The organism is Larkinella terrae (genome assembly GCF_009668025.1).
Classification (GTDB): domain Bacteria; phylum Bacteroidota; class Bacteroidia; order Cytophagales; family Spirosomataceae; genus Larkinella; species Larkinella terrae.
Genome location: NZ_WJXZ01000011.1, coordinates 57,672 through 115,342, shown reverse-complemented (window position 1 = coordinate 115,342; position 57,671 = coordinate 57,672). Strand labels below are relative to the sequence as shown.

Below are 57,671 nucleotides of genomic sequence, written 5' to 3'. Positions count from 1 at the left end.
ATTCGTTGTCGTAATCCATCAGGCAAATGTGCCGCGGAATCCGGTAGTGTTCGCGCCAGCGGTCGACCTCGGTTTTCAACCCCGCCCAGTCTGCCTTCTTAAACGCCGTTACCAGCGGTTTGACCTGCTGCGACCGGCAATTCCAGCGGGCTTCGGCCAGAATGATGTTGTCAAATACAATCCGGGGCAGAAAGACAAAAACCGAACTGGCAGCCCCCATCGAAAGGCCCAGCCAGGGCCGGATCGACTGGTGTTGCAGGGCGCAGAGGAAATGATAGACGTCTAGCGAATTGTTCTGAGCGTAGTTATGGGCGTTCGAAAGCTGGGGAACGATGATTTTGTTGAGCGACTTCGACCGCAGCACCACGCGATCGCCCTGCACCCGAATCGTCAGATCCGTCACCGGAATCTGGTGTTCCGCGTCGACTGACGCCTTGCCCAGGTACGGAATCTGGTAGTTTTTCAGCTGGGGCCGGATGATGATGTTACCGGTTCGGGCTTCGGGTAAATGAATGATGTCGGCAAAAATCACATCGGGCCGAATTTCGTCTTCGGCCTGGCTGATCTGTTGCACCAGGTCGAGCACTTTCGCGTCGGTATGCCCGAAACGACCGAGTAAGGACGTGCCGGTATTACCGCCAAAACTGTCCAGAATCAGCGTTTCGCGCCCGTTTTCGCGGATAACAGAAAGCATCGCGCCGTTGGTAGGCGGCAGATTCATCCGGGGCTGGCCGAGTTGCGCCAGGTCTTCTTCGGTAATGGTAATCTGCTGGGTATGACTGAGTTGTGCTTCCGCAATTTTCTGAAACAGAAACGCTTGTTCGGGTGCCACCGTCCAGGTTTTTTTGCCGGAAGCCGACGGGCCAGCCACCACGCCATCTACCAGCGGAGAATCGTCAAACTGATCGCGGTTGGCCGGAAAACCGACGCCAATTTCGGGGTCGAGCGCGACGACCAGCGGTATTTCTTCATCTTCGTATTGCGCGTAAAACCGGTCGCGAAAATCATCCAGCGCCCCGCTGCTGCCGGGCGACAGTTTAAGGAGCGCTGGAATTTTGGCAACCAATTTATTGAGAAGTCCCCGGTTGAGTTGGCCGGAGAGCGTGGGTAAATAAGTGTCGATCTGGAAGAGAACCTTGCGGTCGAACGGGGTGGACAGGCGGCTCAGCTTCTGCTCAACCTGATTGAGGAGTTCGATCGACGTCTCTTGTTCGCTGTTTTCAAGCGTTTTCAGATCAACCTGAACCTCCTGCAACAGCCCAACAAGATGCGCTAATTCGTCAGAAGGATGCTGACGGCCAATCGTTTGCAGAATGGCCAGGATCTGGAGTAAGAAATTTTCGCCCGTCAGCGAAGGTTCCAGTTCGCTCACCAGCAACTGGGCCTCGATGACCGATTCGACGAAATTTTCGGCGTCTTCTTCGGTGATTTCGTCGTCGATCAACGATGAAATCAGGGTTTCGATTTGGGAACCGGTTTTGCTGATGTCCAGTACGTTCGTCAGGTATTCGCTTTGGTCGGCGCTGCTGAGGTGGTGAATCCGCTGGCCGTTTTCGTAGCGATACGTCACGTACCGGTATTGATCGTTGATTTCGTACAGGCTGGAATTTGGAAAAAAACGCAGATGCGGTTTTACATCGGGGTGTTTTTCCAGATCCTGCGCCAGTGCGCAAAGGTAATTCATATCGAGCCGAACTACCCGTTTTAGACTACCGGTATTGCTTATACGTACGTCGGTGCGGGTCGATTCGACGGGAGTTGTGGCAAAACCGCTGAAGAGTCCGAACGGCGTGCAACGGGTTGCGTAACGGGATAAATACTTGATCAGGGAGTACAACACCCGGCGGGATTTTTCGTCGGGCTGGCGGCTGAAATCAAACTGGATGGCTTCTTCGTACAAAGCGGGCGAAGCGATGTACAATGCTTCCAGAAAAGCCGGACGGGTAATTTCCCGGCGGAGCTTCGACCAGTCGGGGTTTTCAATGGCGGCAAAACCGGCAATGGGCACGCGTACGAACGTCGTTTCGAAAGCAGTTGTTTTCATGAAAGTCATCAGTCGTGTTGTGTGTAGGTACTCGCAATCAGCATTTTAACAAAATGAAGGAGTCTTACTTTCATAAAACTCCTTCGTGCTTTTCAGCGGTTTCTTGTCGTATTGTGGTGGCCGCTACAAACTTGGTGAGTTGCGAACAGATTCAGAAATTTCATTGAACCACTGGTTTGAAATGGTGAATGACTGGTATGGATTCAGCAACGAGTTGTTTTGGCGAACGGATTTGAAAACCGATTACGGTTCGCAAATTTTAGACGTACAAGCCGTAGCGGTTTCGTGCGGACGGCCACCGATAACGTTGCGAGCCTGGCTTTTTGACAGTGAGATGATGTTGTCGGTTTTCAGCGTGATTTTTGAAACTTGCTTTTTCATTAGAGTTTGTTTTTTATGGTGTGATTAATTGCCTACTCTGTCCGGTTTTCGGCGTCCCCGTGTGGCCTTTCTGATTGGCCGATACAAATTTGGCGAGCTGCGGGTTGATTCAGAAGGCCCAACTTGTAGCTGGTAGGAATTGATTGGTAACTAGCAGAAAATCACCCATCGGCTGTTTTGGGACCTTTCCTGGAAAGGAAAACCGGTTGTCGTTCCCTATTGCATCAACGAAACCAGAAACCGGTTTTTCCGAATTAACGATTTGGTATTGGTAAATTAATAGCCCACGGTTTTAACCGTGGGCTGAGATTGCTGCTTGAAATGCATTCGAATTGACAACAAAAAAGGCCTGAGCCCTTTCGGAACTCAAGCCTGATTCATCGTGCAAATTAGATTGTTGACCGGTTTTCGGTTTAGATAAACCGCCTGAACGTTACACCATGCCGACCAGCCGTTCCGTGGCATACGGTGAGGCAGCGTAGCGTTGGAGCGTCTGGCTCAGCAACTCGATGCTTTTGAGTTTATGACCGGTTTCTTCGGCCATATTCATGAATATAAATTCGTCCACTTCGTAGATTTCCTGGAGCCGGGCCAGTTCGTCTAGCATGTACGTCGGGGAGCCAATGAGTTCGTTGTAGACGCCAACGGGCCGTTCCAGTTCTTTCCGGATTTTGCGGGCCTGCCGATCCGTTTCGGCGCAGACACCGGCAAAAGCCAGGTTGATTTCCGGCTCCCGGCCGTGGTTTTCGAAAAAAGCGGCCCGGTATTGATGCAGCCGTTCAGCCTCCCGTTTGTGGTCGTCGATCGGGGTGTGAAACAGCGACTTGCACAGCGAAGAAGCCTGGCTGGCCAGCACCGGAATGTTTTTCAGGCTGGCCGTCAGCGACCAGAACGTGGGCAGAAAACCGCCAAACGGCACGATCTGATTCGCGTTTTCTTCCGCATATAAATAGTCGTACAAAGCCGTCGTATTTTTGATAAACCGCTCCACTTTTATCGCCGGAATCGACAGATCGGACTCCGGAACGAGGTGGGCCGCAATTTCCGGCGGAGCGCCCCCACCCGCCACGCCGAGGTCGATTCGGTTAGGAAACAGGTTGTTCAACACTTTGAACGCAGCCGCCACGCGGTACGGATTGTGAAACGCCATCAGCAAACCGGCCACTCCAATTTTGATCTCGCTGGTCATCCCGGCCAGAATCGGCAGCAGCACTTCCGGATTGCTGTAGGCCGAGGAAGCGCCGTAGTGTTCGCCCAGCCAAAACCGGGTGTAGCCTAATTCTTCGGCCCGTTGCCCGTATTCCAATACATTTTCAACAATATCCATCGGACTGACGCATCCGGTTCCGAATTCAAGAAGACCCAATTTCATGGTGGTAACGATTTGTAATACAGGCTAAAACAGGTAACTGGAAAATGAAATTAAGCAGCATTTGGTGAGAAATGCTGCTTTGGAAATGCATGCTATGGAAGCGAGGCTTAGGGTTCCGTCGGGCAATATCCCTTCGTCGTACAACCGGTAGCAGTGTTGCGGGCCATGCCCCCCACTACTTTCGAAGCCTGTGCTTTCGATAAGGAAATGATCTGATCGGTTTTCAGCGTCAATTTGGCAATTTGCTTTTTCATGATCTTTTTAAATTGGTGTGATATGTGCCTACTCTGATCCGGTTTTCGGCGTCCCCGGGTGGCCTTTCTGATGGGCCGATACAAAACTGGTGAATGAGAACACGGTATTTATATCGCAATTTGTAACTAGCAGGATTATGTTGGTAGCTAGTAGGATTCTACTCATAAATTGAAAACCACCCGTGTGGACCATCCGAACTTAGATGCTACAAATCTTGGTCGTACAGTTGCTGGCCGTCGGACGGGCACCACCGGCTACCTGCTGAGCCTGAATTTTCGATAAAGAGACGATTTTGTCGGTTTTCAGCGTGATTTTCGAAACTTGCTTTTTCATTTGAATTTGTGTTTGAACTGGTGTGATTGATCTGCCTACTCTGAGCGGTTTTCGGCGTCCCCGGGTGGCCGTTTTGCGTTGCCGATGCAAAAGTAGGGTCAGTCAAAGGGGGAATGCAATTTTAGCGGGTATACAAAAAGTCTACAGTTGTCGCCAGGATTGTATACAAAAAGTGAACATGATTCCTAAGCGGTAAACAAAAAGTAGACACCAACCTAAAACCGGTTTTTCAGTCCAGCGGTAGCTGGAATCTAAAACAAAAAAGACCTCAGCGAGCTGAGGTCCCAGATACATTCGGCAGGCGGTTTTGCTCAGCCTGGCTGACGGGTGGCTGTCACCATTGCGTTCGAAATGGCGGTGTAGAGTTCCCGCCAGGCCGACTGAATTTCGCCGGTCCAGCGGTCGCCGAGTGTTTGCGACAGCGTCCAGAAAAGCGCCAGACCCACCGGCGCATAATCCGTGGCCTGCGTTCCGTACCGCACATGGCGCCGGGACAGTGCTTCGAGTTCGTACGTCAAATCCCTGGCGTGTTGCAATCGGCGGACCAGCAGGGTCATCATCGCGATAAACTTGCGGGCCTGGAGTTCCGGGTCGTTGCGAAACATGGGTTGCAGCGCGGGCGACAGTTCAAACAGTTTGACGTAAAACCGCTGGCCCGTCTGCTGCGCCTGGGGCAGAATATAGCTCCAGGAATATTTGATAAGGAGAATTTGCCGGTCATTCATAACGTCGGATTTTACGGATGAGTGATGATGGTAAAAACCAGAATCAGCAGGGTAATCAGGCCGTACGCCATCAATTCGTTGTTTGCTTTTGTTTTCATTGTTGTTGTTTCTGTTTTATTCGTTGCCGTTTTGTCCAATTTTTGCCGGTCTGCCGACGAAGTCGCATCGCGACCCAATGTTTGTAGAAGAAGCCTTTCCACCCGTTGTGGTCGCGTAGCGATCGAACAAACGGCTTAGTTAGATCGCTACGCGACCCCCGACAAAAGAGCATGCGGTTTGCTACAAACATTCAGTCGCTATGCGACCAAAAACCGGCACCAAAAAGGAATCTGTATGATTGATCACGACACAAATACGGGGACTGTTTATAAATTTAATTTACTTCGGCAAAAGTATTTGATAGGATAACTTATTGTATTTCAATCAAGTGTACTTGTGGTGAACAGAATTTACAAATCAGTATACAAAAAGTAAACTAGTCTGGCAATGATCGCAAACAAGCGCAAAACCGCTTAAATTTTCAGCAGAAAATCCGTCAGATTCTCCGCTTCCGGCAGGTTCAGTTTTTTCCGGATGCGGTACCGGGCGGTTTTGACACTATCCGGCGAAATACCCAGAATCGTGGCCGACTCGCGCAGACTCAAATTCAGCCTGACCAGCGCACACAACCGCAGCTCGCCCGCGGTCAGGTCGGGGCAGTTTTCTTTCAGCCGGACGAAAAAATGCTGGTGAACCTGTTCGAAATACAGTTTGAAATCCTCCCATTCCTTATCCAGACTGAAGCTGTGATCGATGAGTCGGATCAGGCGGTTGTAGTTCATCAGCGCCGTTTGTGGCAGCCCAGCCGTTGCCTGAAGAATTTCGTTGATCAGTTCGCGAACCTCTTCCATCAGCGTGTTTTTCTGCAAAAGGTTGAGTGTCTGCGTCGTCAGCTCCCGATGACGCAGTTCCAGTTCGGACGCCAGCCGGTTTTGTTCCGCCTGACTTTGCTGGAGCTGCGTTTCCAGATGGCTGCATTTTGCCTGTAACTCATCATAACCGGGGAGGGGAGCGTTCGAAAGGAATTCTTTTTTCGTCCCAAAATGCCATATTCCAAGCAATAGACAACTGGTAAGTGCCGCAAAAAGCATGTTCGATCAATGATTCGTGTTTACTATTCGAAGCACGAAATTGGCAGAGAGGAACGGAGGAAGGAAAAATAAGTAGGTGAATTGCCGAAATGAATCCGGGAATAGTAGGCAATGGAAGGGTAAACCGTTCACGAAAAACCGGGTGCTGAACCCTGAACCGTCAGCACCCGGCGTAGAGAACCGTCGTTTATTTGCGAGCCTGTTTCACCGGCCCCGTGGTGCGCAGAAAAGCCACCAGATCAATCACTTCATCTTCCGTCAGGGCGTCGAGCAAACCGGTCGGCATCATGGAGTTGGGCGTCACCTCTCGCGACTGAATATCCGATTTGTTCAGCACCACGGCATCCTGACCCACCACGCGCAACGTCAGCTGCCGCTCGTTTTCCCCGGCCACATTGCCGGAATACGTTCGGCCGTCGCGGGTGGTCACCACCACCATTTTATAATCATCCTGGATTTCGCCACTCGGGTTGAGGATGTTACTGAGCAGGTAATCGACATTCGCCCGGTTTGAGCCGGTAATGTCCGGACCAATGCTGCCGCCTTCGCCGTACATCTTGTGACAGGGACCGCAGGTGCGCTGGAAAACCAGTCGGCCTTTCGTGGTATTCGCGCTGAGTAAAGCCCGTTCAGAAAGCAACTTCTGGTAGCGGTTGTACGCTTTTTCGTCAATGCCGTGCTGCTCGATCGGTCCCCAGACTTCGACAAAACCGCTGCCCACCACGCGCAGCAACTGTCGGGCCGCATAGGTCGGCACATCCCGCTTTGGAATCTTGTTGTTTTTCAGCGCCTGGGTCAGTTGCCAGCCGTAGCGGGGTCGTGACGACATCGTTTGAACCACCTGGAGCTTATCGGCCGCGCTGAATTCCGGGTAACGCGCCAGCATCAGTTCACCCAGCGATTCGCGGTCGTACCCGGCAATGGCGCGGATGGTTTCGGTGCGCAGATTCGGTTCGTTCAGCAAAACCGGGAGTTCCGCCAGCAATTCCGGCCGTTGCTGGCTCGCAATGGATTTCAGGGCTTTCAGCCGTTGGTCGAGGGGCGCTTTCCGGTCTTTCAGCGTGGCCAGCGACTTGCGGGCGGTTTCGGTATCGCCAAACTGCTGGGCCACCTGCTGGGCGAGCTGGGCGGTTTTGGGATTCGCTTTTAGTTTGGCGTAAACCGCTTTCCAGTTGGCCGGAGTCGCCAGATCCGAACGGCCTTCCAGCCCGTCGCGCATGCCTTCCAGCAGATTGATCTGATTTTTAGGCTGTTTTCCAAGTGCGGTGATGAGCGTTGGCGTGGCGTCGGCATCGACAACCCGGCGCGCAATAAACCGCGCAACCAGCGGAATCTCACAGCGGTTCGCCAGTTCCAGCGCCCGGCCCGGATTCTGCTTGACGAGCGGTTCCAGGCCGAACCAGATCATTTTAGGTAAATTATGATCGCCTTTGTCTTCGCCGTGGGCCATCAATTCCCCGGCTATTTTCCAGCGTGATTCGGTATCGACGCGTTGCAGGGCAGCCGCCAGGTAAAGCCGCACCACCGCCGACGGATCTTCTTTGGCCATCCGGACAAACTTTTCCTGAGCGGTGGCCGAAGGCGATTTGTCCTCACACAGCAGTTGGACGGCCCAAGCGCGGACGTACGGATCTCTGTCGTCCAGGGCTTTGACGAGCGCGTTGGCGTCAAAACCGCCGGTTACGTGCAGCGCCCACATCGCCCGCAGCCGCCAGTCGGCGTTCGAATTCGTTTCGAACAACTGGCGGAGTTGCGTGTGGGTTTCGCCCGATAATTTACCTTTTACGGCCCGGTTTTGCAGAATGATTCGGGCCCGTCGCGCGTGCCAGTCGCTTTTGCTTACTTGGAGATTGACCAACTGCTGGTCGGTCATTTTGTTCAGATCGGAGTACCGCCCGGTCCAGTTTTCGGCCAGCGAATTTTTCGGCATGATCCGGAAAATCCGACCGGTTTCGCCGTTCAGCACTTCTTTGCCGCAAATGTCGGCGTCGTGCCAGTCGAGCACGTAAAGCCCACCGTCGGGGCCAATTTCCATGCTAAAACCCACCCATTGCGCGTTGTTGGCCTGCAAGAAATCGTCGCCGTGGTGGCCTACAAAACCCGACCCTTTTGGTTCCAGAACGTCCGACAGAATGCCGTGTTCGTGAATATTGGCCATGAAAATCCGCCCCTGCTGCGACTGCGGAAACGCATCGGATTGATAAACCCGCGCTCCGCCGTGCGCCGACCGGTGGCTGTGGTCGGCAATGGTTTTGATGTCTTCGTACACGTACGGATTGAAGTGTTGCCCGCCCTGCCGGTGGTAAATACCGCCGGGAATGACGTGCCAGAGGTGCGGAATGACGCAGGCCGTCATCAAAAGCTGGCCTTTGGCGTCGTAATCAATGCCCCACGGATTGCTGAAACCGTGTGCAACCACCTCAAACCGGTCTTTGATCGGGTGATACCGCCAGACGCCCCCGTTGATGTCCACGCCTTCGCCTTTCAGAATATCTTCGGGAAACGGATCGTTGTGTTTGTAGAGTTTCCCTTTGCCGTCCGGTTTCCGAACTTTCGAGGGCGTCGCAAAACCCTGTAACCCATACAGCCAGCCGTCGGGGCCCCAGTGCAGGCTGTTCAGCGTTTCGTGCCGGTCGCGGATACCCCAGCCCGTCAGCCGGACTTCGATATCTTTCACATCCGCCCGATCGTCGCCGTTGCGATCCGGCACGAACAAAAGGTTCGGTGGTGCGCCCAGAAACAAGCCGTCGAAACCCACGGCCATCGCCGACGGAAACGGAATGCTGTCCAGAAATACTTTTTTACTGTCGGCCACGCCATCGCCGTTGGTGTCTTCCAGAATCAGAATCCGGCTGTTACCGGCTTTGGAAAAACCGTATCCGCGCGATTCGTAATCCCGGTTTTCGGCCACCCACAACCGGCCGCGATCGTCCCAGCAAAACGCCATTGGCTGCGTCATCATCGGTTCCGACGCCCAGACGTTGGCCTTGTAACCGTCCTTCATCGTCATGCTTTCAACGGCCGCCTGTGGCGTCAAAAATTTCGCTTCCAGGCCTTCTTTCTGCGCAATTCCCCAAAGCTGCGAGGTGGAGTTGACGCCACTGAAATTGCTCCAGGTCTTGGTCAGTTCCACGTCGTTCAGGTCGCCGGTGTAAACAACTACCTGATGGCGAATGGTTTCCGTATCGCCTTTCTCAATTTTCCAGTCGCCGTTCCGCGCCCGCGCCGGACCAATGCCCATCTGATTATCGACCCGCCAGGTCTGGGGATAGCCTTTGTTTTCGGGATGGTCGAAAATGGCAATGTGCGCCAGATCGTTCCGGCCTTCCACCTGCAAACCCACGTCGACCCACATGGCGCGCTGGCCTTCCGCTTTTTCGTTGCGTTGCCGGGCCGCGTTGATTACCTCGCCCTTCATGCCTTCTTTCCAGGGCATCCGCACAAAGAGCCCGCCGTAATCGTATTTCCCGATCGTGACGTCGGTCTGGGCTTTGCCTTTCCATTCCAGATCGAGCAAATATTTCCCCTGTTGTTCGCGCATTGACCAGTTCTGGGTTTCGGTCAAAACCGCATTGCCTTTTTCGTCGAGTAAATCGTAAACCGTTTGCCATTTCACCTCCGTACCGCTGGCTTTCACCACTTTGGCCGAAACCCGGCGCCAGTAGTCGCCTTGCGGATGGTGGAAATAATCCCGGCCGTTGACGCGGGTATATCCCCAGTAAATACCAGTCTGGTGCTTGTGGTGGCCGGGGCTGTATTCGGTCAGAATGCCCTTGCCGTCGGGGGCAACGATGGGGTGGAGGTAAGGCCGGAAATCCGCCTTCGCATTCTGGGTAACAATGGGCGCTTTGCCATTCAGCCGGAAAATGGAAATGGTACCGGTCTGGAGGTCCTGTTTAATTTGCAGCGGTTTTTCCGTGCCGGGCGGTTTTTGATTCGGGCGCTGAAAAACACTGGCGGTACAAATAATCAGCAGACTCAGGAAAAGAAGAATGGATTTCATAGTGGTCTAGGAATAAGCCCCCAATTTAATACTAAAGCTTCTGAAATAAAGTAAATACTGGCAGAGAATGGATTTAGGCTCGTTTTGACGGTCCGCGTTGAAGACCGGAACGTGGTTTTTTTCGCCATTTTTCCGTGGCAGTAATTAAGCGACAGGAAGATTATTTATGGAGAATTGTTGATATATTGCGCTTAAAGAGAATTTTTTATTGGAATCGTACGGTTTTAATCCCTACTTTAGCTAATTGATAAGTCGCTTTCTAACCGATTAACCGAAATTCGTCAAAAGGTCAGTTCATGCATATCCGAAAATTACCCGTTCGGTTGAGCCAAGACGCTGAAAAAGAAATTGCCCTGCGATTGAAAGCGGGCGATGAGACTGCTTTTGAGGAAATTTTTTACCGGTATTATAAGCATTTGATGGCCATCGGAATGCGGTTTCTGAAAAATCCCGATCTGGCCGAGGATGCGGTTCAGGATATTTTTCTCAAACTCTGGGACCACCGCGATAATATCAACGAAACCTGCTCCATCAAGAATTTCCTGTCGATTTCGATGAAAAACCATGTGCTGAACGTGATTCGCAATCACCATCAGTCCATCTGGGAGTACCTGTCGGCCGAAATCGAAGAGCTCAACGGCGCCGAAACGACCGATCATACCTTTCAATTTCAGGAATACAGTGCCATTCTGGAGCAGGGCCTGCAGCACCTGACGCCCCAGCGCGAAAAAGTGTTCCGGCTGCGGGTGTTCAGCGGGTTGGACAATGAACAGGTGGCCCGGCAGCTATCGGTTTCGGTCAACACCGTTAAAGTCCAGTTTTCGCAGGCCACCAAATTTCTGAAAGACTACCTCAGCAAACACGCGGATTTGGAGGGTATTCTCCCCGGTTTGATTTTTTTTCTGCTTTCCCGCTAATTTTTTCTTTGACGAGTAATACTATTGGTTCGCAAATGTGTATCCAGTTAAGAAGCGTTTTCCCTAAACTCTTTAATGGATACACCACTTCTACAGAAATATTTACGGAACGAATGTACCCCGGACGAAGCCCGGGCGGTATTGCTGTATCTGGCTACGGCCGATGGGCAGCAGCAGTTGCAGCAACTGCTCGATGCTGACCTGACCGAACCGACCGAACTTCCGCTCGATGCGACCGAACGGCTGGATGCCCAGCGACTTTTCAACCGAATCCAATCCGGCAAAAAAAATCCCTCTGATTTACAGGTCACTGAAGCGCGCACCAATCGGCCCATTCGACGGATCGGGCAGCGATGGGGCTGGCTGGCTGCGGCCGCTATTAGTGCGGTTTTACTGGCTGTTGGCTCGCTGTTGTTCTACCAGCGCTCCATTGTTTCCGAACCGATCTCGCTGCATACCGGTTTTGGCCAGACCCGCCGGATTGTCCTTCCCGACCAGTCTGTCGTAACCATGAACGGCAACACCACCATTCGGTACATGCAGGAATGGCAGACCGAAACGCCCCGCGAAGTGTGGGTGGAAGGGGAAGCGTTCTTCGAAGTGGTTCATACCCAAAATCACCAGCGGTTTCAGGTGCATCTTCCCGGCCAGATGAACGTCGAGGTGCTCGGAACGCGCTTTAATGTCTACACCCGCAAATCGAAGACGAAGGTGGTGCTGAACGAAGGCCACATTCAGATGCGGGTTGCCAACAGCCCCACCAATCACCTGGATATGAAACCGGGCGAGATGTTCTACGCCGATACCCAGACAAATGCCTTTTACAAGAAAACCGTCAATGCGGTGGCGCACTCGTCCTGGCGCATGAATAAGCTGATTTTTGAAGGCACGACCCTGGCCGAAATTGCGCAGCTGCTCAAGGAAACCTACGGACTGGACGTCGAGATCCGGGATCGGGAGCTGCAGCAACAGAAGATTTCCGGAACCATTCCCGGCAAGGATGCCGACACGATTCTGAAAGGTCTTTCCGGCCTTTTTGACCTGAAAATTACCCGAAAAGCGAATCATATTGTTATTGAATAAACCATCTGCGCATGAAAAAAATACTTTTATTTCTGTGGGGAGTAATACTGGTCGGAACCATCCCGACAAACGCTCAACTGATTGCATCGAACGGACATCGAATCAAGCTGCAGGAGAAAGATCTGGCTGCGCCGGTCGTAACGCTCAAAGCGGCTTTGTCGGAACTGGAAAAACAATACCGGGTGTCGTTCATTTACCGGACGGATCTGGTCGATACGAAAGTGGTTCTGACCGGCCACCGGGATCGCACGGTGGAAGAAGCCCTGACCAACCTGCTGTCGGACAAAGGATTAACATTTGAAAAAATACAGGCAAATTTTTATGTCATCGTGGCGACCAAGGAAAAGGGAACCCGGTTTTTTCGTAAAATAAACCAGATTGAAAAGAAGGCCTTTGAACCCCAGGTGGGCAGCGAGCCGGTTACGTCCGCCGATCTGAACGTCATCAAACTGGAACGGATTGGTTACTCGGTGCTGTCGGCCGATAAACCGATGGACGACATTCGCGGGAAAGTGTCGGGGGCGGGTGGCGACGGTTTGCCGGGTGTCAGCGTCGTCATCAAAGGGTCGACCCGGGGAACGACCACCAACGGCGAGGGCGAATTTTCGATCAATGCGCCGGGCGATGCCACGCTGGTTTTCAGCTTTGTCGGTTTTGCTTCCAAAGAAGTCCCCATCAACGGCCGGACGAACCTGACGGTTACGCTGGTGGAAGACGAGCGCGCGCTGGAAGAAGTCGTGGTCGTGGGTTACGGTACGCAGAAACGGGCGTCGGTAACGGGGGCGGTTTCGTCCGTGACGCCGAAGGACCTGACGGCGTTGCCGGTGATCAGTGCGGAGTCGGCCATGCAGGGCCGCGTTCCGGGGGTTCGGGTGGTGAACAACGGGAGCCCGGGTCAATCGCCGATTGTCCGCATTCGGGGCGTCGGTTCCATCAACTACGCATCGGGTCCGCTGTACGTGATCGACGGGGTTCCGTCGGGTGATCTGAACAACCTCGATCCGAAGGACATCGAGTCGCTGGAAGTGTTGAAAGATGCCAGCGCGGCTGCTATTTACGGTTCCCGGGCCTCAAACGGGGTGGTGATCATTTCGACCAAAAAAGGAACGAAAGACGGCAAACTCCACGTAAATTTCGATACGTATTTTGGAACGCAAACGGCCTGGAAAAAGCTGGATCTGCTGAATACGCAGGAGTATATTCAATACGCAACGGCCTTGCTGGGCAACGCCAAAATTGCCATGCCGGCCCGGTTGAGCAATCTGAATACCCCGATTTACGATGGTGCTTCCCAGACTTTCGCCCAAACCGCTACCGACTGGCAGGATGTGATGCTGCGGACGGCGCCGATTCAGCAACACCAGATTTCGGTATCGGGCGGGAACGCCGTCTCCCGGTTTTTCACCTCGGCGGGGTATTTCGATCAGGAAGGGATTTTGATTGGTACGAACTACAAACGGGGTAATGTCCGGATTAACTCGGACCACCAGATCACCAAGTTTCTGACGTTCGGCCAGACGCTGATGATTTCGTACGATAAAATGCGCGGGGAGCAGGGATTCGGCGGTGGTCGGACGGCCATCATGCAGGCCATCCGGAATTTGCCCTACTGGCCGGTTTCGGACCCGACCAAAGCGGGCGGTTACAGCTCACCGACGGCTGCCGACGGTTCCGATCCCGACAACCCGGTTCGGATTGCCCTCCAGGACAGAAGTTACAACCAGCGCGTTAAACTGCTGGGAACGCTGTTCACGGAAATCAAATTCACCAACTTCCTGAAATACCGGTTTAGCTTTGGCGCGGACATCGTGACGGCGATTGGTACGAACCTGTTCCCGATTTACAACGACGGCTACAAAAGCCGGACGCAGGACAATATTCAGGACAACCGGACGTCCTATTATTCTCCGATCCTGACCAACCAGCTGACGTATGACCAAACGTTTGGCAAGCATTACATCAATGCGACGGTTGTTGCGGAGAAGCAGACCTTCCGGAGTTCGAGCCTGAACGGGAACGGTTTTCGGCCCAACAACGACATCGACGTTCTGCAGGGGATTTCCAACCCCGGCGTAACGAGCAGCAAGGACGAAAGCGCGCTGATTTCGTACATCGGCCGGGTCAATTATGAGTTCGCCGGTAAATACCTGATCAGTGGGTCGGTTCGCCGGGATGGTTCGTCGCGGTTTGCGCCGGGCAATAAATGGGGAACCTTCCCATCGGCATCCGTGGGCTGGCGGGTTAGCGAAGAATCGTTCATGAAGTCGGTGCCTAACCTGTCGGAACTGAAAATCCGGGGTAGCATCGGGCAAACCGGTTTCAACGGAATCGGCAGTTACGCCTGGCAATCGCTGATTTCGGCGGACAACACCAACTACGTCTTTGGAGCCAACAAAGTGCTGGGTTCCTATTTTGCCTCCCTGGGCAATACGGCCCTGAAGTGGGAAACGACCACGATGTCGAACGTGGGCGTCGATCTGGGACTGTTCAGCAACAAACTAACCTTCACGGCGGAAGTTTATAACCGCAAAACCGATGGTCTGCTGCTGAATGTGCCAATTCCGAACTCGATTGGATACGCTTCTCCGCCCCTGGCCAACATCGGTAGCATGAAAAACTGGGGGTATGAATTTCAGGCCGGTTACAGCCACAACGAAGGTGATTTCCGCTGGAATCTGTCGGCCAACATGGACATTACGCGCAACAAGGTTACCAGCCTGGCTACGCCAAGCGCCACGCTCTACTCTGGTCTGAATCAGGACTTTGGCGGTTTTGATATCACGAAAACCGAAGCCGGACAGGCCATTCAGTCGTTCTACGGCTGGCAGGTGGAAGGAATTTACCAGTCGCTCGACGATGTGTTCAACAGCCCACGGGCGCAAAACCGGGCTGAAACGCGGGAAGCCCATGATCCGACCAAGAATACCTCACCGGGTGATATCAAGTTCAAAGACGTCAACGGCGATGGCAAGATCACCGATGCTGACCGGACGTATCTCGGCAGTTACATTCCGAAGTTCAGCTACGGCGTCAATTTCAGCGCCAACTACAAAAACTTCGACGTAACGGTATATCTGCAAGGTGTTTACGGGAATAAAATTTACAACGGAACGAAGGTAATTGAAGAAGGAATGCTGCGGTTATTCAATGCGGGCAAAGGCGTATTGAATGCCTGGACGCCGACGAATACCGGTACCGATGTGCCCCGCGCCGTCAGTGGCGACCCAAACAATAACAGCCGTACGTCCGATCGTTTTATCGAAGATGGTTCGTACATGCGGGTGAAAAACTTCACCATTGGCTACAACATTCCGGCGCCGGTTCTGGGCAAATTTACCCGGAACACGCTGACGAAGGCCCGGCTGTATGTTTCATCGACCAACCTGCTGACTTTCACGAAATACACCGGCCTCGATCCGGAAATTGGTATCAACGGAACGGCGGGTGATAACACCAAGTTGTTGACGAACGGAATCGATTATGGTCAGTATCCACAACCCCGGACGCTCCTGATCGGCTTGAATATCGGCTTCTGATGCGCAGAACCGGCGATGTTTCAACAGTATTAAACGAAAGATTCCAATGAAAAATAAATTTCTGTTATCCGGGATACTCTTTCTGGGCCTGGTGGTAGGATGTCAGGAAAGTGATCTGGACAAATTGAACCCCAACGGTGTCACCGTCGATACATTTTACAAAAACGGAGCGGAATTGACGAGCGCCGTCAATGCGGTTTACGCTATGGCGAAATCCAATCCGCTCACCTCGCGGGAGTGGTTTTTCCTTCAGGACCTGCGCAGCGACGATGCAGCCGCGGGCGGTGGGCAACTCGAAACACCCCGCAACCAGTTATTGCTCGGGAGCCACGACAGCGGTAACTCCGTGATGGGAGCCGTGTGGCGGGGATTTTACGAATTAATTCACCGGGCGAACGTCGTGCTGGACCTGTCGGGAAAAGTGTCCGACATTCCGGCGGCTGATAAGGCCCGGTTACTGGCCGAAGCCCGTTTTCTGCGCGCCTGGTCGTATTTTGATCTGGTGACAATGTGGGGCGGTGTTCCCCTGTACAAAACCTACGTCACGGCGGTGGAAGGTTCATTGCCCCGTTCGTCGGAAAAAGAAGTTTATGATTTTATTGTTGCCGACCTGAAAGCGGCACAGGAAGCTTTGCCTGCAACCTATGATGCGAATAATCTGGGTCGCGCCACCAAAGGAGCGGCCCAGATGCTACTTGCCCGGGTTTATTTGCAACAGGCGGATTATACGAATGCCAAAACCGAGCTGCAGAAGGTGATTTCATCGGGTACTTACAGTCTGGTGGATGAGTATTCGGACAACTTCATCGAAGAAACCGAATTCAACAAAGAGTCGATCTGGGAAATTAATTTTTATCCATCCGGAGGTAACTACAACTGGGATGGCGATGGCAACGGTGCCACGGCCGGAACCGAAACCGTGCGGACGCAGGAGTATTCGGGCATCGGCTGGCGGAACGTAATTCCGTCCAACGGCCTGCTGAATGAATTCGAAAAAGGCGATCCCCGGTTTGCCAAGTCGTTTTATTCAACGGGTGACAAATACAATCTCGACAAAAACGTGCTGACGGATGCGGCCCAGAACGGCAACTCGTCGGTCGTGGACGGAAAAACCATCAAGATCAGCTGGCGGAAATTCTCGCTGATGTACAAAACCGATCAGACGTTCCTGACCGGCGGTATCAACCAGCGGATCATGCGCTACGCTGAAACGCTGCTGTCAATGGCCGAAGTAGAGAACGAAATCGGAACCACCGCCGAAGCCGTGAAATACCTCAACATGGTTCGCGCCCGCAAGAGTGTGGCCATGCCCGCGTACCCGACGGCTGCTTACCCCGTTGGCACGAAAGATCAGGTATTTGCCGCCATCATGCACGAACGTCGCGTGGAGCTGAGCGGGGAACAAGTCCGGAACCGCGACATCCTGCGCTGGCGGAAAGCCGGTAAATTGAAAGCCGAGCCGTTTGCCTATTTCCAGAAAAGCAAGCACGAATTGCTGCCGATTCCGCAGCAGGAAGTGGATAACAACCCGAAAATTGAGCCAGCCGATCAGAATCCGGGCTATTAATTTCGGACGAATGTCTTAAAAGTTAAGCGAGGAGCAACGGTAGGACACCGTCGGCTCCTCGCTTTATTCATTTTCAGCAACCGGTTTTGCCAGTGAAATCCATGCGTTTTTCCTCTTTTTTATACGGGATCATTGCAAGTATGGCAGTTTTCTGCATGGCTTGCCAGCAGTCGGAACCGACTCTTTTTGAGCAACTTCCGGGTGAAAAAACCGGTATTACTTTTGCCAATACCCTCAAGCAAACCGATCCGCTCAATGCGTTCACGTTCACTAATTTCTACAACGGCGGGGGCGTCGGAATCGGTGATGTAAATAACGACGGACGACCGGACGTTTTTTTCGGCGGCAATCAGGTCAGTTGCCGCCTGTACCTCAACCGCATTGACCCGGCGACGCACGAATGGAAATTTGAAGATGTTACCGAAGTGGCCGGTTTGACAACCAATCGCTGGTGTACGGGCGTATCGATGGCCGATGTCAACGGCGATGGCTGGCTGGATATTTACGTGAGCGTGGCCAAACACACGGCGTTGCTGCAGTCCGAAAACTTGCTGTTTATCAACCAGGGAAGCAAAACCGACAAACCGGTTTTCAAGGAAATGGCGGCCGAGTACGGGTTGGCGGATGCGTCGTTTACCACCCAAACCGCCTTTTTTGATTACGATCTCGACGGCGATCTCGACGCTTACCTGCTCAATACCGGCCCCGATCTGCAAAATCCGAATTATTTGCGGGCCACCATCAACGACGGTTCGTATCCCAGCACCGGCAAACTTTACCGGAACGAAGGCAATGGGCCGCAGGGCCACCCGGTTTTCAAAGATGTTTCCCGGCAGGCCGGAATTGTCTACGAAGGGCTCGGGCTGGGTCTGGCGATCAGCGACCTCAACAAAGACGGCTACCCCGATATTTACTGCTCCAACGACTTCATCAGCAGTGATATTCTCTATTTGAATAACGGGAAGAGCAACCCGGCAAACCCCACGTTTACCAACGTCATCCGGCAGTCGACGGCGCACACCAGCTTGTACGGCATGGGGCTCGATGTCGCCGATTTCAACAACGACGGTTGGGCCGATATTTTCCAGCTCGACATGTTACCGGAGGAAAATGCGCGGCAGAAAAAGATGCTGGCCGGACAGGACTACGACCGCAAGGAACTCAGTATTTCCGAACCGTATCGCTACCAGATGCAGTACATGCGCAATTCGCTGCAACTGAATTTGGGCGTGGGGCAGGGGGGGGGGGGGGGGGGGGCAGGGGCCACACCCCCCCCCCCCCCCCCCCCCCCCCTCCCCCCCCCCCCCCCCCTGCCCCATACCCCTTTCCCCTCTGCTCCATCCCCCCTGCCCCATACCCCTTCCCCTCTGCCCGCTGCCGTCCCCCCGCTTTTCAGCGAAATCGGACTGCTGGCGGGGGTGGCGAAAACCGACTGGAGCTGGGCCGCGCTGATGGCGGATTACGACAACGACGGACGGAAGGATTTGTACATCACGAATGGCTACCGCCGGGATGTGACCGACCGCGATTTTATCTCGTTCACCGAAGAGTTTTCCGGTTTTGGAACGACGGAGTTTCAGAAGGAAAAGCGCGAGGAACTGATCCAGAAAGTGCCGGAGGTGCGGGTCCCGAATTATGCCTATCGCAACGCGGGCGATCTGGCATTTACCGATGTTTCGAAGAGTTGGGGGCTGGACAACCTGTCGTATTCCAACGGCGCGGCTTATGGCGACCTGGACGGCGACGGCGATCTGGATCTGGTCGTCAATACGGTTGATTCCGAAGCACTGGTGTACCAAAATCGGGCGCAGGAACTGAAACCGGCGCATTACCTGGCCGTCAGGCTGGAAGGAAGCGCGGGAAACCGGCAGGGAATCGGCGGTAAAGTGACGTTGTGGACGAAGGGACAAATGCAGTATGCCGAGGTTTCGGTGGTGCACGGTTTTCAGTCGTCGGTCGAGCCGGTATTGCATTTTGGGCTGGGCCAGTTGGCGGTTATTGATTCGTTGCTGGTGGAATGGCCGGGCGGTTTGTCGGAAAAACAGTACCGGATCAAGGCTGATCAGCGCCTGACACTGCATTTTGACCCGGCGAAAAAGAACGAAAACCGCCCCGCACCTGCGCCCAAAAAGCCGCTGTTTGCCAATGTTACCAGCCAGGTTTCGCCGGATTTTCAGCACCGCTGGTCGGATTTTGTGGATTTCAAGCAAACGGCGGCTTTGCACAAAATGCTGTCGCGCAGCGGTTTTGCGCTGGCTTCCGGGGATGTCAACGGCGACGGCCTGGACGATTGCTTTGTCGGGGGAACCTACCGGGGCAGCGAAGCCTGTTTCCTGATTCGAAATTCGACGGGCGGTTTTACCAAAAAACCGTTCCCGATTCACACTGGTCACGACGATACGGCGGCTTTGCTGTTCGATGCGGATGGCGATAAGGACCTGGATTTGTACATCGTTGCCGGTGGAGCGCAGCGACCCGCTTCGGAAAAAGCATTTTACCAGGACCAGTTGTATCTGAACAACGGCCGGGGTGATTTCACGGAGGCTTCGCCAAACGCCTTGCCGGATGTATCGGGCAGCGGTTCCTGCGTCATCGCGGCTGATTACGACCGCGACGGCGATCTGGATCTGTTTGTCGGCGGTCGGCAGATTCCCGGTCAATACCCGCTTCCCACTCGCAGCTATCTACTGCGCAACGACACAAAGAGCGGCCAGACCCGGTTTACGGACGTAACTGCCCAACTCTGCCCGCCGTTGCTGAATGCCGGTCTGGTCTGCACCGCCCTCTGGACCGACACCAACAACGACAAGTGGCCCGACCTCCTTCTCGCCGGCGAGTGGATGCCGCTAACACTCCTGCAAAACACCAGCGGCAAGCAGCCTTCCAACCGTTTATTCACTCATTCGCTCATTCGCTCATTCACTCACTCCGAAGGTTGGTGGAACACGCTGGCGCAGGGCGATTTTGACAACGACGGCGATCTGGATTACATCGCCGGAAATGAGGGGTTGAACACCTTGTACCGGGCGTCGGAGCAGGAACCGATCAGGATTATTGCGAAAGACTTCAACAAGGACGGCACGTTCGATCCGTTGATGGGGTATTTCATCAAAGGGGTTCGGTATCCGGCCATTCCCCGCGACGCCCTGAACCAGCAGGTCATTCAGTTTCGGCGAAAATACCAGCGTTACGCCGATTACGCCAAGGTTACCTTTGACGAATTGCTGTCCAAAGACGACCTCGACGGGGCGTATCAGGCGGAGGCCACGTACCTGCAAAGTGCCTACATCGAGAATCTCGGCAACGGCGAATTCCGAATGACGCCCCTGCCCCGGATGGCGCAGCAATCACCGGTTTTTGAAATCATTCCGCAGGACGTCAACCACGATGGAAAGCTGGATGCGGTTTTGACCGGTAATTTTTACCCGAACGAAGTCAACATGGGGCGGCAGGATGCTTCGTTCGGGTTGGTGTTGCTGGGCGACGGTCATGGTCATTTCAAACCGCTGCTGCCGCGCGAAAGCGGTTTTCTGGTGAATGGCGACGCCCGGAGATCGGTGGTGGTTTCCGGCAGAAGCGTTGAACCATTGGTCGTTACGGCGGTCAACGGGCAGGGCTTGCAGTTCAACCGGTTTTTGAAACCGCAGCAACGCTGACGGTTTATTTTTCAATACTATTGCGGATCATTTCCCGAATCTTCAGGCTGGTGACGGCGCTCTGCCGGGTGGTGGTGCGGGTGAAAATAATGCCAGCCACCTGATTTTTGGAGTCCTGCCAGGGATGCGCCCCGAACAAGCCCGGACTGCTGCTTTCCAGCACCTTGCCGGACGCGTCCACGACATCGAGCCAGTTGCCGATTCCGTACCGAACGCTGGCGACGGGATTTTTGGAATAGGGGTTGGCCGGATACGGCGTTGCCTGAATCGTTGCCCCGCCGGTTTGGTCCCGGAGCATTTCCGAAACGGACTGCTCGCTCAGGACGCGATTACCGCGAAATACACCTTTCGAAACGATCATTTCCAGAAAATTCAGGTAGTCGCGGGCGCTGGTCCAGGCACCACCGGCAATCAGCGGATTGCGGAGATTGACCAGCAAATAGGTGGCGCGTAAGTCGCAGGGAACCGCAATCTTTTCGTTGAAGAGCACCTGCCACGACTTTCCGGAAACCAGTTCGGCAATGCGCCCGGCCACGTGCATACTGGCACTACCGTACCGAAAAACCGTACCGGGTGGATTGGCTAGTTGGGTATGAACCGCAATCGAGTCGACGGCCTGCGCCAGTGTCAAATCGCGCCGGTATTCGTATTTTTCGGGGGAGTCGCCCGGAAAACCGGCCGTATGCGAAAACAGTTGCCGGATGGTGATATTTCCCTTGCCGTATCGGGTAAAAAGCGGCAGAAACTTGCCGACAGTGTCCGACAATGCCAGTTTCTTCTCATCGACCAGCGCCAGGATCACGGCACCGGAAAGCCACTTGGACGCCGAAGCAATGAGCCGTTTTGTATCAATCGTCAGGTTGTGTTCTTTCTGGTAAATCACTTTTCCATTCTGCGAAACCAGCACGGCAATGCTATCCTGATACACGGCAGTATTATTGTCGATAAACCGGTCGACGGACGAGAAATCATAGGAGTTGGAAGAAGGTTCGGGCGCGACGGAATTGGTGCAGCACAGAAAACCCGTCAGCATGAGGAGGATCAGCAGGGCTATTTTCATCGGTTTATGCGATTGAATCAGAAGGCCAGAAACAGTCTCTGGCCGAATGGATACAAAGAAACCGCCCGCTGAAATGAGTAACGGAAAAATCAACGTAAAGCGTCCGGATTCGGCGGTGACCCCACCAATCCGGACGCTCAATGTTTTCATTCGGTTGCGAAAACCGGGTGCTTTACTCCGTTCGCAAACTCTTGACCGGGTTGACCAAAGCCGCCCGAATGGCCTGATAGCTTACCGTTAAGAGCGTGATGAGCAGCGCACCCAAACCGGAGGCCGCAAAAATCCACCACGCAATATCCGAGCGGTAATCGTATTGCTTCAGCCAGCTGTTCATAAAATACCAGGCGAAGGGAACAGCAATCAGGCACGAGATAATTACCAGCACCACGAAGTCCCGGGAAAGCAAGCCCCAGACGTTGAAAACCGACGCGCCCAGCACCTTCCGAACGCCGATTTCTTTGGTGCGCTGTTCGGCCACAAACGACGCCAGCCCGAATAATCCCAGACAACTGATGAAGATCGCGAAAACGGCGAAGAACGTAGCGAGGTTGCCGATGCGCTCTTCGTCGGAAAACTTGCGGGCGTATTCGTCGTCGGAGAATTTGTACTCGAACGGACTGCCGGGGTTGAATTTTTTGAAAACCGGTTCCATTTTGTCCAGGGCATCGCGGACGGACAGCGCGGGGTTGGTTCGCACAATAATCATATTCAGCCACCCGTAATCCACCAGAAAGATGGTCGGAACCGTGGGTTGAAACGGCGAATCCATGACCATGTCTTTGACAACGCCCGTAACGACGTGATCGCGGCCGTTCCAGCGCATGACTTTTCCGACCGGGTCGGCAAAACCGGCGAGTTTCACGGCGGCTTCATTCAAAATAAAGGCGCTGGAATCGGTCGCGAAATCGCGCGAAAAATCCCGGCCCGCCACGATTTTCCAGCCCACGGTTTTTCCAAAATCGTGCGTCACGGCAATGGTGCCAAACAACGGGTCGGTGGTGGGATCTTTGCCTTTCCAGCTGAAACCGCTGTTGTTCGACCAGATCTGCGTCGGCGGGCTGTTGGATTCGGTCATTTCGGCGGCCGCTCCCGACTCGATCAACGCGGCCCGCAATTCGTTGTAATGACTGTTTAATTCCGGCGTATTCATGGCGATCGTAATCAGGCCTTCGCGGCTGTAACCAACCGGGCGGTTTTTGGCGTATTGAATTTGCCGGTAAACGATGATCGTGCCGATGATCAGCGTGATGGAAACCGTAAACTGAATCACCACCATGACCTTGCGGGGCAGCGAAGCAAACCGCCCGGCCCGCATCACGCCTTTCAGCACCTTGATCGGCTTGAAACTGGACAGGTAAAAAGCCGGGTAACTGCCCGAAATAAAACCGGTAAACAGGGTGAAACTGATTGTTAATAACCAGAAAACCGGATGCGTCCACGGGATGTCGATGGCTTTGTCGGCCAGCCGGTTAAAGAAGGAGAGCGAGGCCAAAACCAGCAGCAGGGTGAAGGCCAGCGATACGAAAGCCACCACGATTGATTCGCTCAGGAATTGCCCGATCAGCTGGCTGTGCATCGACCCGACGGCTTTACGAATGCCGACTTCTTTGGCCCGTTTTTCGCTCCGGGCGGTACTGAGATTCATGAAGTTGATGCAGGCCAGCAGCAGCACAAAAACGCCAATGATGCCAAATAGCCAGACAAACTGAATCCGGCCCCCGTCGACCTGGCCGGTCCGGAAATTGCTGTACAGGTGCCAGCGCGCCATCGGATTTAGTGAGGTATACTCGATTTCCTTGATGTGGGGGAGAACGATGTCCTTGATTTTGGCGGAAAGCTGACTCATGTCGACCCGATCGCTGACCTGCACCAACAAATTGCAGCCGTGATTTCGCCAGTCCTTGTCCTGGGTGTTCCACCAGTTGGCGGTATTGTGCCAGGGCAGCACGAAGCGAACGTCACGGAAGGTCGTGTTCGGCGGCAAATCCTGGTAAACGCCCACAATTTTCATATTCGTTTTGTTGTCGACTTTCACCACCTGATTAATGGGGTCCGCATCGCCGAAAAGCGAGGTCGCCACGGATTCCGAAAGCAAAACCGACGACGGATCTTTGAAGGCTTCACGGCTGCCTTTCAGCATCTTGAGGGTCAGCATTTCGGGAAAATCGGGCTGGGCCCAAATCCCCGGCTGGGCAATCTTTTTCTCGCCGACCGCCAGAATGTTCGTGCTGGTCCAGAGCATCGACAGGCGTTTGAAATCGGCTCGATACAGCGTACGGAGCTCTTTTTCAAGCGGGACGACAATGCTGTTGTAGGTTCCGGTTTCGCCGTTGTAGGTCTGGGTGGCCATCACGTAAGCCAGCCGTTCCCGGTTTGGGTGATACGTATCGAACGACACTTCATCCCAGATCCACAAACCAATCAGCATGGCTACGGCCATTCCTGTGGCCAGACCCGCGATGTTGATCACGGAATAAACCTTGTTTTTGAGCAGGGTTCGGAAGGCAATTTTGAAATAATTGAAAAGCATAGCGGGACGGAATAGAAAAGGTGATGGATGCTCAAGCGGTTTTTGTTTTCGAAGGGAAGGACGCACCAGACTCAGCACATCCCGGACGTAGCGGAGCCGGGCTTTGCGGATGCCAATCCGGCTAACCCGCTGCTCGAACAACTCCTCCAGATCGCCCTCCATTTCCTCAACCAGGTAAGCCGGGCAGAATAGGTGTAAAAACCGCATAGCCCAGCGGGGCGGATTTGGTTTCATCATGAACTACGTTTAATTAATAAGTAACAATGAATAATTAATATTGAATGGATTGAAAATCAGTTAATTGTTAATTTTTCATTGTTGATTCCCTCTCAACTCCAGGCGGTATTCGGGATGGAATCCCACATTTGGTTGCGGAGCTGGCGGATTTCTTCCAGCGCCCGACGTCCGGCAAGGGTGACCGAATACAGCCGCTTCCGGCGACCACCGCGTTCCTGCGTGACGCCCCCCACTTTGGAGGTCAGCAGCCCTTTTTCTTCCAGCCGGTGCAGCGCCGAATGAACCGCGCCCAGGTTGACGGAACGCCCCATCTGCTGTTCAATTTCGGTGGTGACAGCCGCGCCGTAAGCGTCGCCGGATCGGATGGCCACGGACAGGAGTACAACTTCCTCAAACTCGCCCAGATAGGTTCCTTTCATTGTTCTAGCAGAATTAGTTGTGTAAATGTATAACAAATGCTTTGCCAAACTGATAATACGGCCTTTCTGAGCGAATTGGGGCGGTTTTTGGTAAAAACCATGTCCGTTTCTGGACAGCTTTTGTACGCTGGTGGACAACGATCCGGCCGGTTTTCAGGAGCCAAAACTGTTGAAACGGTTTGTTTGAACAGCGGTTTTGGACGATTTGAACCCACGATTAAAACCGGTGGGCTGTATAAATTAATCTGCTACTTTTGCCGGAAAGGACAGTATCGGTTTAAACGCGAGAAACGATGGCGAAGGCATGGCCGGACAACCGGATTCAGGAATTACTGGACATAGAATTGCCGATTATTCAGGCGCCAATGGCAGGATCGGTTTTGTCGAAAATGGCGATTGCAGTTTCGGAAGCGGGTGGGCTGGGGTCGTTGCCCTGCGCCCTGTTACGCATCGACCAGATTCGGCATGAGTATGACCTGATTCGGCAGAAAACCGCTAAACCGGTTAACCTCAACTTTTTCTGTCACCAGTCGCCGGTGATCGATCCGGATCGTGAAAACCGCTGGCGGAAACGGCTGAAAAGCTATTACACCGAATTTGGAATCGATCCGAGCGGGCCTGTTCCAACCTCAAGCCGTGCGCCGTTCGATGCGGATTTGTGCGCGTTGGTGGAAGAACTGCGGCCCGAGGTGGTGAGTTTCCATTTTGGCCTTCCGGACCAGAAGCTGCTGGCGCGGGTCAAGGCCACCGGAGCGAAGGTGTTGTCGTCGGCCACGACGGTTGAGGAAGCGGTTTGGCTCGAACGCGAAGGTTGCGACGCCATTATTGCCCAGGGCGCGGAAGCGGGCGGTCACCGGGGAAACTTTCTGAGCCACGATATGGCAACGCAGGTAGGAACGATGGCGCTGGTGCCGCAGGTGGTCGATGCCGTGAAAATACCGGCGATTGCCGCCGGTGGTATTGCCGATGCGCGCGGCATAGTCGCGGCCCTGGTGTTGGGCGCGTCGGCCGTTCAACTCGGAACGGCTTATTTGTTCTGCCCCGAAGCAGAAATTTCGCCTTTGTACCAACAGGCTCTGCGCAATGGAAAAGACAATAATACGGCTATCACGAATGTGTTCACAGGTCGCCCGGCGCGGGGGATTGTCAACCGCCTGGTTCGGGAAGCGGGACCGCTATCGGCGGAGACCCCGGAATTTCCACTGGCCGGTGGCGCGTTAATGCCGCTCCGGGCGAAAGCCGAGCCGACGGGTGTTGCCGACTTTACGTCGCTGTGGTCCGGCCAGGCTGCCAGCCTGGGCCGGGAGCTTCCGGCGGGGGAGTTGACCCGCTTGTTGGCGGAAGAAATGCGCAATAAAATGTCAGCCTTCCATTCGTGAGCGAACCGAAGACGCAGGTACCGGGTATGATTTCCGCTGAAGTGGAATTATTTATTGGAAATGGCGGGAGTACTTAAAGCTTTGATTTCGTCATCGAGAACGTCTTTCAGAATGCCCAGGATATCGGCGGCCAGGAGTTTTTCGCCATCGTCGATGAAACGGTTATACGATTCATAGAGAATGTGACACCTCCGCTCGAAGCGGGTCGTTGGCGTCATTGGAAAGATGGTAGTCTGACTCTTAAATTGACCAGCAATTACGGTTTCACGGGTTTTACTGAATAAATTAGTCATACACGAACGATCTATTTATGAAACATCTCACTTCATTGTCCAGCACAATTTACAGAGATTGGCGTTGTTTGTGCAAGTGTACTAAAAATTAAAACAAAACCCGACTCGATCGGCCGGGCTGTATGTTAATTCTGTCCTACCCATACGGGTATGTGGATGAATTAGCAAAAATTAGGCCATTCAGGTCGAAAGACGATAATTTGAAAATTGTTTTTTGTGGACAAGCTCACCAGAACAATGTCCAGCTCAGGCGGGCGAAAAAAGGGGTTCCGGGCGTAAAGTGAATCTCGTCCACCGCTGCGGTTTCGCCCCGCAACCGGCTTTCGGTGGCAAATTGCGTTTCTTTCCAACGGGTATTCAGCAGATTTTGAACGGACAACCCAAACTGATACCGGGCCCGCGTGTAATTGACTTGCAGATCGGTTACAAAATACGACTGAGCGACAATCGAGTTGTCTTCGTTCGCGGGCCGGTTTCCCATGTACCGGTAGCGCAACGAGCCGCTCCACCGTCCGGCATTCTGGAACGTCAGGCCACCCGTGGAAGTGAACGTAGGCGCAAGCGGTAAATAGTTTTGACTGGATTCGACTCCGATGGCGCGCGGTTTGGCGGTATTCAGATCCAGATCGGCGTACAGGTGATGGGTCAACTGGTAGCGAACCGACAGATCGACCCCGTACCGGCGCGATTTGCCGCTGGGTTCCACCACCCCTTCGTCGCCGACGTAAACAAATTCCTGTTGCAGCCAGAGGTACCAGCCAGCCGCGTTGATGAGCAATTTGGGAAACGGTTTGAAAATAATGCCCAGATCGGAACCGTAGGCCGGGGGTAAAATATCCCGCCCATTCTGCGGGACAACCACCCGCGTATCGTTGGAGTGAAAGCTTTTGCCGGTATTAAGGTACAATTGAAGCCGCGAATTTGCCGTGTAATAGAGGTTGAGTTTGGGCGAAACAATGGCCGCATCGGCCCGTTTCGTAACGCTGGTGGGCGGAATCAGGTCTTCGTACTGATTGCGGAAATAATCCAGCCGGACGCCCGCGTTGAGGGAAAAATGGTCGGAAAACTGGACCAGCTCGTCCACATATCCACCGGCATTTACTTCATTGATGTTTCCGAATTGCCGCCGTTCCAGCGTCTCAACCCGGTTTCTGGTGTGCGAAAGCTCCGTGTGATGCGTTAAATCCTGGCGGTATTGCAGCCCGGCGGTTGTCGTAAACCGGGTGTTCCCCCTGAAATCGGTTCGCGAGATACTGCCGTTGTAGCCAAACAGATTCCGGTGCTCTTTCTGCCGAATCTGGTCGCCATTGATCGAATCCTCGCGGAAAAAAGTGAAGTTGGAATACAGCTCAAAATTGTAGTTGCTGTAAAAAAGCTGATTCTTGATCGTATAATTGCCGGGTGTAACCGTCACCAGTTCCGCGTTGACGTTGGTCCGGCTGGTTTCTCCGCCCTCGGTCGGATCGACGGAACCGAAAAAACCGGTCAGGCCCGAAGCCACCGCCCGGTCGGGAATTTGCCCGGAGTGATTCCATTTGCTCCAGAAGGTCGAACCGGTCAGCGTCAGGTTAGTGTTGGGCGACAAATGGCTGTGGTATTTGCCCACCACATTCAGGCGTTTGAAATGCTGCGGGTTGTCGAAATAGGAATCGGAATACGAATATTCCGACGCCAGATAGGCCGACTGGTTGTGCGACCGTCCCCGCTGCCCCAGCAAATCCAGCCCCGCAACGGCGCGGTACGTGTTGTATTGCCCGACTTCGAGCTTGGCGAAACTTTTGTCCAAAGCCGTGCGCGTCCGGAAATCGGCCCAGCCCGCCGTGGTAAAATTGCCTTTGTCCGTCGTGTAAGGCCCTTTTTTGAAGTCAACTTTTTCGATTAATTCCGGGATCACAAAATGCAGATCGGCGTAACCCTGACCGTGGGCGTGCGAAACCATGTTGACCGGCATGCCGTCCACCGTCAGCCGAATGTCCGTGCCGTGGTCGATGTCGAAACCCCGCAAAAAAATCTGCTCGGCTTTTCCGCCCCCCGCGTGCTGCCCAATGAACAAACCCGGCACCATCCGCAGAATTTCCTGCGAGTTGGTAATGGGGCGCATCTTAATGTCCAGACTGCTAATCAGTTGCTGATCGTGGGCCTGCTGCACGGAAACGACAACTTCGCTCAATTCGATGGGCGCGCGACTCAAAACCGTATTCAGCGCAACGGTCTGGTCATCCTTGATCTCGACTGTAATAGTCAGGGATTTAAAACCGATGTGGGAGATTTCAAGCTTGTAGGAAGCGGCCACCAAACCCACGAAACGGTATTGTCCTAATTCATTGGTGAGGGTTCCTTTTCCCAAACCGGTGAGCTGCACACTGACCCCGCGCAGTGGCTGATGGGTAGCCTGATCGAGTATCGTTCCTGAAATACTACCCAGGTGGGCAAAAACCGGTAGGCTGATCAGGGCCAATAAAAGGGCGTAAAGCGCGCGTTTCATACGGATGGGTTGGCAACCAGATTGCCTTAGTCCGGCTAAAGTACAAAATTAGGGTTTATTTTTCGGGCCTGAGCCACCAGTTTGTTTCCCGATTCGACGTGTCCCAGGGCAACTTCAATCGCTCCGGCCTGTCGCAGCAATTCGGGATTTTTACTACCGGTTTTCAGCGCTATCTGCATGTGTTCCTGGGCTTTCTGCAGGTCATTCTGGTTGAAATAAACCCAGGCCAGGGCGTGATTGACGTCAATGTTTTCCGGCCGTTTCCGGTATTCTTTCAGGCCGTAAACTTTTGCCGAATCCAATTGACCGGTTTTGGTGTAGAGTTTGCAGAGTTCCAGATCGACGGTATGACCCGAGCGGGCATCTTCGTTCAGCATGGTGACCACTTCGGCAAATTTCTTTTTGGCCTTTTCCTTATCGCCCTGCAGGGCATAAATCTCCGCCATTTCTTCGTGGAACGAAAATTCGGGCATGATGCTGGCGGCTTTGTCGAGAGTCGCCAGGGCCTTTGCGTATTCCTTGCGGGCTTTCTGGATTCGGGCCTGACCGGCCAGCGCAAAGGCGTAGCTGGGCCGAACGTTCAGAATACCGGCGTATTGTTTTTCAGCTTCGCTCAACTGACCGGTTGTTTCGTAGAGGTGACCGAGGATATTTTTGCTCCAGCAATACGGTTCCGAACCGGGTAATCCGGCCTGAACGGCCAGTTTCATGGCTTCGATCGAGCTGGGGTAGCTTCCGTAAATTTCGCGCAGGTAAGACGCCCGTGAATACGACTCCAGCGACGGTTTCAGTTGCTGCATTTTATCCGACATCGCCACGGCTTCTTCATAATTTCCCAGCTCGACGTTGGCATCGACCAGAACGCCGTAGACGTAGGCGTTGTTGGGGTTGATCTGCCGGGCTTTTTCGGCCAGTTCGCGGGCTTCGGCAAACTGGTGCTGCGACATTTTGACGGACGATTTAAACGTTGTGGCCTCGAAGTTTTTGGGGTCCATCGCTAGCACGCCATTCAGAATCGTCAGAATGGCCGGGTAATAATAGGGATGTTCGCCGGTAATCCGGGCTTCGGACAGGTAAATAACCGCCAATTGCAGGCGCGGTTTCAGGTCGTTCGGGGTCTTCTGGATTTTTCTCTGTAAATCATCGACTTTCTCTTTCGTCCGGGGCCATTCGACGGCGCTGGCTAATTCGCCCCGGCGCTCAAAAAGGGGCGGTATTTCCATCGTAGAGCTGGTTGATGCGGTTTCGGTACCGGTTTTTTTACGTTCGGAACAACTCGTCTGTGTAAACAGAAGGAGGGACAGGATTCCCGGAATGCAGACCGAAAAGAGTCGATTGAGAAAAGAGTTACGTGCTGACATGGTGAATGAAACCGCCCACGCGGAAAAGGGGAAAGTGTGTTGAGAAATGACCGGGGATTGGCGCGGATTCGTCAACCCCCGGTTTTGGTGCGGAAGAATAGTTATTGCCGGAGCACTTTAATAATCTGCTGATCCGTTGGGGTTTTTACCTGCAGGAAGTAGACGCCGGTTTCTTGCCCCAGCCGCAGTGTCCGGCGTTCCAGCGAACCCGCGATTGGCACGGTATGCTCGCCAAACTGCTGACCCTGATTATTGATCACCGAAAGGTGAAGCGACTGACCGGCGGCTCCCGTCACTTCCACCGTCACTTCGTTCTTGGTAGAAGGGTTGCCCAGCACGCGAACCGTGAATTCCTCCGCCGATTCGATTCCGAGCCGCTGGTTACAGGGCGTACGGAAATCGAAGGTGTAGCTCACCTGCGAAGCCGGTTCGCCCACGTAACGACCGTACACAACCAGGGTCCTACGGCTGCCGACGTCTCTGCGCAACTCGGCTTCGACCTGCTGATTTACGTTGGTGCTCCAGGTATTGACCCCGGCGGCCGAATACTCAACCGTCTTTTTGGGATCGCCCCCAATTCGGCCGTACACAATATTGCCGTTGGCGCAATTGTAGTTCACGACCGTCACGGCAAGCGGCTGATTGGCTTCGTAGCTGTTGCCCAGAAAACCCCGCCAGGGGTCCTGAACAAACGGGAACGAACTTTTGAAGGTCGTATCGTTTTTGAGAACACCCGCTTCGAAAGCCAGAACGTTGCCTAACATGGTCGTAACCGGTGAGGGCGACGTGCCCGGAATGTAATCGTCGTACCACAAACCAATGGCCGCCAGAACAACTCCGCCCACTGCCTGCAATTCGATCGTCGTGACGTCATCCTCCAACCGGCGCCCGTTCGGAAAACCGTCCATGTTCGGGATAAACTGCAGATTCGGGTTGTTGTACGGTTCCTGGGTCAAGCCGAGAACCGCAGCGCCCAGCAAGCCCGAATAACTGAAGTACTGGTGGTTGCGGGGAGTAGCCGGAACCGCCATGTTCAGCCGCAGCATATCGCCCAGCGTGGGCAGGAAGTTGTTGATGAAGGGTTTGCCAGCCGCCAGCGGATCGCCGTTTTTCCCCGTCGCCAGTTGGTAAGGGCGCAGGTTGGGGACGCCGGTGTAGAAGATGGGCAGCAGATCGACGGCGCGGGGACTGGCGTTGTTGGGCAGCAGAACCGACCCGAACGCGCTCTCGGCCAGGGCCGTACCATTCAGGGCCGAGGCTCCTTTCAGACCAAACAGACCCGGTTTTCCGTTCCGGAAGTCGAACGCACCCAATGACTTCGACTGAATCCGGAGGGCCGACAGACCCGGAACCGCTCCGCCAAACTTGGAATCATCCATGTACAACGCCAGTTCGGGATTGGTAAAATAAGGAGCAAATTGCAGGTCATTTCCTCCGTAGGGCGTTAGGGAGTTCCATTTGTCCTTCATGCCGATGGGAATGACGGCTTCGTTGGTCAGGGGCATGCCAAGCCGGGAAACCTGCACCCAGCCGCCATCGTAACCAATCCCATCAGCGTAGAGGGTTTTGATTTTGCGTCGGCTGGAGGAAGCCCAGACGCCAATGACGAAGTCGGGATCGAGAATATTGGCGGCCTGAGCAACGTTTTTTTTGTTTTTCTGCAGCGTCGAAACCGGTACTTCGAGGGCAATGGTATGCACGTTGAAACGGGCCAGACCGTCGCGGCCTTTCCTTCGGATGTTTCCCAGGTCGAACACACCGCCCAAATCCACAAAGAACGGATCGTCGATGGGGCCGCAGAAAATCCGCTCGCCCGTTGAGCTGGTCGTGATGGCTTTTTTCGCGAGTTCATTGTAGGAAGTGGCACCCAGGCCAACGGTGGCATTTTCGATGGAGCGGGGCCCGATATTGGGCGGGGGCACCATGCCGTCGGTGACGATGGTGGTCCAGGTCTGCCCCCCGTTCAGACTGCGTTCGCAGGTATAGGTGGTTTTCTGGTTCTGTTTGCCCAGGCGGATGTTGAAAAACGTGGTCGGGTCTTCATTGACAACCTTGAACGTAAACCGGTACGTAATATCGTCTCCCGCCGTGGTGGCGTTGTTTTTTACATGGATTTCGTACCGGATGTTTTCCCCGAACGTGTACCAGTTGGGGCCACCCGCCGGATCTTCAAAAGGAATGTAGTTGGCAATCAGGACGATTTTTTCCGCATCGGTTGGGCTCTTGAACGCGTAGACGTCGGTGTTATCGGCCAGCGGATCGGTCGAAATCAGCGGAGCTTCCCGGTGGCTCGAAGCCATAACCTGGCTAATGGGCAGATACAGCAGCACTGCCAGCAGAAGGGTAAGTATCTTTTTCATGTTTTATCCGAGGTGTGCAGGCTTAGAATTTGGTCGTTTTGGAATGATCGAAACCTCTCCACGGCGCTTGTACGTAGGGAAACGAAGCTTTGAGCGTCGTATCATTTTTGGTAACTCCGGCGGTGAATCCCAGCACTTTTCCTAAACTGGGCGTCACCGGATTGGGCGTGGTTCCCGGCTTGAAGTCGTCGTACCACAAACCAACGGCGGCCAGAACAACCCCGCTAACTGCTTGTAACTCGATCGTCGTGACGTCATCTTCCAACCGGCGTCCGTTCGGAAAACCGTCCATGTTCGGAATAAACTGCAGATTGAGATTGGTGTACATTGGATCGGTCAGACCCAGTACGGCCGCTCCGACCAAACCCAACGAGCTGAATTTGGGATCGTTACGGGGCGTTGCGGGCACGGCCATGTTCAGCCGCAGCATATCGCCCAGCGTGGGCAGAAAGTTGTTGATGAAAGGTTTGCCGGCCGCCAGCGGATTGCCGTTTTTTCCCGTTGCCAGTTGATACGGTTTTATATTCGGCACGCCGGTGTAAAAGATCGGCAGCAGGTCAACGGCGCGGGGGCTGGCGTTGTTGGGCAGCAGGATCGTCCCGAAAACGGCATCGTCCAGCGCCGTGCCGGTCAGGGCTGAAGTTCCTTTCAGGCCATATAAACCCGGTTTTCCGTTCCGGAAGTCGAACGCACCTAGCGAATTCGCCTGAATCCGGAGATCTTTCAACGATCCAACCGCTCCGCCGAATTTGGAATCATCCATGTACAACGCCAGTTCGGGATTGGTAAAATAAGGAGCAAATTGCAGGTCGTTTCCTCCGTAGGGCGTCAGGGAGTTCCATTTGTCCTTCATGCCGATGGGGATGATAGCTTCGTTCGTGAGGGGCATGCCAAGCCGGGAAACCTGCACCCAGCCGCCATCGTAGCCAACATCGCCTTCGTTGTACAGAGTGGTGATTTTCCGCCGACTGGCCGACGCCCAGACGCCGATGACGAAGTCGGGATCGAGAATATTGGCCGCCTGAGCAACAGATTTTCCGTCTTTCTGAAGCAGATTGACCGGTATTTTCAGGGCAATGGTGTGGACGTTATACCGGGCCAGCCCGTCCTTCGGTGGATTGGTTGGGTTGCCGCTGGGCCGGAAATTTCCCACATCAAACGCCCCCGCCAGATCGACAAAGAACGGATCGTCGGCCGGGCCGCAGAACACTTTTTCGCCCGAATTCGCCGTAGCAATCGCCTGTTCAATCAGCGAGTTATACGAAGAAGCACCCAAACCAACGGTTCCGTTTTCGATGGAGCGGGGTCCGATGTTGGCGGAAGGCACAACGCCATTGCTGACGATGGTTGTCCAGGTCGCTCCGCCATTGGTGCTTTTTTCGCAGATGTAGGTGGTTTTCAGATTTTGCTGCCCCAGCCGGATGTTGAAAAACGTGGTGGGGTCCTGATTGTTGCTGCTGAACGTAAACCGGTACGTAATGTCGTCACCGGGCGTGTTGGCTTTGTTTTTTACGTGAATTTCGTAGCGGATGTTAGGACCGAAATTATAATAATTGGGGCCACCTTCCGGCAACTCAAAGGGAATGTAATTGGCGATGATCGTAATGGTATTCGGATCATCCGGGCTTTTGAAAGCGTACACATCCGTGTTGTCGGCGAGCGGGTCGCTTGAAATCAGCGGGGCTTCCCGGTGACTGGAGGCAAACGTGCTGACTGTCAACAGCACCAGGGCACAACTCAGGATTAAACTTCTGAGCTGACCCAAAAACGTAGGAGAGATGGACATAGTTTTTTGGGAAAAGTGTGAAAAAGTACTGAACCTTTAACGAGTGGGTTGTAGACAGGACGATTCGAATAAAAAGACTGCGGTTTCCAACGAAGTCAGAAATACAATCGACCGGCGAACCGGTTTTTACACTTTCGCTAAAAACAAATGATTGGCTTTTATGATGTGGGGCTACATCATAAAATGTTAAGATTCTCGCGGGGGACTACTACAGACTTCCTGAACCTCCTGGCAAAAACGGCGCGGAGCCTTTTTACCAACTTGCGGCTATTCAGTTTTAGAGGCAAAAATCAAATCAGGCAAATATACTTTTTTTTACAATTTTTTTCATTTTTGTCAGGATTAAGGAAGTATTATTTTATCAGACAAAATCAATAGCTGGTAATCAGCTGATTATATTTTCTTAATCAGCTCGCTATTGTACTTACGTATTGAGTTCGATTACCAGACTTGTGACCGAATTTCAATCGTTTTTTTCTAAAATGATTGGGGATCTGTGTTGAGTAATCCAATATACGTTTAATCGGTGCAAACGGATTTTTGCCGTTGAAAAATTGACTGGTTGGCCAATAAAAAAAATCCCTCAGCAAACGTTTGCTGAGGGATATAAAACCGCCTGTTTAGTCAAACCATGCCCGGCGAGGTTCTCTTAACAGGGCTCTGAATACAACAATTTCAGGCGAAGTGCTTTTAGTCTGGCTACCCCCTGCAACGGTTCCAGATCAAGGTATTCGATCTCGGAAGCTAGTTTCTTTTGTTCCTGTAACTGGGTGATAAAAGGAAGATAATCAGCGATTTCGCGGGTGTTCGTGTAAACGAGCGCAATGGTGTCGGGCTGGGTCAGCCGCTCCTGCGTTCCGGCAATCAGGGCCTTGTCGATCCGTTTTTTCAAAACTTCGTAGCGAATGCTGTAGGAGCCTTCCACATCGAACCGGTGCTCGTCCTGCCGGAAACTGATGTCGACGGGTTGGCTGTGCGCCAGAATCAACTGGGTGGTTTGCAGCGGCAGCGGCAGGCGGGGCAGCAGCAGGTGCGTCAGCCGGGCCATTTCCACCATTGCGTTCAATTGCCACTGAAACAACTGCCGGAGGTAGTCGGGCCCGAACGGTTTTTGGGGCGCAATGGATTGTCCGATGTAGATCGTGTATTCCATTCCGTCGGTTCGGTAACGCTCAAAATAATGCGGATAAACGGCCTGAAGCTGTTTTTCTTCGTCTTCGATGAACGTATTCACCGCCGTATTGAGCCATTCGACGCTCCGTTCGTACACCTGCAACGACCGGTTAAACTGGCCATTTGTGGGGTTTGTCTGCCCGAAATAATGCTGGATAGCGGTTTCCATATCCGGATAATGCAGCCGCAGGTGTTCGAAATACGGATTTACTTCCAGCGCCAGAAAGTCACTGATATTCAGTTCATCTTCCGGACCCAGCTCTTCGGTCAGCTTGCTTTGCCAGCCGCTGGCAGTAGCGATGAGCTGTTCGGGGATGGCCAGTTCGTTGGGCAAATCTTTCTGTTTCAGTAACTTCTGAATAGCGGCTAATTGATTGGAAAAGTCCTGCCGAACCGCTTTGTAGCGTTCGTTCGACGAGTTTCGGATATCGATTGCGCCGTAAACCGGGTAAACCTGCGGAAACCGCACCTGCGTGGCCGGACTGTTAAAGGACTCTTTTTTGCCCAATCGCATGTATTCCCAGGCCACTTCGTTAAACTTCCATTCGACAGACGGCTGGAGGGACGTGAATTTCTGTTTGATCAACTGCTCCAGATTTTGGTTGAACTGCCGCAGTTGATACCTTAACAATTCCTGAACCAGCGGGATAACCTGTTCAATTTTAGGCAGTAAGCCTTCTTCAAAGGCATCCGGTTGCGGGCTCGCCATTTCCAGTATTCCCAGGGCTTCGGTGCCGTTCACGATTGGATACCACAAAAAACTGCGAAAACCGTTCTGGTAGAGCATCTTCTGACCGGTTTCGGGCAATCCTTTCAAGTTTGGAAACAGGCGCGGAACCGGATTTTTGATCAACTCCTGAACGGTTTTCTGAGCGTTCGGGTTTTTGTAACCATCGACAACCTTGCCGGAATACCGCAGAAAAACGCTGCGGGCGCTCATCTCCTCCTGATGCACAAAATACCCGTTAACCTGCTGAAACGGAACGATGCTTAACTGAAGATCGGGCTGTCCGACAAGGTTCCGCAGGGCGGTTTCGAAACGGCGGTAAATCTCGGGTTCGGTGTCGGAATGCAGACGCGAAAAAACCGCCTGTAACTGGTGGACGGTTTCGGCTTCCGTGATGTCTTCCACGACAAAAAAAGCGAATCCTTCGAAATGAAAATCGCTCAGGGTCAGCCGGCCAGTGCTTTTATTCGGTAGCCGACCGCCTTTGGCGAAATCAATCCAGGCCGATTTTAAGTCTGGTAATTGGGGTTCGGTTCCGAATGGGTCGCCTGGGCTGCGCTCAATAAAAGTAGTGTTGATTTTGAACCGGAAATACCTGGTTAAACCGTTGATCGTCTGCTGAAAGCGAAACGAAGCGGTTTTGCCGTTGAACGACTGGACACCGTAGTGTTTTTCCAGTATCAGACGGTACCAAAACCGCTGCTGATCTTCTTCCTCGATTTGAGTTCGAATGTCTGATAACAAGCTGGGATGCTCGTTTTGCAAACGACCAAACTCGTCGGACTGGTGAAACAGCGTCATCGGGAAAGGCAGACCGAAGGCGTACGAAATTTCGCGGCTGGCGTGGGCCAGCGGAAAAACCGTTACCGTCGCCATTTGAAAAAGCATGGCCAAACGGTCTTTGTCATACAGTTCCTCCAGCGGTTCAATACCGAACGTGGGCGTAAACTGGTCGGTCATGTAGGTATACATGTCGCCCAGCCGATCGGTTGACTGGCAGATTTTCTGCTGACTGTTGAGGTAATTTATAAAAGGCCGAAACGATAGTTTGAATGAAACGCCCCGTTCGGTCGTGTGTGGTAGTTCTGTAATCATAGCCTCCATTTCGATGGGTAGGGGAAAAATCGAAGTTGACCGTTACCCCAATTTTGGAAACAGTAATTCGGGAGGGTTGGTGCCAGAAAACCGGTATTTTACGCAGCCCGCTGGCACCTTTAAAAATTCGAGAATGAAACTATTTTCATTTCTAACGAATATCTATATACGTTAGAAAGGAGTCGTCACTGCGGCTGGCTGATGCCGGAGAAGGTCTCGGTCACGAGATAAGCTTTCAACTGGCCGATGGTTTTCAGCATCCACCAATCCTCGTCCGGAATCCGGATGCCGAAATTGATCTCGACCTGGAGCAGCAGGTCCGTAATGTCCAGCGAATCCAGGCCGAGGTCTTTCGTAAAATCGGCTTCGTCGGTAAGGGCGCTCAAGCTGACGCCCATGTTTCCGAAAAGGTTCTGGAGGCTATCGTTAATTTGTTGAATGGTCATGGCAATTAGGGTTTCTGTTTTGAAAGAATAAGAACCGGAGCGCGGGGAGCGCTCCGGTTTTCAATTCATTGGGTTGAATCAGTAAACGGCGGTTTCCGCTACTTCTTCGACGACTTTGGTTTTCCGGAAGCGATTGGTAAACCATTCCTTGGTGCGGTCGACGAGGTAATAGACCATCGGAACCAGAAAAACCGTCAGGATCATCGAACTGGTCAGCCCGCCGATCAACACCCAGGCCAGCGAATTTTTCCATTCGGCACCCGCGCCTTTGGCGATCGCAATCGGAATCATCCCGATCACCATGGCGATGGTCGTCATCAAAATCGGGCGCAACCGTTCTTCCCCGGCGTGGAGGATGGCGGCCCGGAAAGGGACGCCTTTTTCCTTCTGCTGATTGGCAAAGTCAACGATCAGAATAGCGTTTTTGACCACCAGACCAATCAGCATCAGCATCCCGAGCATGGCGAAAATTCCGACGTCGGAGGAACTGAGTGCGAGTGCCAGCAACGCACCAATCACTGCCACCGGCACCGAGAACAATACCACGAAGGGGTAAATAAAGCTGTCGTAGAGCAGCACCATGATGAAATAAACCAGCATCAAAGCGGCCAGCATGGCGATTCCGAGCGAACCGAAGCCTTCACTCTGGTTCTTGGCGTCACCGCCCCAGGTAAGCGATACGCCCGCAGGCAGCGGGTTTTTCACCAGGTCGGCCTGAATGGCCGCCGTCAGCGTGCCCGAACCGGTGCCCAGCACGTTGGCGGTGACGGTCACGGACGACCGGCGGTCTTTCCGTTCCAGCAGCGAAGGGCCGTTGCTGAGCGCGACGTTGGCAAATTCCGCCAGACGAACCGAACGCTGCGCCGTCGGGCTGTAGAAATTGATGCTCCGAACGTCGTCCGGGTTTTTGCGGTCGAAAGCGTCCAGCATCACGCGGATGTCGTAGTCTTCACCGCCATCGCGAAACTTCGAATCGTCGTTTCCGGCAAAGGCGTTCTGCAAGGTACCTCCGACGGTCTGGATGTTGAGCCCCAGTTTGGCCATTTTCTCGCGGTCGATCTCGACCCGAACTTCCGGATTTCCCGACTCAATTGACACATTCACGTCGTTGGCGCCGGGCGTTTTGCGGATGCGGTTTCCGAGATCATTGGCGGCTGCCAGAATCTGGTCCAGATTATCGCCACTGAGGAAAATCTCGATCGGCGCGGAACCGGAATTGACCATCCCGACAACCGACGAGTTGAATTCGATGGCCGGAAAATGCTGTTCCAGTTCTTTCCGGAGCGTAATCATGTAGGTTTCCGTGGGCTGATGACCGGGGCGCTCGGCGGCTTCGGCCAGTTGAATGGTTAATTCCGTGCGGTTGGTTTCGCCCTGTCCCGTGCTGTTCATCCCCGTGCTGGCCCCGCCCACGTTCGCGAAAATGGAACGGACTTCCGGTTTTTTCCGGAGATACGTTTCGATCTGCCGGGTCGTCAGGTTATTGTGTTGGAGCGATGCGCTTTTATCGACTTTCATCGTTAGCAAAAACTTGCCCTGATCGCCCTGCGCTACGAATTGTGAACCGATAATGCCCAGACTCATCACCCAGCCCGTGAACACGAAGAGCGCGATCAGCATGCCGGTAAAGATCAGTTTGTGGCTCAGCACCCATTCCAGCCGGCCGTGGTACCACCTGGTTAAACCGGTCAACCCTTTTTCAAACCAGATTAAAAAAGCCTGGAACGGATTTCTGGGATTCAGGTGTTCGAGTTTGGCCAACCGCGAAGTCAGCCAGGGCGTCAGTGTAAAACTCGCCAGCAAACTGACCATCGTGGCAAACGCAACCGTCAGCGAGAACTGGCGCAGCAGATCGGCGATGACCGAATCGACAAACGTAATCGGCACAAAAACCACCACAATAACGAGCGTAATGGCTACGGCGGCAAAACCGATCTCTTTCATCCCGTCGAGCGTGGCCTGCCAGCGGTTTTTACCCATTTCCAGGTGTCGCTGAATGTTTTCCAGGACCACAATCGAGTCATCGACCAGAATCCCGATCACCAGCGACAGGGCCAGCAACGTCATCAGGTTCAGCGAATAGCCCATCACAAACATGAACAGGAAAGCCGAAATCAGCGAAGCCGGTACCGAAACCATGACAATGAAGGCATTCCGGAAGCTGTGCAAAAAGAGCAGCATCACAACGCCTACGAGGCCAATGGCCAGAATCAAATCGTGCGTGACGGCTTCAACGGATTCGAGCGTAAACACGCTGCTGTCGTAGGCAATCGCAAAATGAACCTTGTCTTTGGCGCTTTCTTTCTCGATCCGGGCCAGTTTTTCCTGAACCAGCCGGCTGATTTCCACCGCGTTGGCGTCGGATTGTTTTTTGATGAATAAACCGATTCCGTCCTGTCCGTTGTAGCGGCTGATGCTTGACGATTCGGTTAAACCGTCGGTTACATTGGCCACGTCGCCCACGCGGATCGGGCTACCGTTTTGGGGCGTCACGATCACGAGTTTGCGGATGTCATCCAGCGAAGTGAATTTGCCCGCCAGCCGCAGCGTCATGTTTTCCGAGGTACTTTTTACTTTTCCCGTCGGGAAATCCATGTTGCCCTGGTTGATGGCCTGCGTCACCTGCAGCAACGATAAACCGTAGTAATTCAGTTTGTCGTCGTCGACGTTCACCCGGATTTCGCGTTTGTCGCCCCCCACCATCGTGATGTCGGCCACGCCCTTGATCTGCTGAATCACCGGCAGGTATTCGTCTTCGACCTTCTGGTAAAACACTTCGTTCGGCAGGGTGGAAGTCGCCAGCAACTGCATGATGGGCTGGTCGCTGGGCGAAATTTTCGACATCGACGGTGTTTCGGCATCGTCGGGCAAATCGCTCACCATTTTGTTGATGGCGCGCTGGGCGTCTTCCAGAGCCGCATCAATGTCGGTGCCCGGTTTGAACTGGACAATCACGACTGACGCGTTTTCGAGCGACTTGGATTTCACGTCGTCGAGGTTGTCGAGACCGGAAACGGCGTCTTCAATTTTTTTACTGACTTCCGTTTCGACTTCCGAAGGAGCCGCACCCGGATACACCGTGGTGATGGTGATGACTGGTACCGAAAATTCCGGTAACAACTCATAACTCAGCATCCGGTAGGAGAAAAAACCGCCGATGGTCAATATCGCAAACAGCACGATAATCATCGAGGGGCGTTTGATGATGGTTTCGAAGAAGTTCATAGCTTTTTAAATTGAGCGAGTGAGCGATTGAGTGGTTGAGTGATTAAGAGCAGCGAGGTGGGATTTGCCACTCAATCGCTCAATCACTCATTCACTCAATGAAAATTATTGCGCAGAAACTAAGGTGCCGTTCTGGAGGTTGATCTGGCCGCTGGTCACTACCTGATCGCCGGGTTTCAGCCCTTTCGTGATTTCGTAATACTGGTTGGTCGTTGCGCCGATTTCGACCGGTTTCAAAACCGCCCGTCCGTTTTCAACTACATACAGCTGCGGTTCTTTGGCCGAGCCCAGAATGGCCTGACGCGGAACCGCTAAAGTCTTTGTTTTCAGTGTATTGGTGTTGGCGATTGAACCGTACATACCGGCTTTCAGCGGGTTGGCGCTGGAGTTGTTCACCGTAATCTGAACCGGATAATTGTGGGCGGCATCACCTTCGGCTCCGATCATCGAAATGCGGCCCGTAAACCGGATGTTGGGATAAACCTCCGTCTGGATGGGAAGCGACTGGCCGACGCGGAACTGATTGATGGCTTTTTCCGGCACATCGACAACCAGCTTCAGCGACGAAATATCCGTGATTTTAGCGATGGGCGATCCAACCGAGACAACCGAGCCTTTCTCCACCAGTTTCTGGGTCACAATGCCCGAAAAAGGCGCGGCAACGGTGGTGTTGGCAATCTGTTTTTTGAGCTGCTTGATCTGCGCTTCGGTAGCCCGGATGTTCAACTGAGCGCGTTCGAGATTGATGGCGGGCGTGGCGTCTCCTTTCACCAGCGCATCATACCGCCGAACGTCGTTCTGGTACCCTTCCAGCGTCACCTGCAGGGCTTCGACCTGATACCGAAGCTGTTCGTCGTCGAGCTTGGCAATCAGGTGGTTGGCACCCACCAATTGACCTTCTTCAATCGGTAACTGAAGAATCTGGCCACCCGCCTGCGGGCGGATTTCGATTTCGCGGTTGGGCGAGAACGAACCCAGAAACTGGGTTTCTTCCGCCAGATTCCGGAATTCGGCCATAGCCGTCCGAACGCCCACTTTCTGGTCGGCGTCGGGTTTGTACACTTTGGCTTCAACGGTTTTTTTGTTGTCGAGCAGCGTCCAGGCAGTCAGGCCCAGCGTGGAAATAATGGCGAGTACTGTAACAATGCGTTTCATGGTGCTAACAGGTTGTGTTATTGATTGATGACGAGATTACCGGTGGCTTTTTTCCAGTCGAGTTCGGCGGTGCGGAACGTCACCAGCGTGTTGAGATAATTGTTTTGGGCTTTGCGGAGTTCGTCTTCCGTCTGAATGACTTCACTGACGTCGACGGTGCCTTCTTTAAACTGGAGTTGGGTTTGGGTGTAAATCTTTTCGGCCAGCGCCACCTGCGCGCGGTTGGTTGCCAGGTTTCGCTGTTCAACGAGCAGTTTGTTTTGGGCGTTCGTAATGTCCATCGTGATCGACTCGCGGGTTTGCTGGAGTTGCGTATCGAGTTTCTGGTTGTCGAGCCGCTTTTGGGTCACTTTCGCTTTCCGGGCCAGACCGTCGAAAACATTCCAGTTCAGTTGCAGACCGACCCAGTAACCCGGCACATTTTTGAGGTACGACTGATCTCCGCCAATGGCAAAAACCGTACTGTTCGCAACGCCGTAGGCCGATAGGGTAGGTAAAAAACCGGCCTTAACATTCTGTAGATCAAGGCCATTGAGCGCCTTCTGGCGGTCAAGCACCAGCAGGTCGGTGCGGTTGATGGCGGGCGCGTCGAAGGAAACCGCCGGGATGGTTTCGTCGATCACGGTCTGCACCTGCAAGGGCTCGCTTTGCGGAATACCGCTCAGGTATTTCAGCAGGTTCAGCAACTGGTTGTACGTCGCCTGCAACGACTCGATCTGGGTTTCGGATGCGGTTTTGCTCAAACGCAGCCGGTCCACATCCACGCCCTTCGCCAGTTGATTCTGACGCAGCAAATCCGTGATCTGAATCAGCCGGTCGGACGAAACGATGTTCCGGCGCAGAAAGGCCATTTGCTGGGCGGTGGTCTGGAGGTTGTAATACGTGGCCGATACGTTATATGCGACGTCTTCTTTCACCTGCCGGGTTTGCAGCGCCGACAGGTCGCGACTGGTTTTGGCGACTTTTAACCCAATCATCACCGACGGATTGTAGAGGGCCTGCGAAGCCTGTACGGAGGTCGAGAAGTTGTAGGGAAGTCCAAATGCCAGCACCTGATACGTGCCTTCGGGACCGCCGAAGGCCGAGGTCGGCACAACCTGCCCCGGAATTTTCAGGTAGCGTTTGTAATCCCCCGAGAGGTTGACGGAGGGCCGGGCTCCGGCTTTTACTTCGGCAATTCGGGCCTCGGTTTTGGTTTCGTCCAGTTTTGCCGATTGAACGCTCAGGTTGTTGGTAAGCGCCTTATTTAGGAGCTGTTCCAGTGTAAGTTCCTGAGCCTGAGCGAGTGTGTGCGTGAGTGTCAGTATCGCGAAGAGATACCAAAAATTGCGTTTCATACGAGCGGTTGCATTAAATTGGATTTTCAATTGATTAAATTGCTTGATTTAATCAATTGATTAAACCAGGCGCAAAAAAATATCAGGTGGCCGTTTCCGGTTTAAAAAGATAATCGCAGATCATTTCCTTGACATATTCAATATGCTGAGTGGCAAAGGCTTTAAAGCCAGCTTCATCCAATCCGTTTGCCAGCATGGTCATCGGTTTGGAGACGAACAGAAACTGGATGTTGGCAACGATCATGGTCATGATGTGCTGCGAACTGAGGTGGGTAATGGCACCCTGCGCAATGGCCTCGTCGATCTGCTGGTGAAAAATGGATTCCGGAATTTTCTTGGCCATACCAACGGTGGCATAAAGCCGTTCCGGATTCCGGTGCAATTCATTCATGATGAAAATCGTCAGATTCGGATTCTGCATCATCATCTGAAACTGGTGATCAATCAGTTTCGAAATTTTTTCGCGCAGGCTGATCGGCTGATTAACGACATCGAGCATGCCCTGGAACATGAACGAACATAAGTCATTGAAAATGAATTGAAAAAGCTTCTCTTTGCTGCGAAAATAATAGTTCATCAGGGCACTATTGATCCCGGCCGCCTTCGCAATATCACGCGTGGTGGTCCCATCAAAGCCTTTTTCGAGGAAAACCGCCTTGGCAGCTTCCTTGATTTTTTCTTCGGTGGAAACGAGAAGACAATTCATAGTGGTATTGATTAACGGTTCAAAAGTAGACGACGTAAAACTAATAAACAAGAGATTAATCAAAAAGTTTAATCAATTGATTAAAAATGGTTGAAATCTGGTTTAAACGGCCTAAGAAACGATCTGTTAGCAAGTGCCCAAAGTAGAAAAACCGCCCGCTGGACTTACTAAGGCAACCAACAAGCCGTATTTGCACCTTCGGGCCGTACGGTTTTCGACCAACTGAAATGGAGTATCGTAAATTGGGTAAAACAGACATGAATGTCTCGCTCCTGAGTTTTGGAGCGTCGCCCCTGGGCAATGTATTTGATGAAACGAATGAGGAAGAAGGCACGCGCGCGGTTCACGCAGCCATCGATCACGGCATCAATTTCTTCGATGTTGCCCCGTTTTACGGCGACACGCTGGCCGAAACCCGGCTGGGCAAGGCCCTGAAAACCAAGCGGAATACGGTTTTTCTGGCGACGAAAGGCGGGCGTTACGGCAACGGCGTCTTCGATTTTTCGTACGACCGCATCCTGCGCAGCATCGACGAGTCGCTGGAACGGTTACAAACCGATTACGTCGATCTGCTGACAGTGCACGACATCGAGTTTGGCGATCACGATCAGGTTATTAACGAAGCCATTCCGGCCGCCCAGAAAATTAAGGAATCCGGCAAGGCGCGCTACATCGGTTTTTCGGGTTTACCGGTTCGGTATCTGGCGAAGGTTGCCCGCGAGGTCGAGGTCGATACGGTTTTGTCGTGGGGCCATTACACGCTGCTGGCCGACGAAATCAACGACGAACTGGTGCCGCTATCACTCGAAAAAGGTTTTGGGTTGCTCAATGCCGCTCCGCTGATGCAGCGGATTCTGTCGGACGCGCCGATTCCGGTCTGGCAAAGTTCTCCGCAGGCCGTGAAAGATCTGCAACCTCAATTGCTTTCCATGTGTCAGGAATACGGGTTGGAACTGAGCGATGTCGCGCTGAACTACGCGGTGGGTCATCCGGTGATTGCCACCACGATTGTTGGCATGAACACGCTAAAGCAGCTTGAACAGAATGTCCGGGCGCTTCAGCTTACCATTCCCGACGAATTGCTGCAACGGATCGAAACCTTGGTAGCTCCGGTCAAAAACCAGTTGTGGTTTGAAGGAAAACCGGAAAACAATATCCCGAAACCCATTTTCTAACATGACGACGCAACGCGCACTGGTGCTGGTTGAACCCGGAAAAACCGAAGTACGGGAAATTGAAATACCGGTTTTAGGTCCGGAAGAGGCTCTGTTACAGGTGAATATGGTTGGTTTCTGCGGAGGTGATCTGAACGGTTTTCGCGGACTGTTCGAATTGCAGGAATACCCGAACGTGCTGGGCCACGAAGTCGGAGCCACCATTCTGGAAACCGGCAGCCAGGTTCCCGACGAGTTCAAACCGGGCATGAAAGTGACGCTCAACCCGTATCTGAACTGCGGCCATTGTGTTTCCTGCCGCAAAGGTCGTCCGAATGCCTGCCAGGATAATAAGACGATGGGTGTCCGGCGTCCGGGCGCCATGACCCGCGTCATTGCGGTTCCCTGGCAAAAACTGCATTCGTCGACGCAACTGTCAGCCCGGGAGTTGGCGCTGGTGGAGCCGCTAACGGTCGGTTTTCACGCGGCTGCCCGGGGTCGGGTTTCGGCGGGCGAAAAAGTGGCCGTGATCGGTTGCGGAATCGTCGGGATGGGGGCCATTGCAGCCTCCGTTCACAAAGGTGCGGAAGTGATTGCTATCGATATCGATGAGGCTAAAATGCACACGGCGAAACTGGCCGGAGCTGCTCATACCATTAATACCACGAAGGTCGATCTGCACGAAGCGCTGAGCAAAATCACCGACGGCGATGGCCCGGATGTGATTATCGAAGCCGTGGGCAATGCGGCAACCTACCGTGCGGCTGTGGACGAAGTGGCGTATACGGGCCGGGTGGTGTACATTGGGTACGCCAAAAAACCGGTCGATTACAATACCGGCACGTTTGTCCGGAAAGAAATTGAAATTCTGGGTTCGCGTAATTGTCTGGGCGATTTCCCGGACGTCATTGAATATCTGGAAGCGGGTAAATTTCCGGTCGATGCGGTGATCAGCCGGGTGGTTTCGCTGGACGAAGCCGGGCAGGCGCTGGCGGATTGGTCGGCCAATCCGGGACCCATCACGAAAATTATGGTTGATTTTGACACTAGTAAAACCCGATGAAATCCGCTGTAACTATTGCGTTAGTGCCTGAAATAAAAACCGGTCCGTGGATTTACTGGCACGATCTGGAAACGAGTATGGCCAAAGCCGCCGACCTCGGATTCGACGCTGTTGAATTGTTCACCGCTTCGGCGGACGCCGTCGCGCCAGATCGGCTGGCGACGCTGTGCGAGGAGTTTGGGGTAAAAATAGCCGCCGTGGGCACCGGCGCGGGAAAAGTCATTCACGGGTTGACACTTACCGACCCCGATGCGGCCGTCCGGTCAAAAGCCGTATCGTTCATTGCCGACATGATGGCGTTCGGTGCCGGTTTTGGCGCTCCGGCCATCATCGGCTCGATGCAGGGCAATGTTCAGCCGGGCGTCGAGCGGGAACAGGCACTGGAATGGCTCGCCGACGGATTAAACATTCTCGGAAAACAGGCCGGTGATCGGGGCGTCAACCTGATTTACGAACCACTGAACCGCTACGAAACCAACCTGATCAACCGGCTGGAAGATGGCGTCAGTTTGCTGGAATCGCTGGATAATCAGCATGTTAAGCTGTTGGCTGACCTGTTCCACATGAACATTGAGGAAACGTCGCTGGCCGACAGCATCCGAGTGGCCGGTTCAGCAATCGGTCACGTCCATTTTGCCGACAGCAACCGACGCCCGATCGGTTTTGGTCATACGAGTCTCAGCGAAGTCGCAGCGGTCTTGAAAGAGCTTGATTACCAGGGCTACATTTCCGCCGAAGCCTTCCCCTGGCCCGATCCGGATGAAGCTGCAAAGCAGACGATTGAGTCGTTTAAACGGTATTTTGGCTGAGCGTCTGAGTACTACAGACAAGGCTGTAAAATTTTGATGCTACCAGCGATCAATCAAAGCCCTCCGGGCTTGTAAAGATTTGATTAATAGATTGTTCCATACTTTTAACTGATACAATGCAACGATTTTGCCTCGCTCTTGACCTGAAAGATGACTCCGAATTGATCGCCGAATACGAGCAGTGGCACGCCAAAGGCAGCGGCTGGGCGGAAGTCCGGGCGAATGACCTGGCCGCCGGTATTCAGGATCTGCAGATTTACCGCACCGGAAACCGCATGTTCATGATTCTGGAAACGGACGACAACTTTACGTTTGAGAAAAAGGCCGCGCTGGATGCCGTCAATCCGCACGTGCAGCGGTGGGAGGAACTGATGTGGAAATTTCAGGAACCGCTGCCCTGGGCCAAACCGGGCCAAAAGTGGGTGCTGATGGACCAGATTTTTCAGTTTGAGAAATAAACCTTCCGAAATGAAAGGGTCCCTGCCGGGCTAAGTGCCCGGTTTTAAGGGTAATATATTAACAGTCAATTGGTTTTAAAGAATGGTATCGAATTGGTCGTAGGGTTGGCCTACCCATTCAATACTCGTATGGAATCCATTCTCGAAAAACCGGAATTGATTGACTTTCTGGTCAAACTGATTCCCGAAGCTCATCAGGATTTTGAGTCCCTGCCCGCCGAAGTCAGCGACTGCGCGATCGCCCACAAGCTGGCCGAAGTCACCACCTTACTGCTGGACCAGAACCGCTTCCGCGCCGTCAAGCATTGTCTGCTGGCGGCCGACGAATTGCTGCTACATGGTAGCGAAGCCATCAAAACGTTTATAAACTCCGTTTACATTCACCGGCTAACTGTCCTGATCGATCGCGCCGACAACCGGGCCGAAATGCTCGAATACCTGTTGCCCCACCAGCTCCGGATCGAGTACCTCCGCCAACTCAATACCTGTCTGCCTTAAATAAACGCCGGAAATGAATACGGACATTTCGAGTGAAGTGGCCTCGGATTGTCATTTGCCGCTGGCCGACCTCATTTGTGAAACCATAAGTTAGAATACCGCCCGGTCGCCGAACTGCCGCGCGATGAGCGGTTTTGGCACCAGTGCCGGGGTTGTCAGCACCACGGCATCCTCCCGCGAACGTCCGGGAAGTACTGTTTGTGCACCGGAATGCTACTCGAACCGGGAAAAGTCGCATGACACCAGCCTGTTAAAATGGAAATCCGACCCTTCCAAAATGAAAAAGTTAACGAGGTATAAAACCACGTCAATGAAAAATGTTTCTCAGTAACAATCTGAAAAACAATGGCTTGAGCGAATGTTGGGGTTGCGGGTTTTTCGTGGAGATCTTTTTGCCAATTCCTAAGCAGTTTTAAACAACCTGTAAAATGGAAACTCTCTTTATTCTGGCCATTACCGCCTTGCTCTGCTTCGTCATTTTTTACAAAACCATCGACTGGTTCGAGAAAATCTAACCGTGCGCCCATGATCACGCTTGTTTTTTTTATCGCATTGCTGGTTTTCGCGTACATGCTGTACGTGCTGATCAAACCGGAAAAATTTTAATACAACCACTATGAATACGGAATGGATTGGCGTCATTGCCATGTACGGACTGACGGTTTTACTGGCAATTCCGCTTGGCAAGTATCTCGCCAAAGTATTTAAAAACGAACCAAATGTGTTCGATTTCATGGCTCCCTTGGAGCGGCTTATTTATCGGCTGGGCGGCATTGACCCCAACAAGGACATGTCCTGGAAAGAAAATCTGGTTGCTTTGCTGACGATCAATGCGGTTTGGCTGGTGTACGGATTTGTGCTGTTGATCAGTCAGGGAAGTTTGCCGCTCAACCCGGACGGAAATCCCTCACAAACGCCGGACCTGGCGTTTAATACGGCCATCAGCTTCGTCGTCAACTGTGATTTGCAACACTATTCGGGTGAATCGGGCGCAACGTATCTGACGCAACTGGGCGTCATGATGTTCCTTATGTTTGTGTCGGCGGCTACCGGGATTGCGGCAGCGGTTTTGCTTTTCCGCTCGTTTATGCCCAAAACCGTTGAAACGGTCGGCAATTTTTACGTTCTCTTTACGCGAGCTATCACCCGTTTACTGTTGCCTGGTTCGCTGCTAATCGCTCTCATTCTGGCGTTCAACGGAACCCCGGCTTCGTTCGACGGCAAAGATACCATCATGACAATGCAGGGCGATACCGTGGGCGTTTCACGCGGCCCGGCTGCTGCGATGATTGCCATTAAACACCTGGGCACCAACGGGGGTGGCTATTTTGGCGCTAACTCGGCGCACCCACTCGAAAACCCCAACTACCTGACCAACATGGTCGAAATGATCGCTCAGGTGCTGATTCCGATTGCGATGATTTTTGCGATGGGGTTCTTCATCAACCGCAAAAAATTCGCCTGGGTCGTTTACAGTGTCATGACTGTCGGAATGCTCTGTCTGCTAATTCCAACAATCATTTCGGAGCTGAACGGCAATCCGGCTCTTGCGAAGATGGGAATTTCGCAACTGTCGGGGGCGATGGAAGGCAAGGAAGTTCGGTTTGGGGCGCTGGCATCGGGTTACTGGAGTATTGTAACCACCATTATTTCAACGGGTTCGGTCAATTCGATGCACGACAGTTCGATGGCGCTTTCGGGGGCGATGCAACTCCTGGGCATGATGGTCAACGCCTTTTACGGCGGGGCAGGCGCGGGTTTGCTTAATTTTTACTACTTCCTGATCATCGCCGTTTTTGTCTCGGGATTGATGGTGGGCCGCACCCCCGAACTCTTTGGGCGGAAAGTCGAAGCGCGGGAAATCAAGATTGCTTCGGTTGTGGCCCTGCTGAGTGCGTTGCTCGTCAAAGGGGGAACGGCTTTGGGTGCCTGGGTTTTTATGCAGTATGGTGCCGCCGACTGGGCGGTGAAACCGTCGGCCTGGCTGAACAACCCCGGTTTTCACGGGTTTTCGGAGATTCTGTACGAATTCACTTCGGCCAACGCCAACAACGGTTCGGGCTTCGAAGGGTTGGGCGACAATAATTTTTTCTGGAACTACACAACCGGTATTGTGCTGATTCTGGGGAGGTTTCTGCCGATTATCGGCCCTGTCGCCATTGCCGGTTTACTGGCGCGGAAGAAGTACGTACCCGAATCGTCAGGAACGTTGCCGGTCGATACGCCGACTTTCGGGCTGATGATTTTCGCGGTCATTTTCATCATCACCGCCCTGTCGTTCTTCCCGGCGCTGGCGCTGGGTCCGCTGGCGGAATATTTTTCATTGCGGTGACTGTTGTGAAGCAATGATTTGATCCGAAATGAATTGCAAAACATCGGCTAATGAAACAGCTGGGAAAGATTCTGCGATTTCACTCGATCCAATGTGACGATGAAACGGAAAGGTTGTGAATTCAGGAAAATGGGGCGTATTGTCCCAACGGAAAATCGTCTCATTATCCGGATTCATCCATTGATAACCGTACTTGAATTTATCGCCTTTTCGCGATTCGTAAGCAACAAGCCGGGAATGATCAATGAAGGTAATTTGGGCGCGTTCAACGGTTTTGGTTCCAGGACTATTTTCTACGGTGTGCTGATACGTACTAACAATTGCAGCGAACGTTTCAATGACTTCAATCATGGATTAATCTGCTGCAGATAACTAGAATAATCCAGTATGAAATCGATCGAATCATCCCAATCATTGTCGTCATCCTCTTTCTCAATGATCCCAAATTTTGATAAAACCGGGTCCGATTTATCGACAACCCGACGGCGGAATTCATCAAAATTCATTCCGTATTTCTGTTCGTAAAAATCAATGCGGCTTTGGTAATAGGCAATTTTTTGCTGCAATAGATTTCGGATTTCAATGCGAAGGAAGTCTTCCGTACTACGATAGCCGAACGCATGAACTACTTTCTCCAGTACGGATTGATTCGGTGATGCAATCATAACACAAGACATTTTTTTCAAATATAACACTATGGCACAGCCAAAACAATCCTCCCTCTTCCAGCGCGAGCTCGTCGGGAAAGCCATTCGGGAGTCGTTTATCAAACTAAATCCGGCTATTCTGATCAAGAACCCGGTCATGTTCACCGTCGAAGTCGGCACGCTTATCATGGTGCTGGTGACCGCCTACATTGCCTTTTCGGGCGACACGACTCAGGGAACGCTGAGCTATAACCTGGTCATCACCCTGATCCTGCTGGTGACGGTGTTGTTTGCCAACTTCGCCGAAGCCATCGCCGAAGCGCGGGGCAAAGCCCAGGCCGAATCGTTGCGGAAAACCCGGCAGGAAACCCCGGCCAAAGTGATTCGCGCAGTTGGGATGATGAAAGTCAATGAAATTCAAACAATTCCGTCGTCGCAACTGGTGAAAGGCGACGTTTTCGTCTGCGAAACCGGCGACATCATTCCGTCCGACGGTGAGATCATTGAAGGGCTGGCTACCATCGACGAGTCGGCCATTACGGGCGAATCGGCACCGGTTATTCGCGAAGCCGGAGGGGATAAATCGTCGGTCACGGGCGGTACCAAAGTGCTTTCCGACCGCATCAAAGTGCAGGTGACGACCCAGCCCGGCGAGTCGTTTCTCGACAAAATGATTGCGCTGGTGGAAGGAGCCAGTCGGCAGAAAACCCCGAACGAAATCGCCCTGACGATTCTGCTGGCCGGTTTTACGCTCATTTTCATCATCGTCTGCGTGGCCCTGAAACCGTTCGCCGATTACGCCAATACGCCGATTACCATTGCGGCCCTGATTTCACTTTTCGTCTGCCTAATTCCGACCACTATCGGCGGTTTGCTGTCGGCCATCGGGATCGCGGGCATGGACCGGGCGTTGCGGGCGAACGTGATTGCCAAGTCGGGCCGGGCCGTTGAAACCGCCGGGGATGTGGATACGCTGCTACTGGACAAAACCGGTACAATCACGATCGGAAACCGGAAGGCGACCCATTTTTACCCCGCACCAGGTATCTCCAAAAACGACATGATCCGCTCCAGTGCGCTGAGTTCGCTGGCCGATGAAACGCCGGAAGGAAAGTCAATTGTGGAACTGGCGGGGCCGGAAGTGACGCGCAACCTAAGCACCACCGGCGCGACGCTGATCAAGTTTACCGCCGAAACCCGCTCGTCCGGCATCGATTTGCCGGAAAATGGCCGCAGCACTGAACGGCTTCGGATTCGGAAAGGGGCCACGGATTCCATCCGAAATATGGTGGTTCGGGCGGGCCATTCTTTTCCAGTTGAAACCGAAGAACAGGCCAAAAAAATTGCCGCCAATGGTGGTACGCCCTTGGTCGTTGCCCAAAACGAAACCGTGATGGGCGTCATCGAACTACAGGATATTATCAAACCGGGGATTGCCGAACGCTTCGACCGGCTGCGGAAAATGGGCGTCAAAACCGTGATGGTAACGGGTGATAATCCGTTGACGGCCAGGTTTATTGCCGAAAAGGCGGGAGTGGATGATTACATCGCCGAAGCCAAACCGGAGGACAAAATGAACTATATCCGCAACGAACAAACCGGTGGGAAACTGGTCGCGATGATGGGCGACGGAACGAACGATGCCCCGGCGTTGGCCCAGGCCGACGTGGGCGTGGCCATGAATAGCGGGACGCAGGCTGCGAAGGAAGCCGGTAACATGGTTGATCTGGACAACGACCCGACCAAACTCATTGAAGTGGTGGAAATTGGTAAACAGTTGCTGATCACGCGCGGAACCCTCACGACCTTCTCGATTGCTAACGACGTCGCTAAGTATTTTGCCATCGTTCCGGCGCTGTTTACGGTTTCCATACCGGCCCTGCAAAGCCTGAATATCATGCGGTTACACAGTGCGGAGTCGGCTATTTTGTCGGCGGTTATTTTCAACGCCATCATCATTCCGATGCTGATTCCGCTGGCCTTGCGCGGGGTCGAATACAAACCGATCGGGGCCAGCGCGCTGTTGCGCCGGAACCTGTTCATCTACGGTTTTGGCGGACTTGTCGCGCCGTTTATTGGTATTAAACTCCTGGATTTAGTCGTCGGATTATTCATCTAACAAATTAAAAAAATGAAAACTCATATCTCCCCAGCCATTCGACTGACCCTGGTCATGCTGGTTCTTTTAGCGGTTATTTATCCTTTGCTCGTCGCCGGAATTGCCCGATTTGCGCCGGGTGGCGGCAAAGGTGAAACGGTTCTGGTCAATGGAAAAGTGGTTGGTTATCAGTTGATTGGCCAGCAATTTACGGAAGACCGGTATTTCAACAGCCGCCCGTCTGCGGTGGATTACAACGCGGCCGGGTCGGCGGGGTCGAACAAAGGGCCGAGCAATCCGGATTACCTGAAAACCGTTCAGGCGCGGATTGATACCTTTCTGGTGCATAATCCCGAAGTTCAGAAAGCCGCTATTCCCGCCGAACTGGTGACGGCTTCCGGCTCCGGCCTCGACCCCGATCTGTCGCCCGCAGCGGCTAAAATTCAGCTGGCCCGGATTGCGAAAGTGCGCGGTATTTCCGTAGAAAAGCTGAACCAATTGGTTGATAGTCAAACCGAAGGGCCACTGCTGGGCTTGTTTGGTCCGGCCAAAGTAAATGTGCTTCGCCTGAATGTCGGTTTGGACGAATTACGTACCCGCGGACTTTAGTCCGTGAAGCCTTTGCTTAGAGACTGTCTAAAATTACAATTTTCCTTCTTTCGCTTTGCCCCCAACCCCCTAAAGGGGGCTTTAGCACACCGATTAAAGCCCCCTTTAGGGGGTTGGGGGCGGACCTTTACGGTAGAAGATGAGATTTTTGGACAATCTCTTAAAGTTTACATAAAAAATGCCAGGATCTCAGGGACTAAACGAGGTCGCCCGGTGGTCCGTGGGTACATGTAGTGCAACAAAACTCGGCTGGTAGAATAGCCGCATCAAATCATGAAGAAAGTTTTAATAATTACCGCTGTTTTAATAGCGGTTTTGGGTCGCAATTCGTTTGGACAAACCGATTCGTCATCCGCTTCAAAACTAACCTTTTCCGGTTACGCCGAAGTCTATTACGCGCAGGACCTGAGCCAGCCTAAAGCGCAGGAGCGGCCCGGTTTTCTGTATAACCACAAACGAAACCGCGAGGTGAATGTGAATCTGGCGTTTCTCAAGGCGGCTTATTCCGACGAACGAGTACGGGCAAATCTGGCAATTCAGGTGGGTACGTACGCCCAGTACAACTATGCCGCCGAGCAGCCGTTGCTGCGGAATATTTACGAAGCCAATGCGGGCGTGAAGCTGATTAAAAACCGCGATCTGTGGCTGGAGGCCGGGATTTTTACGTCCCACATCGGGTTTGAGAGTGCGGTTTCCAAGGATTGCTGGACCTTGACGCGCAGCCTGTTAGCCGAAAATTCGCCGTATTACCTGGCCGGAGCCAAACTGACCTACAACGCACCGAATGGAAAATGGACGGTTCTGGGATCGGTTTTGAACGGCTGGCAGCGGATCAACCGGCTGGCGGGCTATACAAAACCGTCGTTCAGTACCCAGGTGCAGTTCAAGCCCAGCTCAAAACTGACGCTTAACTGGAGTACATTTCTGGGATCAGATCGGCCGGATTCGTTGAAACAGACCCGGTTTTTCAATAATTTCTACGCCATCATCAATCCGACCGGCAAGTTGGGCGTTACGCTGGGCTTCGACTTCGGTGCCGACCGAAAACCGCTCATCAGTGAAGGAAGGCGCGTTGGAAGTGGAAGTTACGTCTGGTATTCGCCGGTGGTGATTGCCCGGTATGCCGTCAGCCCCAAAAGCTACGTAGCGGGGCGGGCGGAATATTACAACGACAAAAACGGGGTGATTATCAGCACGGGTACGCTGAACGGTTTTCAAACCTGGGGTTATTCCGTCAACTACGACTACGCGGTTTTGCCTAATGCGGTCTGGCGGATTGAATACCGGGTTTTCAGCAGCAAGGATGCGGTTTTTTCCGAAACCGCAACAACCCCGGTGCGACGAACCAACCAGGCAGTCACGACCTCAATAGCTGTAAGTTTCTAGAATGACGATTGACCATCGACCATAGTCAATCGTCGATGGTCGGCGGTCGATGGTCAATCTTCAATCACCTCTCAACATGGACAACAACCGCGATCAGTCTGCTGACCAGTTTCTCCGGCTCATTCAGGAGTCGCGCCGGGGGAAGTTTAAGATTTACATCGGGATGAGTGCGGGGGTCGGCAAAACCTACCGCATGTTGCAGGAAGCGCACGCGCTGCTGCGCGGAGGGATCGATGTGAAGGTAGGTTTTGTGGAGACGCACAACCGGGCCGAAACGCAGGCATTGGTGGAAGGATTGCCGCTGATTCCGCGCCGGAAAGTGTTTTACAAAGGTCGCGAACTGGAAGAGATGGACTTGCAAACCATTCTGAATCAGCATCCTGAACTGGTGATTGTGGACGAACTGGCGCACACCAACGTGCCGGGTTCCCGAAATGAAAAACGCTGGCAGGATGTGCTCGAAATACTCGAAGCGGGCATTAACGTGGTCAGCGCCGTCAACATTCAGCACATCGAAAGTCTGTACGACGAGGTGCACAACATCACCGGCATTGAGGTGCGGGAACGTGTGCCCGACCGGGTTTTGCAGACTGCCGACGAGGTGGTGAACATCGATTTGCCGGCCGATGAGCTGATTATGCGTCTGAAAGATGGCAAGATTTATGATCCGGCCAAAGTCGAAACCGCTTTGCGCAATTTCTTCCAGGCCGATAAAATTCTGCAATTGCGCGAGCTGGCACTGAAAGAAGTGGCGACGGCGGTTGAACGAAAAGTCGAAACGATTTTGCCGGTTGGTGCGCAGTTCCGGCCCGAGCGCCTGATGGCGTCCATCAGCAGCAATCAGGTGGTGGCCCGGAGCGTGATTCGAAAAACCGCCCGGCTGGCGGCTTATTACCAGGCCCGTTGGTGCGTGCTGTACGTGCAGACGCCCGCCGAAGATTCCAGCCGCATCAAGCTGGACGTGCAGCGGCATTTGATCAACAACCTGAAACTGGCGACGGAACTGGGCGCGGAAGTCGTTCAGGTGAAAAACAAGAGTATCTTTAACGCACTGGTTGAGGAGTGTGAGAAGCGAAAAATTACGACCGTCTGCATCGGAAAACCGCATTTTAACCTCCGGCAGGTCATTCTGCGCACGAATGCATTCAATCGGTTGCTGACTAAACTTTCGGAATCGGACATTGATTTAGTGATTCTGTCATGACAATAAAAGTAAAAATATCGCTGGCGCTGGGCTTCCTGTTTGTCGTTATGCTGCTGGTGGGCGGCTTGGCAATGTATTATTTGAACCAGCTTTCGAACGATGCCCGGGCGATTCTGAAGGACAATTACACGTCGTTGCAGTTTGTGGGAAGCATGCAAAAGGCCCTGCTGACGCGCAATACCGACCCCAACGCCCTGAAAACGTTCGAAACCGCCCTGCGCGGGCAGGAAACCCATTTGACGGAGGAAGGCGAAAAAGAACTGGCCGATGCACTCCGGGCGGATTTCGACCGCCTAAAATCCGGAAACCGCATTGACTCCCTGACCGTCGCTCGGATGCAGCAAAATCTGTTGCAACTGGGGTCGATCAACCAGCAGGCCATGTTCCGGAAAAATACCGTGGCCGAGCAAACCGCCAAAGACGCGCTGGTCTGGCTGGCAGTGATGGGCACGTTCTGCTTCCTGATTCTTTTTTCCTTCATCGTCAATTTCCCCGGTTACATTGCCAATCCGCTGCGGGAACTGACGCGTGGGATTCAGGAAGTGGCCAGCCGGAATTTTGAGGAACGGCTGCATTTCAAGTCGGACGACGAATTTGGCGAACTGGCGCGGGCGTTCAACTCGATGGCGCATAAACT

At 53.2% G+C, this 57,671-nt stretch carries 42 protein-coding genes (2 of these 42 cut by a window edge); 17 read left to right on the top strand and 25 right to left on the bottom strand.

The annotated features are described in order from the left end of the window. The 8 genes from GJJ30_RS18000 to GJJ30_RS17965 all read right to left on the bottom strand — a co-directional run. A protein-coding gene (locus GJJ30_RS18000) for a lantibiotic dehydratase (protein WP_170299222.1) crosses the window boundary here: on the bottom strand, positions 1-2,044 show its 5' portion. It extends 1,157 nt beyond the left edge of the window; the window shows 2,044 of its 3,201 coding nt (coding positions 1-2,044); its start codon is at positions 2,042-2,044; its stop codon lies beyond the left edge, outside the window. Positions 2,045-2,287: 243 nt separating this feature from the next. Continuing rightward, positions 2,288-2,425 (bottom strand): class I lanthipeptide, encoded by a 138-nt coding sequence (locus GJJ30_RS17995; protein ID WP_154176572.1) that lies wholly within the window; start codon positions 2,423-2,425, stop codon positions 2,288-2,290. A gap of 433 nt (positions 2,426-2,858) precedes the next feature. Further along, positions 2,859-3,797: an LLM class flavin-dependent oxidoreductase gene (locus GJJ30_RS17990; RefSeq protein ID WP_154176571.1), complete on the bottom strand. Its 939-nt coding sequence runs from the start codon at positions 3,795-3,797 to the stop codon at positions 2,859-2,861. 107 nt (positions 3,798-3,904) lie between these two features. Further along, entirely contained in the window at positions 3,905-4,051 is a 147-nt protein-coding gene (locus tag GJJ30_RS17985; protein ID WP_154176570.1) for a class I lanthipeptide, read from the bottom strand. A gap of 199 nt (positions 4,052-4,250) precedes the next feature. After that, positions 4,251-4,385, bottom strand: coding sequence for a class I lanthipeptide (locus GJJ30_RS32200; RefSeq protein ID WP_205880581.1), 135 nt, complete (start codon positions 4,383-4,385; stop codon positions 4,251-4,253). A 311-nt stretch (positions 4,386-4,696) separates the two neighbouring features. Then, positions 4,697-5,110 (bottom strand): globin domain-containing protein, encoded by a 414-nt coding sequence (locus tag GJJ30_RS17980; protein WP_154176569.1) that lies wholly within the window; start codon positions 5,108-5,110, stop codon positions 4,697-4,699. Positions 5,111-5,622: 512 nt separating this feature from the next. Then, the gene (locus tag GJJ30_RS17970) at positions 5,623-6,210 is read right to left on the bottom strand and encodes a helix-turn-helix transcriptional regulator (protein ID WP_154176567.1); all 588 of its coding nucleotides are present in this window, start codon (positions 6,208-6,210) and stop codon (positions 5,623-5,625) included. Between the two features lie 217 nt (positions 6,211-6,427). Beyond that, the gene (locus GJJ30_RS17965) at positions 6,428-10,243 is read right to left on the bottom strand and encodes a PVC-type heme-binding CxxCH protein (RefSeq protein ID WP_154176566.1); all 3,816 of its coding nucleotides are present in this window, start codon (positions 10,241-10,243) and stop codon (positions 6,428-6,430) included. Positions 10,244-10,539: 296 nt separating this feature from the next. Between GJJ30_RS17965 and GJJ30_RS17960 the strand changes: the two genes are divergently transcribed. From GJJ30_RS17960 to GJJ30_RS17940, 5 genes are all read left to right on the top strand, one after another. Then, complete coding sequence (locus tag GJJ30_RS17960) at positions 10,540-11,160, top strand: RNA polymerase sigma factor (protein ID WP_154176565.1); 621 nt, start codon at positions 10,540-10,542, stop codon at positions 11,158-11,160. A gap of 75 nt (positions 11,161-11,235) precedes the next feature. Next, positions 11,236-12,243, top strand: coding sequence for a FecR family protein (locus GJJ30_RS17955; protein WP_154176564.1), 1,008 nt, complete (start codon positions 11,236-11,238; stop codon positions 12,241-12,243). Between the two features lie 11 nt (positions 12,244-12,254). Next, positions 12,255-15,779, top strand: a complete 3,525-nt coding sequence (locus GJJ30_RS17950) for a SusC/RagA family TonB-linked outer membrane protein (RefSeq protein WP_154176563.1) — start codon at positions 12,255-12,257, stop codon at positions 15,777-15,779. Positions 15,780-15,825: 46 nt separating this feature from the next. Then, entirely contained in the window at positions 15,826-17,346 is a 1,521-nt protein-coding gene (locus GJJ30_RS17945) for a RagB/SusD family nutrient uptake outer membrane protein (RefSeq protein WP_154176562.1), read from the top strand. A gap of 140 nt (positions 17,347-17,486) precedes the next feature. Beyond that, positions 17,487-21,002 carry a VCBS repeat-containing protein gene (locus tag GJJ30_RS17940; RefSeq protein ID WP_205880580.1) on the top strand — a complete coding sequence of 1,172 codons (3,516 nt, stop codon included), beginning with the start codon at positions 17,487-17,489 and terminating at the stop codon, positions 21,000-21,002. A gap of 4 nt (positions 21,003-21,006) precedes the next feature. Here GJJ30_RS17940 and GJJ30_RS17935 read toward each other — a convergent pair whose 3' ends face one another. The 3 genes from GJJ30_RS17935 to GJJ30_RS17925 all read right to left on the bottom strand — a co-directional run bounded on the left by GJJ30_RS17935 (position 21,007) and on the right by GJJ30_RS17925 (position 25,248). Beyond that, positions 21,007-22,062: a serine hydrolase domain-containing protein gene (locus GJJ30_RS17935; RefSeq protein ID WP_170299221.1), complete on the bottom strand. Its 1,056-nt coding sequence runs from the start codon at positions 22,060-22,062 to the stop codon at positions 21,007-21,009. Between the two features lie 172 nt (positions 22,063-22,234). Continuing rightward, a complete protein-coding gene (locus GJJ30_RS17930) occupies positions 22,235-24,826 on the bottom strand; it encodes an ABC transporter permease (protein WP_154176664.1) in 2,592 nt (863 codons plus the stop codon). 95 nt (positions 24,827-24,921) lie between these two features. Next, positions 24,922-25,248 (bottom strand): PadR family transcriptional regulator, encoded by a 327-nt coding sequence (locus tag GJJ30_RS17925; protein ID WP_154176559.1) that lies wholly within the window; start codon positions 25,246-25,248, stop codon positions 24,922-24,924. A gap of 293 nt (positions 25,249-25,541) precedes the next feature. Here GJJ30_RS17925 and GJJ30_RS17920 point away from each other — a divergent pair, with 293 nt between their 5' ends. Then, the gene (locus tag GJJ30_RS17920) at positions 25,542-26,627 is read left to right on the top strand and encodes an NAD(P)H-dependent flavin oxidoreductase (RefSeq protein WP_154176558.1); all 1,086 of its coding nucleotides are present in this window, start codon (positions 25,542-25,544) and stop codon (positions 26,625-26,627) included. 47 nt (positions 26,628-26,674) lie between these two features. Here GJJ30_RS17920 and GJJ30_RS17915 read toward each other — a convergent pair whose 3' ends face one another. The 11 genes from GJJ30_RS17915 to GJJ30_RS17865 form a co-directional block, all read right to left on the bottom strand. Beyond that, a complete protein-coding gene (locus tag GJJ30_RS17915) occupies positions 26,675-26,845 on the bottom strand; it encodes a hypothetical protein (protein ID WP_154176557.1) in 171 nt (56 codons plus the stop codon). A gap of 301 nt (positions 26,846-27,146) precedes the next feature. Then, positions 27,147-29,405 carry a TonB-dependent receptor gene (locus GJJ30_RS17910; RefSeq protein ID WP_154176556.1) on the bottom strand — a complete coding sequence of 753 codons (2,259 nt, stop codon included), beginning with the start codon at positions 29,403-29,405 and terminating at the stop codon, positions 27,147-27,149. A 35-nt stretch (positions 29,406-29,440) separates the two neighbouring features. Further along, positions 29,441-30,766, bottom strand: a complete 1,326-nt coding sequence (locus GJJ30_RS17905; RefSeq protein ID WP_154176555.1) for a tetratricopeptide repeat protein — start codon at positions 30,764-30,766, stop codon at positions 29,441-29,443. 101 nt (positions 30,767-30,867) lie between these two features. Next, positions 30,868-33,126: a DUF4331 domain-containing protein gene (locus GJJ30_RS17900; RefSeq protein ID WP_154176554.1), complete on the bottom strand. Its 2,259-nt coding sequence runs from the start codon at positions 33,124-33,126 to the stop codon at positions 30,868-30,870. A 22-nt stretch (positions 33,127-33,148) separates the two neighbouring features. Then, a complete protein-coding gene (locus GJJ30_RS17895; RefSeq protein WP_154176553.1) occupies positions 33,149-34,912 on the bottom strand; it encodes a DUF4331 domain-containing protein in 1,764 nt (587 codons plus the stop codon). 649 nt (positions 34,913-35,561) lie between these two features. Next, positions 35,562-37,907, bottom strand: coding sequence for a hypothetical protein (locus GJJ30_RS17890; protein ID WP_154176552.1), 2,346 nt, complete (start codon positions 37,905-37,907; stop codon positions 35,562-35,564). Positions 37,908-38,092: 185 nt separating this feature from the next. Then, complete coding sequence (locus GJJ30_RS17885) at positions 38,093-38,353, bottom strand: acyl carrier protein (RefSeq protein ID WP_154176551.1); 261 nt, start codon at positions 38,351-38,353, stop codon at positions 38,093-38,095. 78 nt (positions 38,354-38,431) lie between these two features. After that, a complete protein-coding gene (locus tag GJJ30_RS17880; protein ID WP_154176550.1) occupies positions 38,432-41,578 on the bottom strand; it encodes an efflux RND transporter permease subunit in 3,147 nt (1,048 codons plus the stop codon). Positions 41,579-41,683: 105 nt separating this feature from the next. Then, positions 41,684-42,733: an efflux RND transporter periplasmic adaptor subunit gene (locus GJJ30_RS17875; RefSeq protein ID WP_154176549.1), complete on the bottom strand. Its 1,050-nt coding sequence runs from the start codon at positions 42,731-42,733 to the stop codon at positions 41,684-41,686. Positions 42,734-42,750: 17 nt separating this feature from the next. Next, the gene (locus tag GJJ30_RS17870; RefSeq protein ID WP_154176548.1) at positions 42,751-44,070 is read right to left on the bottom strand and encodes a TolC family protein; all 1,320 of its coding nucleotides are present in this window, start codon (positions 44,068-44,070) and stop codon (positions 42,751-42,753) included. Between the two features lie 82 nt (positions 44,071-44,152). Continuing rightward, positions 44,153-44,776 (bottom strand): TetR/AcrR family transcriptional regulator, encoded by a 624-nt coding sequence (locus GJJ30_RS17865; RefSeq protein WP_154176547.1) that lies wholly within the window; start codon positions 44,774-44,776, stop codon positions 44,153-44,155. A gap of 227 nt (positions 44,777-45,003) precedes the next feature. On the opposite strand from GJJ30_RS17865, the gene GJJ30_RS17860 reads away from it, so the two are divergent. The 5 genes from GJJ30_RS17860 to GJJ30_RS17840 all read left to right on the top strand — a co-directional run bounded on the left by GJJ30_RS17860 (position 45,004) and on the right by GJJ30_RS17840 (position 48,758). Continuing rightward, positions 45,004-45,951: an aldo/keto reductase gene (locus GJJ30_RS17860; RefSeq protein WP_154176546.1), complete on the top strand. Its 948-nt coding sequence runs from the start codon at positions 45,004-45,006 to the stop codon at positions 45,949-45,951. A 1-nt stretch (position 45,952) separates the two neighbouring features. Beyond that, positions 45,953-46,993, top strand: a complete 1,041-nt coding sequence (locus tag GJJ30_RS17855) for a zinc-binding alcohol dehydrogenase family protein (RefSeq protein WP_154176545.1) — start codon at positions 45,953-45,955, stop codon at positions 46,991-46,993. Then, positions 46,990-47,802 carry a sugar phosphate isomerase/epimerase family protein gene (locus tag GJJ30_RS17850; protein ID WP_154176544.1) on the top strand — a complete coding sequence of 271 codons (813 nt, stop codon included), beginning with the start codon at positions 46,990-46,992 and terminating at the stop codon, positions 47,800-47,802. Before GJJ30_RS17855 ends, GJJ30_RS17850 begins: the two co-directional genes overlap by 4 nt. 116 nt (positions 47,803-47,918) lie before the next feature. Beyond that, positions 47,919-48,260, top strand: coding sequence for an L-rhamnose mutarotase (locus tag GJJ30_RS17845; RefSeq protein ID WP_154176543.1), 342 nt, complete (start codon positions 47,919-47,921; stop codon positions 48,258-48,260). Positions 48,261-48,389: 129 nt separating this feature from the next. Further along, a complete protein-coding gene (locus GJJ30_RS17840) occupies positions 48,390-48,758 on the top strand; it encodes a DUF7674 family protein (protein ID WP_154176542.1) in 369 nt (122 codons plus the stop codon). A 155-nt stretch (positions 48,759-48,913) separates the two neighbouring features. Here the strand turns inward: GJJ30_RS17840 and GJJ30_RS32370 are convergent, their stop codons facing one another. Further along, positions 48,914-49,330 carry a hypothetical protein gene (locus GJJ30_RS32370; RefSeq protein ID WP_229313218.1) on the bottom strand — a complete coding sequence of 139 codons (417 nt, stop codon included), beginning with the start codon at positions 49,328-49,330 and terminating at the stop codon, positions 48,914-48,916. 44 nt (positions 49,331-49,374) lie between these two features. Between GJJ30_RS32370 and kdpA the strand changes: the two genes are divergently transcribed. Beyond that, complete coding sequence (gene kdpA, locus GJJ30_RS17830; RefSeq protein WP_154176541.1) at positions 49,375-51,090, top strand: potassium-transporting ATPase subunit KdpA; 1,716 nt, start codon at positions 49,375-49,377, stop codon at positions 51,088-51,090. Here kdpA and GJJ30_RS17825 read toward each other — a convergent pair. Further along, positions 51,079-51,441: a toxin-antitoxin system TumE family protein gene (locus GJJ30_RS17825; protein ID WP_154176540.1), complete on the bottom strand. Its 363-nt coding sequence runs from the start codon at positions 51,439-51,441 to the stop codon at positions 51,079-51,081. The genes kdpA and GJJ30_RS17825 overlap by 12 nt on opposite strands. Beyond that, positions 51,438-51,755 carry a hypothetical protein gene (locus GJJ30_RS17820; RefSeq protein WP_229313216.1) on the bottom strand — a complete coding sequence of 106 codons (318 nt, stop codon included), beginning with the start codon at positions 51,753-51,755 and terminating at the stop codon, positions 51,438-51,440. Before GJJ30_RS17820 ends, GJJ30_RS17825 begins: the two co-directional genes overlap by 4 nt. 31 nt (positions 51,756-51,786) lie before the next feature. Between GJJ30_RS17820 and kdpB the strand changes: the two genes are divergently transcribed. From kdpB to GJJ30_RS17795, 5 genes are all read left to right on the top strand, one after another. Then, positions 51,787-53,856, top strand: coding sequence for a potassium-transporting ATPase subunit KdpB (gene kdpB, locus GJJ30_RS17815; protein WP_154176538.1), 2,070 nt, complete (start codon positions 51,787-51,789; stop codon positions 53,854-53,856). 12 nt (positions 53,857-53,868) lie between these two features. After that, complete coding sequence (locus GJJ30_RS17810) at positions 53,869-54,444, top strand: K(+)-transporting ATPase subunit C (RefSeq protein ID WP_154176537.1); 576 nt, start codon at positions 53,869-53,871, stop codon at positions 54,442-54,444. A gap of 273 nt (positions 54,445-54,717) precedes the next feature. Next, positions 54,718-55,830: a porin gene (locus tag GJJ30_RS17805; protein WP_154176536.1), complete on the top strand. Its 1,113-nt coding sequence runs from the start codon at positions 54,718-54,720 to the stop codon at positions 55,828-55,830. Between the two features lie 76 nt (positions 55,831-55,906). Next, complete coding sequence (locus GJJ30_RS17800; RefSeq protein WP_205880579.1) at positions 55,907-57,034, top strand: sensor protein KdpD; 1,128 nt, start codon at positions 55,907-55,909, stop codon at positions 57,032-57,034. After that, positions 57,031-57,671 carry the beginning of a sensor histidine kinase gene (locus tag GJJ30_RS17795; protein ID WP_154176534.1) on the top strand. The gene runs 1,099 nt beyond the window's last position, so the window shows 641 of its 1,740 coding nt (coding positions 1-641); the start codon lies at positions 57,031-57,033; its stop codon lies beyond the right edge, outside the window. Before GJJ30_RS17800 ends, GJJ30_RS17795 begins: the two co-directional genes overlap by 4 nt.

Coding starts and splice junctions, on each gene's coding strand:
- GJJ30_RS17995 (WP_154176572.1), bottom strand. CDS start 2,425: ATGAAAAAGCAAGTTTCAAAAATCACGCTGAAAACCGACAACATCATC.
- GJJ30_RS17990 (WP_154176571.1), bottom strand. CDS start 3,797: ATGAAATTGGGTCTTCTTGAATTCGGAACCGGATGCGTCAGTCCGATG.
- GJJ30_RS17985 (WP_154176570.1), bottom strand. CDS start 4,051: ATGAAAAAGCAAATTGCCAAATTGACGCTGAAAACCGATCAGATCATT.
- GJJ30_RS32200 (WP_205880581.1), bottom strand. CDS start 4,385: ATGAAAAAGCAAGTTTCGAAAATCACGCTGAAAACCGACAAAATCGTC.
- GJJ30_RS17980 (WP_154176569.1), bottom strand. CDS start 5,110: ATGAATGACCGGCAAATTCTCCTTATCAAATATTCCTGGAGCTATATT.
- GJJ30_RS17965 (WP_154176566.1), bottom strand. CDS start 10,243: ATGAAATCCATTCTTCTTTTCCTGAGTCTGCTGATTATTTGTACCGCC.
- GJJ30_RS17960 (WP_154176565.1), top strand. CDS start 10,540: ATGCATATCCGAAAATTACCCGTTCGGTTGAGCCAAGACGCTGAAAAA.
- GJJ30_RS17955 (WP_154176564.1), top strand. CDS start 11,236: ATGGATACACCACTTCTACAGAAATATTTACGGAACGAATGTACCCCG.
- GJJ30_RS17950 (WP_154176563.1), top strand. CDS start 12,255: ATGAAAAAAATACTTTTATTTCTGTGGGGAGTAATACTGGTCGGAACC.
- GJJ30_RS17945 (WP_154176562.1), top strand. CDS start 15,826: ATGAAAAATAAATTTCTGTTATCCGGGATACTCTTTCTGGGCCTGGTG.
- GJJ30_RS17940 (WP_205880580.1), top strand. CDS start 17,487: ATGGCAGTTTTCTGCATGGCTTGCCAGCAGTCGGAACCGACTCTTTTT.
- GJJ30_RS17935 (WP_170299221.1), bottom strand. CDS start 22,062: ATGAAAATAGCCCTGCTGATCCTCCTCATGCTGACGGGTTTTCTGTGC.
- GJJ30_RS17930 (WP_154176664.1), bottom strand. CDS start 24,826: ATGAAACCAAATCCGCCCCGCTGGGCTATGCGGTTTTTACACCTATTC.
- GJJ30_RS17925 (WP_154176559.1), bottom strand. CDS start 25,248: ATGAAAGGAACCTATCTGGGCGAGTTTGAGGAAGTTGTACTCCTGTCC.
- GJJ30_RS17920 (WP_154176558.1), top strand. CDS start 25,542: ATGGCGAAGGCATGGCCGGACAACCGGATTCAGGAATTACTGGACATA.
- GJJ30_RS17915 (WP_154176557.1), bottom strand. CDS start 26,845: ATGACGCCAACGACCCGCTTCGAGCGGAGGTGTCACATTCTCTATGAA.
- GJJ30_RS17910 (WP_154176556.1), bottom strand. CDS start 29,405: ATGAAACGCGCGCTTTACGCCCTTTTATTGGCCCTGATCAGCCTACCG.
- GJJ30_RS17905 (WP_154176555.1), bottom strand. CDS start 30,766: ATGTCAGCACGTAACTCTTTTCTCAATCGACTCTTTTCGGTCTGCATT.
- GJJ30_RS17900 (WP_154176554.1), bottom strand. CDS start 33,126: ATGAAAAAGATACTTACCCTTCTGCTGGCAGTGCTGCTGTATCTGCCC.
- GJJ30_RS17895 (WP_154176553.1), bottom strand. CDS start 34,912: ATGTCCATCTCTCCTACGTTTTTGGGTCAGCTCAGAAGTTTAATCCTG.
- GJJ30_RS17890 (WP_154176552.1), bottom strand. CDS start 37,907: ATGATTACAGAACTACCACACACGACCGAACGGGGCGTTTCATTCAAA.
- GJJ30_RS17885 (WP_154176551.1), bottom strand. CDS start 38,353: ATGACCATTCAACAAATTAACGATAGCCTCCAGAACCTTTTCGGAAAC.
- GJJ30_RS17880 (WP_154176550.1), bottom strand. CDS start 41,578: ATGAACTTCTTCGAAACCATCATCAAACGCCCCTCGATGATTATCGTG.
- GJJ30_RS17875 (WP_154176549.1), bottom strand. CDS start 42,733: ATGAAACGCATTGTTACAGTACTCGCCATTATTTCCACGCTGGGCCTG.
- GJJ30_RS17870 (WP_154176548.1), bottom strand. CDS start 44,070: ATGAAACGCAATTTTTGGTATCTCTTCGCGATACTGACACTCACGCAC.
- GJJ30_RS17865 (WP_154176547.1), bottom strand. CDS start 44,776: ATGAATTGTCTTCTCGTTTCCACCGAAGAAAAAATCAAGGAAGCTGCC.
- GJJ30_RS17860 (WP_154176546.1), top strand. CDS start 45,004: ATGGAGTATCGTAAATTGGGTAAAACAGACATGAATGTCTCGCTCCTG.
- GJJ30_RS17855 (WP_154176545.1), top strand. CDS start 45,953: ATGACGACGCAACGCGCACTGGTGCTGGTTGAACCCGGAAAAACCGAA.
- GJJ30_RS17850 (WP_154176544.1), top strand. CDS start 46,990: ATGAAATCCGCTGTAACTATTGCGTTAGTGCCTGAAATAAAAACCGGT.
- GJJ30_RS17845 (WP_154176543.1), top strand. CDS start 47,919: ATGCAACGATTTTGCCTCGCTCTTGACCTGAAAGATGACTCCGAATTG.
- GJJ30_RS17840 (WP_154176542.1), top strand. CDS start 48,390: ATGGAATCCATTCTCGAAAAACCGGAATTGATTGACTTTCTGGTCAAA.
- GJJ30_RS32370 (WP_229313218.1), bottom strand. CDS start 49,330: ATGTACGCGAAAACCAGCAATGCGATAAAAAAAACAAGCGTGATCATG.
- kdpA (WP_154176541.1), top strand. CDS start 49,375: ATGAATACGGAATGGATTGGCGTCATTGCCATGTACGGACTGACGGTT.
- GJJ30_RS17825 (WP_154176540.1), bottom strand. CDS start 51,441: ATGATTGAAGTCATTGAAACGTTCGCTGCAATTGTTAGTACGTATCAG.
- GJJ30_RS17820 (WP_229313216.1), bottom strand. CDS start 51,755: ATGATTGCATCACCGAATCAATCCGTACTGGAGAAAGTAGTTCATGCG.
- kdpB (WP_154176538.1), top strand. CDS start 51,787: ATGGCACAGCCAAAACAATCCTCCCTCTTCCAGCGCGAGCTCGTCGGG.
- GJJ30_RS17810 (WP_154176537.1), top strand. CDS start 53,869: ATGAAAACTCATATCTCCCCAGCCATTCGACTGACCCTGGTCATGCTG.
- GJJ30_RS17805 (WP_154176536.1), top strand. CDS start 54,718: ATGAAGAAAGTTTTAATAATTACCGCTGTTTTAATAGCGGTTTTGGGT.
- GJJ30_RS17800 (WP_205880579.1), top strand. CDS start 55,907: ATGGACAACAACCGCGATCAGTCTGCTGACCAGTTTCTCCGGCTCATT.